This window comes from Breoghania sp. (assembly GCF_030066895.1).
GTDB lineage: Bacteria > Pseudomonadota > Alphaproteobacteria > Rhizobiales > Stappiaceae > Breoghania.
In genome coordinates this window covers 111,418-166,959 of record NZ_JASJAV010000011.1, presented here as the reverse complement: position 1 = coordinate 166,959, position 55,542 = coordinate 111,418, and the positions used below count along the sequence as shown (strand labels likewise).

Below are 55,542 nucleotides of genomic sequence, written 5' to 3'. Positions count from 1 at the left end.
CCGGGGGAGCCGGTCGCTGATTTTCGCAATTTTCCGCCATTCTTTGGGTTGGCCTCGCGCTTGCTAGACAGGGGCGGGTTTTTCTGTCCGCCGATGGGGGCGGGCAATGCCAGAGTGTGCGAGGTCACCGTGCTGACATTCGAGTCTATGATTGCGATGGATCCGGCCTCGGGCGGTTTTACCGCAGGCTTTGAAGGCGGTGCGCCTGGTGCAAACCAGACGGGAGCGCCGTCCGGGCAATTCGCGACCCAGCTTTCGGTTGTCATGAACGGGAATGGAACGCAGGCGGGTGGCGGCGGCGCGGTGGTCGGCGTCAGCGCTGTGAATTCCGCGAGCGGGACGATGTCCGCGACCATCGGAAATACCGGTGATGCAACCGGCTCTATTCAGTCCGATATCGGTGTCGTCATTCAGGCAGGTGCTGGGATGGGCTCCATGCAAGGGGCCCGGACAATGTTTTGTCGACGCCGTTACCGGTGAGGGAACGACGGTCGACGGCGAAGTCGCGCTGGAAGGCTCCGGTGAGCAGAGCGACGATACGTCGACGGATGCTGCCGCAGCCGGGTTGATTCCCGGTGTCGGTATCGTTCCGCCAATGGTCGCGCCTCCCGTGAAAGGCGAGGCTGAGGGCGTTGTGCAGATCGGCGCTGCTGCCGGGACGGACGGCGCGCCGATCGGCGGCGCAATGGGTGATGCTTCGGCGGGAGCCGGGGCTGCGTCGGATGTTGAGGGCGACCTGGATATTCCGATCGTCCTTCCTCAAGGTGCCCAGTCCTCCAAGGCCGGAACGGCCGGGACCTCGACCGGAGCCGGCGATGGAACGGGCGTCGGGGCATCGGGGCATCGGGGCAGCCGGTGATCGACCCGCAAGTCGCCAATGCGGCGAAAGCGGCGATTGTGGCCGGCGAAACCGTGAGCGGTCAGGCGCAGACGGCTCCCTCCGCAACTGACGGATCGGACGAAGGTGAGGTCGCCGCGAAGTCGACCGCCCCCAGCACGTCAACGCTGGATGCAAAGAAGCCCGCATCGATGACGATGCCGCGGGCTGATCCTGCCACCTCTTCGGCACAGGCCAAGAGTGCGGGTGACGACAGGGCGTCGACGAAGGCCGCGGACAGTTCTGCGCAATCGACTGCCAAGACGGCAACGGCTGCCAATACGGCGGCGGTCAATGCATCTGCGACCAATACCGAAACGGTTGGCGATGAAGCTGCTGCGGCTGCCGCCGCCAAGCCGAAACCGGCTGCTGCGAGCGCGGAGTCTCAAAGCGTTGATCCCGACGGTGGCGATGTTTCTGCCGATGACAAGGTAGATGTTTCTGCCGATGACAAGGTAAAGGTGCAGCCCGTGGCCGCTTAGGCGTTCCGATCGACTGATACGGCCGCAGCGCAATCGGCGGCGGCCAAAGCCGCTTCGGGTGTGGCTCAGGATGGAGAGGACGGGGATCCGAGGCTCGTCAACTTCTCGTCTGCAAGCGACACGTCCGCTGAGGGCGACGGCGTGGATGTTGACGGGGATGCGGGCCAAACAGCCAAATTCACGGCAGCGGAGCGAACCGGCCGGAAGGCAAGTTCGGCGACGCAGCAAGCTGGTACTGCGACGGCCGCTGCCGCTGCTGTCGCCACGCAGAAATCCCTCGATGGGGGGACTGATACTTCGGGATATCTCGTCCTTGTTCGGCTCTTCTATAGATGGGGCGATTGCGTCGTCGGTGCGGGCTGCGGGAGATCTGGCCACGCAGGCAGCGCAGACCGGGCAGGGAACGACGGCTGCCCTGCCGACAGCGATGGTCGCCTCCGAGATCGCGCGAAATGTTCAGCGCGGGGTTACGAGCTTCGAGGTTCGTCTCGATCCACCGGAGCTGGCGCGCGTCGACGTCCACCTGAAGATCAATGACGACGGCAAGGTCCAGGCGCATCTGGTCGTGGAACGGCGCGATACGCTCGACATGGTCATGCGCGATCAGTGCGGCATGGAACGGGCTCTGGAAAATGCCGGTCTGAAGACCAATGGCGATGACGAACTTCAATTCTCTCTGAATGGTCAGGGACAACGGTTTGCGGGCAATGACGGCGGCCAGAATGGCAACGCGTCGACGTCCGGAACGCAAACCGACGCTGGGGTGAGTAGGGAAATGACTGAACAGTCGCAGGTATCCGAACAGCTGGCTACCTATAGCTGGCAGGGTGCCAGCGGCGTGGATATCAGAATCTAGTCTTTGCCGGTTCTCGTACCGGGTGTGTGAGTACAGGGGACAGAGTTATGGTTGACAGTGTTTCTGGCACGTCGTCCTCAAGCGAGGCCGCTGTGGCTTCGACAAGCTCCACTGCCTTGTCGGCCAACTACGAGATGCTTTTGTCGCTGCTGACGACGCAGCTCAAGGTTCAGGATCCGCTCGATCCGCTGAAGGCAGAGGAGTTCACAAATCAGCTCGTCCAATATTCTTCCGTCAAGCAGCAGATCCAGATGAACAGTTCGATGGCAACGCTGATCGAAAAGGTCAGCGCGTCCAATGCGACCAATCTCGTCAGCTATCTCGGTCAAACGGTGACGGCCGACGGCAACGAGAGTGTATTGAACGACGGTTATGCGACCTGGAAATTCAATACCTCGGCCGCTGCGGACGGGGCCGAGATCACAATCCAGAATTCAAGCGGCGCGATCGTCTACATGGACGACGATGTGGATCTGCTCAAGGGCAGCGGGGCTTATGTCTGGGATGGGCGGACCGATTCTGGTTCCACGGCCTCTGACGGCGCCTACACGATCTCGTTTTTCTCTCAGGACAACCAGGGCAAGAACGTGAGCGTGACCACCGAAGTCGTCGGCGTCGTCGATGGGGTCGATTTCAGCAGCAGCGATCCGGTGCTCAAGATGGGAGACGTCTCGATTCCTCTCTCTTCCGTCACCTCGGTCACCTCGGTCTCTTTGAACCTTTGAACCGCATCGTGCAGAGATGAAGGCTCTTCAGGCCATATGCCAAAGATATCCGGCGCACGGCGACGTTGATCGCACTCGTGCCGGATCCTTGCCGGAGAGTCTTTCGACGTCGGCGAGTCTTCTGACGTCGAGAAGTAGTCCCACCCACGCCGTCAGCCTCGGGCGCGGCTGCGGGGAATCGGACATCTGGAACGGCGGGCCGACGTCCCATACCGGCCTATCTCCTGCCGGGGCTCCCAGAATCGCTGACCCATTGCTTTCCGGCGGCATTTCCCGTTGCGCGATTCCTTTTCGAAATCGCAACTTGAGGTGCGTGCGAGGCGCCCGCTCGAGGCTTTGCATCCTGTGATGCCTCGTGAGAATCCCGGAATGCAATTTTTCTCACGTCTTCGAAATACGGCAAAAATCCGCCCTTTTTCGCAGGGTTTCGCTTCTCGCGCCAGGGCTAGCATATTCGGAGAAAGCGATAGTGCTAACTCTTACCGAATTGTTGCTAATGGCTTAGGTAAATTTTAAAGCCGCGCCGGTATCGTCTTTTGGTGTCTGGGGCGATTTTCGTTGAATTTGCGATGTTGAAGGAATCGAAAGCCGCCTGGCAATATTCGTTGAAGCATAGTCCAGAAAATCGGTCGGTGACGACCGGGGGTGAAGCTTCACAGGTCACGTTTAGTGTGAGAGTACGATGACCGAACAAGTGCGTTCTCGGGTCAAATACGTCATCGGGCCCGACGGCAGTCCGTTGACGGTTGCCGATCTGCCGCCGACCAATACAAAGCGCTGGGTCATCCGCCGCAAGGCGGAAGTCGTGGCTGCGGTACGCGGTGGCCTATTGTCGCTGGATGAGGCCTGTCAGCGCTATACCCTGACTGTCGAGGAATTTCTCTCTTGGCAGAGTTCCATCGACAAGCACGGGCTCGCGGGCCTGCGTGCGACACGGGTACAGCAATATCGTCCCTAACAGGGCGCGCGTTTACTGCGAAGGCAGCCAAATCGCTTCTCCTCAAGAGCAGATTCCGATCGGATTGAATCGATCCGATTGACAGGAAGTTGCTCAAGATATTGAATCTGGAGTAATTTCGTATCGTTCGGGCGGTTTCGCCCGGACGGAAAATGCTTAAGGGACATAACGGTCGCCTGGCGATCGTCCAACGCAATTGATGCGAGCCAGTCACCATGCCGGTCCGTTTTTGTTTTCGGAATCAAAAAAATGCCAATGGCATTGATTGCAAATAAATCCATCCGTGCGAATGCGTCCGGTATGGCACGGAGTTCGTTAACGGGATCGGCGTTTTTTGCCGTGTCGCAACGGCAGCGATAGGCCGGGACCCCGCAGCTTTCCACGACCATTAATTACTCAGAAACATTTTGTTAAAGATTTGTTTAACATGACGGGGGAAATTTTTGCCTAGCGGGTCGTCTGGAAGGAATCCGCACATCCTCAATCCTCATACTTCCAGACGGCTCGCTTAATTATGTGAAGACAGTCCAGTGGGTTGCAGCTCGTGAATGGCATGCTCGAATTCTTGCGTACCTTGGGCGCCGGCCGGTTGGCCGCGATGGGTGCCGTTGCGGCGATCCTGATCGGGATGTTCGCGGTCATAATGATGCGCGTGACGACGCTGGCCATGGCGCCGCTCTACACGGATCTGAGCTTCGACGATTCGTCTGCCATCATTCGCCAGCTCGAGAGCATGGGTATCGAGTACGAGACCCGCAACGAGGGGGCTGTGATCCTCATCCCCCAGGAGCGGGTTTTGCGCATGCGCATGTCGCTGGCGGAACAGGGCCTGCCCACCGGTGGCTCCATCGGATACGAGATCTTTGATCGCACCGATACGCTGGGGAGCACGAGCTTCGTCCAGAACATCAACCAGCTTCGCGCGCTTGAAAGCGAGTTGGCGCGCACGATCCAGTCGATTACCCGCATCGTCAGTGCTAGGGTGCATCTGGTTCTGCCCAAGCGCGAGCTCTTTCAGCGGGATCGCGAGGACCCTTCCGCTTCCATCGCGCTGAAGGTGCGCGGGGCGCTGGACAACGGTCAAATCCGCGCGATCCAGCATCTGGTCGCCTTCGCGGTGGAGGGGCTGTCGCCGGAGCGCGTCTCGATCGTCGATGAGCGTGGAACGCTTCTGGCCAGCGGTGTGGAGCCGGACCTGGAGGGGATGGTGTCCTCTTCACTTCAGCAGCGCGCCAACGAGTCGGAAGCCTGGCTTCGCAAGCAGGTGGAGGAGATCGTTTCCTCCATCGTCGATCCCGGACGGGCGCGTATACGGGTGGCCGTCGATATCGACTTCAACCGTACGACGGAGACGTCGGAGACCTATGATCCGGAAGGGCAGGTCGTTCGCTCCACCCAGACGCGGGAGGAGAATTCCACCAGCACCTCGCAGGAAGGTGGGGTGACGGCCGGAAATCAGTTGCCCAATGCGGACGCCAATCAGAACGGCGGCGGCGATCGCGAGGCGTCCAATTCGACCGATGAAACCGTCAACTACGAGATTTAGCACTCCACGCGAACCACGGTGGAAGAGGCCGGGGCGGTCAGGTCAAGCGCCTGTCGGTCGCAGTTCTCGTCGACGGCGTCTATCAGACGAACGACAGCGGCGAACTGATCTATTCCGAGCGTCCGCAGGAAGAATTGGACCGGATCGCTGCGCTTGTACGCTCCGCCGTCGGGTTCGACGAGCAGCGCGGCGACAACGTCGAGGTTGTCAATCTGCGCTTTGCCCAGGGTCCGGTGGCGGATCTTCCCGAGAGTGAAGTCGGTCTGTTCGACTTCACCAAGGACGACATCCTCTACATGGTGGAGCTGGGGGTGATCGTAGTTATCTCGATCCTTCTGCTGTTCTTCGTGGTCCGTCCGCTGGTGCGCAAGGTCGTTGCCGAAGAGGAGAAGGAGCCGGATGCGCTTGAGGACGGCGAGCAGCAGATGATGACCGGCGCGGAAGGAACCCTCGTCCCGGTGGCGCGAAAGGCGACGAGGAGCACGGGTTACAGTGGCTGCTTGATGCCCAGAAGGCAGGCCAGGATCACGTCAAGTCGGTGGAGAAGATCGGCGAGATCGTAGACGAATATCCCAATGAAGCCGTTTTGATTGTTCGCGGCTAGCTGAACGAGGCCGCATAAATAGTGGCAGGGACAGAACTCAAGGTCGTCGACGACCAGAATGAGCGGTCACTGGGTGGTGCCGAGTGCGCGGCGGTATTGCTGCTTGCGCTTGGCGAAGAGCACGGACGCCATATCTGGGAGCGTCTTGACGAGATAGAGGTGCGCCAGATCCCCGCCGCCATGTCGAAGCTCGGGCCGATCACGCCGCTAATGCTGGAGCAGCTCCTCGGCGAATTCGTTCACAAGCTCACGTCGATGGGTGCTTTGATCGGTAATGTCGATGCGACCGAGCGACTGCTTTCGACCTTCCTGCCCGATGACCGGGTCTCCCTCATCATGGAGGAAATCCGCGGGCCGGCCCGGTCGCAATATGTGGGAGAAGCTCTCCAACGTGCAGGAGAACGTTCTCGCGAACTATCTGAAGAACGAATATCCGCAGACCGTGGCCGTGGTGATGTCGAAGATCCGCTCCGACCACGCCGCGCGCGTTCTCTCCATCCTGCCGGATGAATTCGCGCTGGAGGTGGTCAACCGGATGCTGCGCATGGAGGCGGTGCAGAAGGATGTTCTGGAGAAGGTGGAGCAGACGCTGCGGGTGGAGTTTATGTCGAACCTCTCGCACACCAGTCGGCGCGATTCTCACGAACTGATGGCTGACATCTTCAACAATTTCGACCGGCAGACCGAGGCGCGTTCCCTCGGGGCGCTGGAAGAGGAAAACCGCGAATCCGCCGAACGCATCAAGACCTTGATGTTAATCTTCGACGATCTGGGCAAACTGGATGTGGCGAGTGCCTAGACGCTGTTGCGCAACGTGGAGAAGGACAAGCTGGCCATTGCTCTAAAGGGCACCAACGAGATGGTGCGCGAGTTCTTCTTCGGCGACATGACGGCGTGCGCTGCCAAGATGCTGCGCGACGACATGGAAGCGCTCGGTCCCGTCAGGTTGCGCGACGTCGACGAGGTTCAGTCGGAGATGGTCAACGTGGCCAAGGATCTGGCTGCGCGCGGCGAAATCATGATCACCAAGAACAAGGGCGACGACGAACTCGTCTACTAGTTGAGCAGTAATGGGTAATCCGGCTCGTTTCCTTTTTGATCGCGGTTTCGCGGCCCCCGCGGAGCCCGAGCCCGTGGAAGAGGAGGTGTATGTGGAGCTGACCGTCCCCCAGTTTGAGGTCGACCAGCTCGTCAAGGCGGCGGAGAAGAAGGGCTATGAGCGCGGCAAGTCGGAGGCGGAATCGAAGATCGCCGAAGACGGCGCGCATGTTCTGGCGAAGGAGACGGAGAAGCTTGTGGCAAACGCCGCGGAGCTGCTTCTCAAGATCGATGGGGAACTGGACAGGATCGAGAAGGATTCCGTCGGTCTCTCGTTTCTGATCGCCCGGCGCTTTGCGGCGCATCTGGTGGCTCGCGAGCCGCTGGGAGAGGTGGTCGCGCTGATCTCTGAATGCCTCGGCCCGCTGCGCCGTGCGCCCATGTGGTCATCCGAGTGTGCGAACGCGACAGCGAAAAGTTGCGCGAGCGAATCGACAAGATCGCCTATGAGCGCGGTTTCGAGGGACGGATCGTTATCCTCAGAGAGCCGGATATCGAGCGCGGCGATTGTCGTCTGGAATGGGCTGACGGCGGGCTGGTACGAGATCGCAAAGAGCTTGAAAAACATATCGAGACTGCCATTCGAGGCTATTTCGCTGCACGCCAACCGGCGTCCGAAAGCAACGGAGCGTGACGCATGAGCAATAATGATGAACCCGAAGTGGATGCCGGGGCCGAGCTCGGCGGCATGCAGTTCGAGGAATTGGAACCCGGCCAGGGGCCCGGCGCGAGGAGAGCGACGATTCTCCGCACGTGCGCTCCGCTGCCGATCTGGAAGCCGTCTTCGACGTTCCCGTACGCGTGGCGGCCGTTCTCGGCCACTCGCGCATGCCGGTCTCCGACTTGTTGGACCTGTCGGCGGGAATTGTGCTCGAACTCGACCGGAAGGTCGGTGAAGCTATCGATATCTATGTCAACGCCCGGCTGGTCGCCCGTGGGGAAGTCGTCCTCGTGGAAGACAAGCTCGGCGTGACGATGACGGAAATCATTAAGATCGACCGATAACGGTCTTCAGGGTGAGAGAAATGACATGCGCCTTCTGATCATTGGCACGCTCGGCGGACAGCTTACCGTGGCTTCCAAGACTGCCATGGAGAGGGCGCCAGCGTCACTTTCGCAGAAAACGGTCGATAATGGCCTCAAGACCCTGCGCTCCGGAAAGGGCGCCGATCTGATCATGATCGATGTTGGGCTCGACATCGCCGCCATGATCGAGCGGTTGCAGCACGAACGGATCCACGTGCCGGTCGTTGCCTGCGGGACGCAGTCGGATGCGCGCTCGGCCGTCCAGGCGATCCGAGCCGGGGTCAAGGAATATATCCCCCTGCCGCCGTACCCCGATCTGATCGCGGCAGTATTGAGCGCGGTGGCTGAGGATCAGTCCGATCTCATCTATCGCGACGAGGCCATGGCGGCCGTCGTGCAGCTTGCCGAGCAGATCGCGCCGTCCGAGACCTCCGTGCTGATCACGGGTGAATTCGGCACGGGCAAGGAGGTGCTGGCGCCCCACGTGCACCGCAAGTCGCAGCGGGCGAACAAGACCTTCGTTTCCATCAACTGTGCCGCAATTCCCGACGATCTCCTGGAATCGGAGCTGTTCGGGCATGAGAAGGGTGCGTTCACGGGAGCGGTCGCACGGCGCGTCGGCAAGTTCGAGGAAGCCGACGGCGGCACCCTGCTGCTCGACGAGATTTCCGAGATGGATATCCGCCTGCAGGTCAAGTTGCTGCGCGCCATTCAGGAGCGGGTCATCGACCGGGTCGGCGGTACCCCGTCCGGTGCCCGTCGATATCCGCATCATCGCCACCTCTAACCAGGATCTGGCGGAAGAGGTGCGCTCCGGTCGGTTCCGCGAGGATCTGCTCTACCGGCTGAACGTCGTCAATCTGAAGATCTCTGCCTTGCACTCGCGTCCGGCGGACGTTCTGGAACTGGCGCAGCACTTCGTGCGCAAGTATGCGGAAATCAACGGCGTGCCGGAACGACCGATCAGCGCCGATGCGCGCCGTGCGCTGACGTCCAATCCGTGGCCCGGCAACGTGCGTGAGCTGGAGAACACCATGCATCGCGCGGTGCTTCTGGCCCGGGACGAGGAGATCTCCGCATCGGCCATCCTGATGCCCGACGACAGCCCCATTCGCGGTGGTGCTGGTGGCGCGGCGAAGTAGGCGGCGATGACGGCGGAAGCGGTCAGCCGCACCATGGTCGGGCGGACGGTCGCCGACGTCGAAAAGCAGCTCATTCTGGAGACGCTTGAACATTGCCTCGGCAACCGCACCCATGCGGCGAAGATCCTCGGCATCTCCATCCGCACGCTGCGCAACAAGCTCAACATCTATGCTGGGAAAGGTACCGAAATACCGGCCCCGGGCGAGCCGAGAAACGCCGCATACTGACCTTCTCCGCCTGACCGTCTGATCGCGCTGCAATCGCATCCAATCGAGGCCCGTTGATGAGCGACGTACCCAGTGTTGCAGCACCTCCGGCGGAAACGGGAGGCAAACTCTCCACCGGCGGCGGAGGCGGTGGCGGCGGTTTCAACATTTCGCACGTCCTCGGGCTTCTGAAGCGCGGCGATCTCGGCCTTGCTTTCGTGGTGATCACCATCCTAGTGGTGCTCATCCTGCCGATGCCGTCCTTCCTGCTGGACCTGTTTCTGGCGCTGTCGATCACGCTTTTGGTTCTGATCCTGATGACGGCGCTGTTCATTCAGACGCCGCTTGAATTCTCGTCCTTCCCGACCGTGCTGTTTATCGCGACCATGTTGCGACTGGCGCTCAACCTCGCCTCCACGCGCCTGATCCTTGCCAACGGGCCTGATCCTTGCCAACGGGCATGAAGGAGCGGGTGCGGCCGGGCACGTCATCGAAACCTTCGGCAGCTTCGTCATGGGCGGCAATTTCGTCATCGGAATGATCATGTTCGGCATTCTGGTGATCGTGAATTTCGTCGTGATCACGAAGGGCTCCGGCCGTATCGCGGGTGGCCGCACGCTTCAATCTGGATGCCCTGGCCGGCAAGCAGATGGCGATCGACGCCGATCTGTCGGCCGATCTGATCGATGAGGCGGAAGCCCGGTGCAGGCGGACGGAACTGGAGGATGAATCGGCCTTCTTCGGCGCCATGGACGGTGCCTCGAAGTTCGTGTGCGGTGACGCGATCGCCGGGTTGCTCATCACCTTCATCAAAATTATCGGCGGCAGCATCATCGGTGTCGTGCAGAACGACCTGTCCTTCGCCGATGTCGGGCATTCCTACACGCTTCTGACCGTCGGCGACGGTCTCGTCTCGCAGATCCCGGCGCTGATCGTTTCCACCGCCGCGGGTCTTCTCGTCTCCAAGGCGGGCGTCAAGGGAGCTGCCGATCAGGCGCTGATGAGGCAGCTCTCCGGCTATCCCAAGGCTCTTGGCATGTCGTCGGGCGTGATGGTGGTGATGTCCTCCTGCCGGGTATGCCGATGATCCCGTTCCTGGTTCTGGGCGGGCTTGCGGGGTGGCTGGCGCTGCAGGGCGGCAAGGTGCAGCAGCGCAAGGAGATCGAGAAGGTCGCGGCAGAGGCGGAAACGGCCAAGCCGGCTCCGGAGCCGCCGATCACCGATGCGTTGAAGATGGACGATCTGCGTATCGAACTGGGATATGCGCTGTTGCCGTTGATCAACGCCGAAAGCACCACGGGCGATCAGTTGACCGAACAGATCAAGGCGCTGCGTCGTCAGCTTGCCTTCGATCTCGGCGTGCTGATGCCGCCGGTGCGCATTCTCGACAACGTCCAGCTCGGCGCCAACGAGTATGTCATCAAGGTGAAGGAGGTGGAGGTCGGCAAGGGCGAGATCCAAGCCAACCAGTCCATGGTTATGGATCCGCAGGGCAAGCAGGTGAAGCTGCCCGGCACCCACCGACCTTCGGCCTGCCTGCGACGTGGGTGGATTCCTCCTTGGGCGAAGATGCGACGCTGAAAGGGTATATGGTGGTGGATCCGGCGACCGTCATGTCGACCCACCTCACCGAGATCCTGCGCGCCAACATCTCCGAGCTTCTCTCCTATGCCGACGTGCAGAAGCTGCTGCAGGAACTGCCGGACGGCCAGTCCAAACTGGTGGAGGACATCGTTCCAGGCCAGATCACGATCTCCGGCATCCAGCGGGTGATGCAGACGCTGCTCGCCGAACGCGTGTCGGTTCGCGATCTTTCCACCATTCTGGAAGGCATTGCGGAGGCCGTCGGGCCCATGGCGCGGAAAAGCAGCACCGAGATGCCGCCCGCCAGGTCGCCCATGAAGGCGCCAAGATGGCCGATCGAGAGTTTCCGGAATCCGGGACGCAGCACCACCAGAACTCCGACGTCAGGGTGGAGAAGATGACGACGCTCCCGGCCGCGCCCAGCGTCGCGGTAATGGCGTGGACGAGCCACAAGGTTCTGTTGGTCGTGCGGAAAACGTCGCTTCAACGGTCTTCTCGCGTCTTGACGAAGGGAAGGGCCATCAGGCTGAAGACCGCGCCGAAACAGGTGACCATGAACGGATCGAGTTGGTTATCCAGCAGCTTTACGCAGGAATCCGAAAACGTGAAGGTCGCGAATGAGAGAAAGGAGAGGGCGACACCCTTTCTGACGCTGGACTGGGAGAGCATGGCAAACTCGCGATGCGGGGAATGTGTGGCCCGGTGTGTCGCCCGGACCGCTTCGGCTGCCCCGCTAATGGGGCCCGGAATACCGCGTCCTCAAACGAAGGCACGATCCTCCAGAAATTTTAAGAGAGCGACAAAACCGGGTCGCCAGCCGAAGCCGCAATCAGGCGAACGCGTCTGTCATCGTTGTTTCACGGGGTGGTATATTTCCGCTTGCGAACCGACGCAAGTGCATAAAAAGCATAGCTGATCCGTGGAATGAGAATGCGTGCGGGAAGCGGCACAAATGCGCCAATCCGATCAGGAAAAACCGGTGTCAGACGGACAGATCTAGGCTGGAATAGAGCTCGTCCAGCTCGGCCTGGCGTTCATTTCCGCCTGAAGTCGCGATTGGACGAGTTGGGTCGTCAGCTCAACCTGTCCGGCGGCGGCGCTCACGCCCGTGCTGAACAGGCTGGTTGTGGCTTCCTGCTGCGCATAGAATTGTTCGTTCGCCGCCTGGCGTCGGGCCTTCCATTCGGCGTTATTGTCCGTGAACGAGAATTTCTTCACGTTCGTCAGGGCATAACGCTTCTGATAGATGCTCTCAACCACCACAGGTCTCCCAAAGCGGGAGTTGCAACCGGCACGTTCCGGAAGCTACACGGCATAAGTTGTGCCCGGTGCGGCTTAATCAAAGGTAAACGACGTAGCGAAACTGCGTGGTTTCGCACGCTATTTCACGCAGCACCCGCCGTTTGACGGGGCTCTGCAACCACGCGTTCGGGGAACATCGCCTCGATTGCCTGCTTTTCGGCCGCCACCACGCCGTGCTCTGTGATCAGGGCGGTGACCAGCCGGGTGGGGGTGACGTCGAAGGCGTGATTGGCGACGGGAGAACCGTCCGCGATGATGGACACCGTCTCGAGATGATGGACACAGTCTCGATATGCCCCTCGCGCGTCAGTCCGCGCGACATAGAACGGTATGCCATTGTCATGCGCGGCCAGTGCCTTGAGATAGGTGCCGATCTTGTTGCACACGTCGCCGTAGGCGGTGGTGCGATCCGTTCCCACGATCACCATGTCCACCTTGCCGTGCTGCATGAGATGGCCGCCGGAATTGTCGGGAATGACCGTGTGGGGCACGCCGTGGCGGCCGAGTTCTCAGGCGGTCAGCGCTGCCCCTTGGTTGCGCGGACGGATCTCATCCACACAAACATGAACCGGAATGCCCGCATCATGCGCCATGTAGATCGGCGCGGCGGCGGTGCCCCAGTCGACGGTCTCAAGCCAGCCCGCATTGCAATGGGTGAGGATGTTGACCGGCTCGCCCGGCGCCTTTCCCCGGGCGATGTCGCGCACGAGTTCCAGGCCGTTGCGACCGATTGCGGCGCAGATCTCCACGTCCTCGTCGCAGATTTCGGCGGCCCGGGCATAGGCGCGTTCTTCTCGCCTGGCCTGCGGCAGGTTGATCAGCAGCTTGCGCATTTCATCGAGCGCCCAACGCAGGTTGACCGCCGTGGGGCGCGTTGCCAGCAAGGTCCGACAAGCCTGTTCGAAGCCGTCGTCGCTTGCGTCCTGCGCCATCTGGAGGGCGACGCCATAAGCGGCGGTTGCACCGATCAGGGGTGTGCCGCGCACCTGCATCGTGCGGATCGCGATCGCCGCGGCCTTCATCGTCTTCAGCGTGACGACCGAGAAGACATGGGGGAACCGGGTCTGGTCGATGATGTCGACCGAGCGCCCGTCCTCGTTGAGCCAGATTGTGCGGTAGGGCTTTCCATCGACCAGCATCCAGAGTCTCCCGTCTCGCGCGTGAACGTCGTCTGTCGTTCGTGCGGAGGGAAGGCTACCCCTTCACATTGATGACGGCGGCTCCTGTGGCGTCCTTCAAGGCTTGCGGTGTGGTCGCGAAGATGCAGCGCGGCGTTCCCGCAGCCGCCCATATCTCGTTCTTGGCGAGAAGATCCTCATCCATGTAGATCGACAGCGGCTGCGCGTGGCCAAGGGGAGGGATGTCGCCGATGGCGAAGCCGGTGATCTCGCGCACATATAAGCTGCGTCCGGGCGTTCCAGGGCTTCACCGATATCGCCTTCTCGTTGACCCGATTGTCTCCGCTGACCAGCAGCAGATACGGCTTTTGCGAATCACGGCCGCGAAAAACCAGCGATTTGACGATCTGCCCAACCGTGCTGTTGACCGATTCTGCTGCATCCTGGGCCGTGCGGGCAGTTCCCGGGACTTCCACGATGCGAATCGTGAGACCCGCGGTTTCCGCCGCGTTTTGAACGATTTCGGCGCTCGGAGGCAATGCTGTCATGTTTTAGTCCTGCGAATATTTAATATGGTTGGGAGATTAACCGGGGAAGACTTCCGTTCGATTTGCCGGGACGCTGAATCGAGGTTCCCGCCGTGTTACTTAATGACGTATTAACATATCAGCGCGTGCGTGTGAAAGGTTACGGCTGGGGGAGTCTCTCGCACGCGCCGATGACCGGAACCCGGAGATGTGACGGCGATGAGCAATCAGGCGGATAACGTTGTGCCGCATGCCAAGGTGCGCAGTCTGCGCGAGGCAATGCGCAAGGTCCGCTTGGCCGAAGCCGAGCGGACCGATGTGATCATCGATTTGCAGGAAACGGGAAAAGCCCGCCTCGACATCCTGTGCAAGGAACTGGACGGCGTCGCCAAGGAAATCCCGGAGGACGAAGAGCAATTCATGCTGCAGGTCGTGCCGGGCAACCCGCCGCGGCTGTGGGTCGATGTGACGAGCCACGTGGTCATGGCGCGCGACCGGCGGACCTATCGGTTTGCCAAGGACACCCGTCTCGGCCGCACGGTCCTGCTGGAAGCCGATTCTGCCAACGACATGGCCGACTGCATCACGGAATATGTTGCGGAGCGTATGATCGACCGCGAGCGGGCGCTGGAATCGGACTGGCTGTTGAAGCGGCTGCGCGCCGATGCCGACAAGGCGCTGGTGGAAGCGGAAGAGCGCCGCAAGACGGCTCAGCCGCGAAAAGGGGCCGGACTTGCCACTGTGGTGGGCGTTTTCGTCGTTGGACTTGCCGTCGGCGTTGCCGGGCTTGTCGGCTACGCCTGGTTCTTCAATCCGCTGGGCTGATCTGCGCAACGCCTATCATTCGGCTGCAGCCAGCATCTCGGCCGACAGGTCTCTTTCTCGGATTTCGACGATACCCTCGCCCGGCTTCTGGAAACCGCGCTCGCGCCAATAGCAGCGCCAGTCGTTTCCCGCTCGCTCGATTTTGAAGAGATTGTAGCGTGCGCCCGGCTTCTTGCCACCCGGTGCATTGGATGCAGCCGGAACTCCCACCACCGGAACCGGTCCGACAGGTCCCTTCAGCCAGTGCAGACTGTCGATATGGGTATGGCCGTGCAGAACCAGTTCCGCCCCACCCTGAAGGATGGCGGCGCGCACGCGCGATCCGGCGATAAGGCGCTTGTACCAGTCGGTTGAACCGCGCACCGGCGGGTGGTGGATCATGACGACCCGGAAAACCCCGTCGCGGCCGAGAGCTTTCAGCTTCTGACACAACAGCTTGGCCTGCTCGGTGCTGACATGTCCGGTCGCAAAGAAGGGGGCTGAAGCGCGCGCGCTGGAGACGCCGACCAGGGCGACGTCGTCGCGTCGACGGACATAGGGGTAGGCGCCGGGAATGTGATCATCGTCGCCGCGCATGTAGGGCGCCCAGGCCTCGCTCGCCCTTCGAAGGGCGCCGGGCACATAGGCATCGTGATTGCCCGGAGCGACGGAGACATCGTGCGCGGGCCCGAGCTTGTCGAGCCATCGCCGGGCCGGGCCGAGTTCGGCATCGATGGCGATGTTCACCAGATCGCCGGTCAGGGCGATGTGATCGGGCTCCTGAGCCTTGAGATCGGCGACAAGGCCGTCCAGATACTCGCTCGTGAACTTCGATGCGCGGTTGCGCTGCCAGTTCAGGTATCCGATGGCTCGCTTGGATGCGAGCTCGAGCAATGTCGGGTTCGGCAGGGGGCCGAGATGAGGGTCGGAGAGGTGAGCAAGTCTGAACATCATGCCACCATCATCTCCGCCTCGTTTCGCAGGTCAAAAAGAAATGCGCCGTGCCGGGTGGCACGCGCAAAGCCATATCGGGAAAGCCCGCGGGGAGCCGGGCTTTCCGTCAATGCTTGTCTTTACCCGACCGCTCAGTTGGCGGGGAAGGTCGTCAGTGCGACCGAATGACGGGTATGGTCGCTTGCCAATGCGGGCTTCCAGCGGAAGCGGCGGCGGGGAGAACGGGCGAACAGTACGTTGAACATGACACGGGACTCAGAGCTTCGTATGTGGGGTCTCATCAGGTGGCGTCTTTCTCGCGGGCGCGCGTTTTCCTGACGTTGCGGAGGTCACGTGGCACCACTTCAGTCAATTTTGAAGTGCATAAATCGCGTGTCCGGCATGCATTTTACGCATGAATAAATATCGAATTCTTCGTGAGTGTCACGATTATCAAGGATGACGAAGGGTAATGCCTAAGTTGAGGGCGGTGGTCACGAAATGATCAACTTGATCGTCCGGCGGCTCAAGCCGTTGATCCGGTGCTCTATTGCGCTCGGCACGCTGGTTTCACGACCGATGACCGTCGGCGTCCGGGGCGCGATTTTCGATGAAACGGGGCGGGTGTTTCTGGTGCGGCACACCTATCTTCCCGGCTGGTATCTGCCGGGCGGCGGCGTGGATCCGGGTGAAAGCGTTCACACGGCGGTCGTGCGCGAATTGCGTGAGGAAGGCAATATCGAAGTCGAAGGGCGACCGGATCTGTTCGGCGTCTATCTCAATGCGAGGCATTCGAAGCGCAATCACGTGGCGCTTTTCGTGATCCGCAACTGGCAGCAACCGGTTCCGCCGCATCTGCCGAACATGGAGATCGCGGAAGTCGGGTTCTATTCGCTGGATGATCTGCCGGGGGAGACGACGCCGGCTACTCGCCGGCGCCTGGAGGAAATCGGCATCGGCTTGCAGCGGGACGAGATCTGGTAGGTCTGCGGCGCGGCGCCTTCAAGCGGCCAGCCGGGCCCGGTCATGCGGGCGCATGAAATCCAGTTCGGGGCCCTTGGGGATCACCCCCGTCGGGTTGATGGTCTTGTGGCTCCCGTAATAGTGGGTCTTGATGTGATCCATGTTCACGGTCTCCGCCACGCCCGGCACCTGATAGAGCTCGCGCAGGTAGTTGGACAGGTGCGGATAATCTGCGATGCGGCGTAGGTTGCACTTGAAGTGACCGACATAGACCGCATCGAACCGCACCAGCGTTATGAAGAGACGCCAATCGGCTTCTGTCAGCGAGTTCCCGACAAGATAGCGTTGGTGCGAGAGCTTCTCTTCCAGAGCATCAAGCGTTGAAAACAGGGTGTCGAAGGCCTGTTCGTAGATCTGTTGGGTCGTGGCGAAACCGGCCTTGTAGACGCCGTTATTGACCTTGTCGTAGATCTCGGCGTTGATCGCATCGATCTCCTGGCGAAGAGCTTCGGGATAGAAATCGCCCTTGGCCGCGCCCACGCCGTCAAAAGCGCTGTTGAACATGCGGATGATCTCCGTGCTCTCGTTGGAGACGATGGTCTTGCGCTTCTTGTCCCACAGAACGGGCACGGTCACGCGACCGGTATAGGTGGGGTCCGCGGCGAGATAGACCTCGTAGAGCCGCTTCGCGCCATTGATCGGATCCGGCTCGGCAAAGGTCCAGCCTTCTTCCAGCATCAAGGGGTCGACCACGGAGACGGAGATCATGTCCTCCAGCTTTTTCAGCTTGCGGAAGATCAGCGTGCGATGGGCCCACGGACAGGCATTAGGCGACATAGAGGTGATAGCGCCCCGGTTCCGCTTCAAAGTCGCCTTCGCCGGTTGGGCCGGGGGCGCCATCGGGGGTTATCCAGTTGCGAAACTGCGATGACTCGCGCTCGAACTTGCCGCCGGTCTTGTCCGTGTCATACCAGCGGTCCTGCCATTTGCCGTCGACCAGAAGTCCCATGATCTGATCCTTTCATATGTTTCTTGCTGCTCGCGACGGCGGCTTAATCTCTTTTCCTTGAATTGCGCTCCGGGCCCTTTTGTTCCGGTCCGGGGAATTTCAGCGTTGGGAGAAACCTATCAGCCCGGTCGGTTGCGTTCCGACCTATAGACGCAGCGTTCACCGCTTGAGGCGGACTAAGCATAAATTCCTTTGATAGAAATCGACATGAACTTACTGGACGTGGGGCTGGCCCCGTGATATCGGCTCTGCCACGCAATTTTGTGAAAGACTTTTTGAGACAGGCACTCATGGCGATCCAGCTGCTTTCCTTTTGCTCCCGGTACGTGTCCTTGCACGTATGACAGGCCGGACCGCTTGACCTATCCCTTGCTGCAAGCAGGATCAGACTATGCCGCCCCTTTCCTACGATATCCGGCTCGAGGAGCCGAACGAAGACGCTGCCATCGAGGACCTCCATGCCGGAGCCTTCGGGCCCGGACGGTTCGTCCGCACCGCCTTTCGCATTCGCGAGGGCGTGCCGCACGATCCGCGTTTGAGCTTCATCGCGCAGATGGACGGCGAACTTCTGGGTTCTGTCCGGTTGACGCCGATCCTCATTGGTCAGACACTGGCGCAACTGTTCGGGCCGCTCGCGGTCATTCCGTCCTACGAGGGACTGGGTATCGGCCGGGCCCTCATGCGCAAGTCGCTTCAGGAAGGGGCCCGTCTGGGTGAGGGGCTCGTGCTGCTTGTCGGCGATCTGCCCTATTACGGCCCGTTCGGTTTTCAACGGGTGCCTCAGGGGCGCATCCTGCTGCTCGGACCTGTCGATCCCGCACGGCTCCTTATCGCGGAACTGGCGCCACACGCGCTTGATGGCGCGCAAGGGATGGTGCGCGGGGGACGCGAGAGCCCGGGCGCTCGCTGAAACGCCGGTCGATCCCAACCGCTGACAACGATCCTTGCCGGGAATGCCTGATGGCTCTTCCCGGATTGTTGCCTGTTGCGGTCAGTGCCCTTCGCGGTACCAGGTCGCCGACAGCAGGTCGAGCAGGATGGCAAGGCCGAGGAAGCCGATAAAGAGCGGCAGCCGGTCGATACCCTTCAGGATACTGGCATCGGTCGTCTTCAGACCGATCCAGCCTGAACCGGCATAGGATGATGCTCGGTTGAGCGTGACGATGCGCGGTATCGTCGGTTCGCCGCCATTTCGCGCGAGACGGCGTACATCGCCGCCGGTTTCATGAGCGATCGCGGAAAGAGCCGCGGTCGTGGAAAGAACGTCGGCGAATTCACGCGGATTGGCCGGACCGATATTGGCAAGCGCGGTGCGCTCGCCGTCGCTCACCGAATAGAGGCCGATATCGTCGGTCGATATCGTCGCTCGCCACAGGCCCGGTTCCGCCTGCTTGAGAGTAAGCGTCTGCGTCTCGCCGGTCGGCCCGGTGACTTCGACCGGATCGACGCTTTCGCCAAGCGTCTGGCGTTCCACCGTCAGTTCGTGACCGCGGGTGGAGGCCCTCAACGCTTCTTCTTCCAGGTCGGGTTCTTTCATCAGCCAATGGGCAAGGCGGCGCAGGAGTTCCACATGCGGTCCGCCGCCCTCGTAGCCGCGCGCCCACAGCCAGACCTGATCGGACAGGAGCAGCGCGACCCGGCCCTTATTCTTTCGGTCGAGGATCAGGAGCGGCTTGTCTTCCGGGCCGGTCATGACGACTTCGCCCTGATGGTCGACAGTGTCGATGAGACGGAACCAGTGGCTCCAGTCCAGCGTCTTGCCGCCGCTGCCCGGAAGACCTCGGGTGACGGGATGACGTTCCCCGAGCGCGGAGATCCGCGGCAGGAAGGGCCCCTCCAGGATACGTCCGGAGGGTTCTGCGGGCATGACGGTGGCAAGCGGCGTGCGGTAGAGGCTGCCTGCCTCCGCATAGTCCGGTCCCGTCGCCACCAGCAGCGCGCCGCCGTCCCGCACGTAGCGTGCGATGTTGTCGAAGTAGAGGATCGGCAGCACGCGACGACGCTTGTAGCGGTCGAAGATGATCAGGTCGAATTCATCGATCTTGACGGAAAACAGCTCGCGGGTCGGGAACGCGATCAGCGAAAGCTGGCTGATCGGTGTGCCGTCCTGCTTTTCGGGCGGACGCAGGATGGTGAAATGCACGAGATCCACCGCTGCATCCGATTTCAGCAGATTGCGCCAAGTCCGCTCGCCCGCGTGGGGCTCGCCGGAGACCAGCAGCACGCGCAGGTTCTCGCGTACCCCATCGATCGTGATGACGGCGCGGTTGTTCAAGGTGGTTAGTTCGCCGTCGAGCGCCTGAACCTCGAATTCGAAGATGTTCTGGCCACCGTGGGCAATCTCCACCGGGACGTCGACGGTTTCCTCAGGGGGGATCGTCAGGCTGTCGATTTCCTCGCCGTCGCGGCGCACGACCAGTCGGGCGGGTGTTTGGTCGATGTTCTTGCCCGCCTGTGACATGCGCAGTCGAACCTGCTGCTCCTTGCCGACAAGGCCGAACCGGGGCGCGCGGATAACCACAATGCGGCGATCGCGTTCGTTCTCGTGTCCGGTGATCAGAGCGTGAAGCGGTGCATCGAAGCCGAGTGCTGCGGTATTATCCGGGATATCGTGGACCTGGCCGTCGGTGACCATGATTGCCCCGGCGATGCGGTCAGGGGGAACATCGGACAGTTCCTGCGACAGCACTCCGAACAGGGCGGTTCCGTCATTTTGCAGATCGCTGCGGGCCCGCCCTGCATCGATCGTGCGTACTTCCAGATTGGGCAGGGCTTCGAGACGCGCGCGCAAGGCATCGACGACCTGATCGGTCATCTCGCGTCGGCCGTCGAGATCCTGGCTCTGGCTGCGGTCGGCAACGAGCGCGACGACGCTTGAAAGCGGCTCGCGTTCCTCCCGTTCCACGGCCGGATTGAGCAGCGCAAGTATCAATGCGGCGAAGGCACAGGACCGGATGATCGTGCCGCGCTGGCGGCGCCACAGGGCAAGCGCCATGAGGATGACCGCGATGCTACTAAGGATCACGATCAGCCACACGGGCACGAGTGGGGCGAAGTCTAGGCTCCAGGTCATGTTTATCGCGGCTCCCTCCTATTGCCCCAGGCGTTCGAGAAGCGCGGGCACATGCACCTGATCGGCCTTGTAGTTTCCGGTCAGCGTGTACATGACGATGTTGACCCCGGAGCGATAGGCGAGTTCGCGTTGCATCGGATCGGCGGGCACCGTGGGGTAGATCGGATTGCCCGCCTCGTCGATCGCCCATGCGGAGGCAAAATCGTTGGCGGTGATCAGGATAGGGGAGACGCCGTCACCGGCGCGCACGGGGCGGTCGTCAGTGCTGTTGTTCTCCGGCGTTGCTTCCACCCATAGCGCGCTGCCGCTCCAGCGGCCCGGAAATTCGTCCAGCATGTAGAAAGCCTTGGTCAGGACATGGTCCTGCGGAACGGGCTCGAGCGCCGGGATGTTGAGACCGGAGAGGATCTCGCGCAGTTTTCGGGTCGCCGGAGAGACGCCGAAGCCGCCGGTTGCTTCCGTCCTGCCGATTTCGTCGCGGGTGTCGAACAGGATCGTTCCGCCGCCGCGCATATAGGCGTCGATGCGGGCGATGGTCTGATCGTCGGGTTTGGTTGAGGCCTCATCGACGGGCCAATAAAGCAACGGAAAGAAGGACAGTTCGTCCCTGTCGATATGCACGCCGATGGGCGGGCCCGGCTCCAGGGCGGTGCGTGATTGCAGATATCGCGAAAGGCCCAGAAGTCCTTCGCGGCTGGTTTCGTCGATCTGCTGATCTCCGGTGACCACATAGGCAAGCCGCGTGGTGAGAACGGCATCAAGCGCCCACGCATAGTCGGAAGCGTTGCGCTCGGATGTGGCAGACCCGGTCCCTTGCGCGCGGCTCTCGCCGGGCATTGCGATGAGAAGACCGGCAGAGAGAAGGACGAGGGTAACGCCAGCGGGGCGTTGCAGCAGACGCCAGCCGCCGCCGAGCACCAGGACGGCAAGTGCATCCGCGATCAGCAACAGAAGGGCGACAACGAACAGTCCCGCCCGCAGATCGACCGGACCGGCCGTGCGATAACTTTCGACCGATGCATTCGTGCCCAGCTCATCGGTATCGAAGCACGTGAGTTCTGCATCCGGCTTCAGCAGGTTGAGCGCGCGGAAGGTCTTGTCGGCCCCGTAAAGTCCCGGCGGGTGCGTGTGGCTTGGTTCGATGCCGTCGAGTTCGGCGAGCGCAACCAGTTTCGCCACCGCGCCCGGCATCACGAAACGACCGAACCCGTCCAGAAGCTTCATCGGCGCCAGTGTTGCCGTCTTCGTTCCCTCCTCATCGCCAGCGGTGGATGCGCGGGCAACGGAGAAGGACAGGATACGTCGCAGTATTTCGACGAAGGTTCCGGAAATCGGAAGGTTGGACCAGCTGGTGTCAGCCGTGACGTGGAAGAGCACGACCCAGCCGCGATCGATCGGCATGGCGGTCACGAGCGGCGTTTCGTCGGCGAGGCTTGCCCAGGTCTTGTCGGGCAAGGTGGCATCGGGTTCCGCCAGAACCTGTCGGCGCACGGATACGTCGTCGGGCACCGGAATACCCGCGAAGGGACTGATCTGGGAAAAATTCGCCAGCGGCTGGGGCTGTTCCCAGGACAGGCTGCCGTCGAGCGCCCGGCCGCCGGTTCTGAGATCGACGGGGATGAGGTCGTCGGTCTTCGCAGCCATGTGGGGGCCAGCAAAGCGCACCAGCACGCCACCTGCGGCGACCCAGCGGCGCAAGTCATTGAGGGTTTCGGCCGGGACGTTGCCGATATCGGCCATCAGCAGCACGGAGACGTTCTGTTCGATCAGCTCCGGCAGGGCGTGTGCCAGGTCGAGCGATCGCGGCTCGCGCAGATCCGCATAGGGCGTTAGGGCGCGGCGCAGATAATAGAGCGGGGACAGAAGCGGCTGGGCGTGTTGACCCGATACACCGGAAAGCAGGCCCACGGTGCGCCTGCGCCAACGTTCATCGACAAGCTGGACCGCGCCTGCGGTGTGTTCATCCGCAATCTGCAGCCGCGCGATCTCGTTGCGCAGTTCGACCGGCAATTCGAAGCGGACTTTCGCCTCGCTGTTGCCCGCATTGAAATGCGCAGATGCTTCGGCAACTACGAGCCCCTTCAGGTCGAGCGCCTGGACGGACAGGTCCTGTCCGGTGCCGGTTTCATCGCGAACGGCGGTCGCGGTCAGCGCGTCGGCACTGTTGCGCACGGCTTTCAGCCCGGCGGGCAGGCTATCGGGGACGTAGACACTTGTCTGGGCGCCCTTGGTGACGTCTCCGAGCGTCTCGGCGAAATGGTTGATCGCATCGCCGTCCAGTCCGTCCTGAAGCCAGGCGACGGAGCCGGGAGCGGTGGTTTCGCCGGCGGTTCTCATGGCAGGCAGAAGGCTGTCGGGATCTGAGGGCCAGGAGCGGGGCTCCAGCGCGCGGAGTCGGTCTCGTGCCTCTCCTGCGCTGACGGGAGAGATCGCCTGTCCGGGGCCGTCGGCGCTTGCCGCGATCAGAACGGGACGACCGTCGCGCTCGGCGCCGTCGATCAGCCGTTCTGCCGTGATCTGACGGGCGGCCCAATCGGGTGCTGCCGTCCAGCCATTGTCGATGATGAGCCAGAGCGGGCCGGATCCGCCGCCGGTATCCGTCAGCGGCCGCCAGATCGGACCTGCCAGGGCGAGGATGAGGGCTGCTGTCATGAGCAGCCGCAACAAGGTCAGCCACCAGGGGCTGCGCGCGGGCGTTTCCTCATGCTTTTCGACGTCGAGCAACAGGCGCGTCGGTGGAAATGCGATTTCCTTGGGGCGCGGCGGCGTGAACCGCAGCAGCCACCAGATGATCGGCAGGCTGAGAAGGGCGGCCAGAACGAAAGGGCTGGTGAAGGCGAGCGGCAAGCCGAACATCATGCTCCCCTCATGCCCTTAACCGGCTCCGCCGCAGCTTCGACATTATCTGCCAGCCGGGCGTGCAGGGCCAGAAGAGGTTCGTTCGCAGGGCGGTCGGTATGGTGGACGAGGAAGGTCCAGCCTGCCTTGCGGGTCAGTTCGTGCAATTCGGCGCGGTGACGGCGGAGACGTTCCTGATAGGCTTCGCGCCAGGATTCCGCCCGCCCCGCCGTCAGACGTATGCCGGTTTCGGGATCGCGGAATTCGGTTCTTCCGGCGAAAGGAAAGGTCTCTTCGACCGAGTCCATCACCTGCACCAAATGGCCGCGCGCACCGGATGCGACGACGCGTTTGATCCAGGTCGCGATCTCTTCGGTGGGGTCGAGAAGATCGCCGATGAGGACGACTTCGGAAAAGCGGCCAATGGCGTCCGTATCCGGCAGGGAGACGGGCTGGGACGCATGGCTCAGAGTCGTTGCGATCGTTTCTGCGGCATTGCGATGGGAGGTCGGCCGGGTCAGCCCGGTCAGTCCGATGCGCTCACCGCCGCCGGCCAACAGATCGGCCAGGGCCAGCAGGATGACCAGCGCGCGGTCGCGTTTGGAAGCGGAAGCCAGCCGGGAGCGGAATGCCATGGAGCGGGAAAGATCGGACCACAGCCACATGGTGTGTGCGGCTTCCCATTCGCGCTCGCGCACGAAAAGATGATCGTCGCGGGCAGAGCGGCGCCAGTCGATGCGCTTGACCGGCTCGCCCATGGTGAAGGGACGGAACTGCCAGAAGGTTTCCCCCGGGCCTGCGCGGCGGCGGCCGTGCCAGCCTGCGGAGACGGTGTTGGCAATGTGCTTCGCCTCAACGAGCAGATCGGGTAGCGTCTCGGCCAGAGTGCGCGCCTGACCGATGACGTCAGGCCAGGTCTCTGGCGACTGGGTGGTGTGCTCGAGTGTCGGCTGCTGCATCTTGCGTCCGTGTCAGGCCCGGCGCCTTGTGCCGGGGCGCGCGAAAAAGCGCTGAAATCAGACCAATCTCGCCTTGAGGTCGGCAATGACGCCGCGCACGCTGTGCTCGTCGGCGCGTGCCGCGAAGGTCAGTGCCATGCGGTGCTGCAGAACAGGTTCGGCCAGTGCCAGAACGTCGTCCATCGAGGGCGAAAGCCTGCCCTGCAGAAGGGCGCGGGCTCTGACCGTCAGCATCAGCGCCTGGGATGCGCGCGGGCCTGGGCCCCATGCGATGTATTGCGCGATCGGATCTTCCGTCTCGCCGGGGCGGGCGGAGCGGACCAGCTTCAGGATCGCGTCGACGACGGAATCTCCGACTGGAATGCGACGGACGAGGTTTTGGAAGGAAATCAGTTCGGTTGAATTGAGCACCGCCGTCGCCTGCGAATCTCTGGCGCCCGTGGTTTCCAGCAGGATCTTCCGCTCCGCCTCGATATCCGGGTAGGAGACGTCGATCTGCATCAGGAAGCGGTCGAGCTGGGCTTCGGGCAGGGGGTAGGTGCCTTCCTGCTCAAGCGGGTTCTGCGTCGCGAGCACATGGAAGGGCCTCGGCACATCATGCGTCGAGCCGGCCACGGTGACGTGGTATTCTTGCATCGCCTGTAGGAGAGCGGACTGAGTGCGGGGGCTGGCGCGGTTGATTTCGTCGGCCATCAGGAGCTGCGCGAAGATCGGACCGGGAATGAAGCGGAACGAGCGTGTTCCGTCCTCGGCTTGTTCCAGGACTTCCGCGCCCAGAATGTCGGAGGGCATCAGGTCGGGGGTGAACTGGATGCGGTTGGCCTCAAGTCCGATGACCGTGCCCAGTGTCTCCACGAGCTTGGTCTTGGCCAGACCCGGCACGCCCACCAGCAGGCCGTGTCCTCCGGCGAGAAGCGTTATCAGCGAATTGTCGACGACCGATTGCTGGCCGAAGATCACCCGTCCGATTTCCTCGCGCGCGGCGGCAAGTCGTTTCACTGCGGCTTCGGTCTCGGCGACGATGGCGTCGGGTTCGTCTGCTCGATAGGCGTTCATTCGTCTCCCCGTCCCAGTTGCCGCAGGGCTAGCCCGCGCAGGAATGTCAGGCGATCATGCGATCCCTGTTTTCCGCATTCTCCGTACCCGGAGATTGTGGCTGCCGGATAACAGGTGCGGTGTGCCGGGAAGGTTCCGGCTCGCTCCAGACACGCCCCAAGCATGCATGGTCAACATGCATGCTACGCTGAAGCACCGCGTCAAACGCAGGCAGCATATCGTATGTGTCCCGTCGCGGCGGACGAATCCGGATTCCGCGACTGGATTTGAGTGAACAATACTGACAGAAAAGAGGCGAAGACATCCGCTAGATTGCGTATGAATTGCGGAAAAATACCAAAACAGGAACGGGGAAACTGACGTACCGATGCCTCATCACATTGACGTGACCCCGAACGCTCTGCAGGAGCTTATTCGTCGCGCCGCGCCGAGCGGTCGGGGGTTGCCTCTGGTGGAGCGCTGGGAGCCGGACTATTGCGGCGCAATCGACATGCGGATCGCCGCCGACGGGTCGTGGCACTACATGGGAACGCCGATCAATCGGGAGGCGCTGGTGCGTCTCTTCTCCACGGTGCTGCGCCATGATGCCGATGGGGAGTTCTATCTCGTCACGCCGGTTGAAAAGATCCGCATTACGGTCGAGGACGCGCCGTTTCTTGCGGTGGAAATGCATGCGCAGGGCGAGGGGCGCGACCAGGTGCTGACGTTCCGCACGAATGTGGGCGATGTGGTCGAATGCGACAGCGACCATCCGATCCGTTTCGCGGAGGAAGCGGACACGGGCGGATTGAAACCCTATATTCTCGTCAGAGGACGGTTGGAGGCCAAGCTCACGCGGCCTCTTCTCTATGAACTGGCCGAGTTGGTCGTGGAGGAGCGTGAGGGTGAGCGCACCCGCTTTGGTGTCTGGAGCGGCGGACATTTTTTCGAGATGCATGTCAATGGATAGTACGAATGAACGGGAAGGATCGGATGCGGACGTGGTGATCGAGGCGCTCGACGCGTCTCCGCATGATTTCGGTCTGTCCCGAGCCAGCGATTTTTCCGCTGCCGGGTTTCGCGAACGCGTTCGCGATCATCTGCAAGGCCAGTCGGGCGTGGCGGGCGACCATGTTCTCAATACCACCCTTTTCCCCGAGGCCTCGCAACGCGTGTTGCGCGATGCGGCGGTTCTGATTACCGCGGCGGATCGCGGGTCACAGGCGAGCGTGCTGCTCACTCAGCGCACCGACCATCTGTCCAGTCACGCCGGTCAGATCGCTTTTCCCGGTGGAAAGATCGATGCGGGCGACCATGACGCGACCGACGCCGCCTTGCGCGAAGCGAGTGAGGAAATCGGGCTGGCTTCGGATTTCGTGGAACCGATCGGGCGGCTCGTTCCCTATCTCACCCGTTCCGGGTTCCGGATCGTGCCGGTTCTCGGCGTGGTGCGCGGGATTCACGCTGCGCCCGGAACCGGAGGGAGGTCGCGGATATCTTCGAGGTTCCTTTGTCGTTTCTGATGTTGCCGGCCAATCACCAGAAGCTCTCTCGCGAATGGAAGGGCGCGCGACGTCACTTCTATGCGATGCCCTATGAGAGCCGATATATTATGGGGTGTGACGGCAGGTATCTTGCGTTGCCTCTACGATACGGTATACGGCTGGACCATGTTGCGGATCATTGTCGTCCACCTCCTGCTTTTTCTGCTGCCGTTTATCGGCTACGGCATGTGGCTGATGATCGTGCGCCGGTCGGCTTCGGCGGAAAATTGGCGTGATGCGCCGACATTGTGGCTGTCGCTCGTCGGCGGCGTCATTGTGATCGTCAATCTGATCACGCTGGCCTCCTTCGAAAATGAAAACGCCGATGCGACCTACACGTCGATGGAGTACAAGGACGGCGAACTCGTTCCCGGTCGGCTGGAATAGTCCATTGTCCGCAATGATCACCGATGCGCTGTGGTTGACGAGCGCAAATCTCGCCCGTGTCTTCGATGCCATCGCGATCGAGGGCGATGACGCGCGCGTGGTCGGCGGAGCCGTGCGCAATACGCTGATGGGCGAACCTGTCTGCGATATCGACGTCGCCACTACCGCCGTTCCCGATACTGTCATGACGCGGGCCCGCAAGGCCGGTCTCAAGCCCATCCCTACCGGTATCGATCATGGAACGATCACCGTCGTCAGTGAGGGAACTGCCTACGAGGTGACAACCTTGCGCGAGGACGTGGAGACATTCGGCCGCCACGCCGTCGTGCGCTTTTCGCGGGACTGGCAGGCGGATGCCGCCCGGCGCGACTTCACCATGAACGCGCTCTATGTCGATGCGGACGGGGCGATCCACGACCCTACCGGCGAGGGGGTGTCCGACTGCCTTGCCCGACGGGTGCGGTTCATCGGCGATCCGCATGCGCGCATCCGTGAGGACTACCTGCGGATCTTGCGTTTCTTCCGCTTTCATGCGTGCTACGGATCGGGGGCCATCGATGCTGCGGGTCTGTCGGCCGTCATTTCCGCTCGCGAGGGGCTTCGCCAGCTTTCGGCCGAGCGCGTCGGCCATGAAATCCGGAGGATCTTGCCTGCGCCGCACGCGGTGGAAACGGTGGAGGCGATGGCGGAGACGGGGATCATCGAAATCGTCTTTGCAGGCGTGGCGCTGCTTGAGGATTTCGCACATCTCCATCACCTGACGGATTTCGCGGCCGAAGCGGGCGACGCGATCCTGCGACTTTGCGCCCTGTCCTGCTTCGTGCAGGAGGATGTGGAACGGCTCGCCGATCGGCTGCGGCTGTCGACGCGCGAAGAAAAGCGCATGGCGCACGCCTTTGGCGCGAGCCGCGGTTTTTCTTCCGATCTTCGGGAAAGGGATGTGCGCGAGTGCCTTTACCGCGTCGGCCACGAGACGGCGATCGATGCGGCCTTGCTGGCCTGGTGCCGCGATGAAGCCGGGCCGGAGGATCAGGGCTGGCGCCGTCTGATCGTCGCCTTGCGCACGTTCGAAATTCCCGTCTTTCCCGTTGCCGGGCGAGATCTTTTGGTGCTGGGGCGCAAGCCGGGACCGGGTATCGGTAAGGCGTTGCGGGCGCTGGAGGCGCGCTGGATCGCCTCGGATTTCGCGCTCACGCGCGATGACTTGCTGGCCGGGCTCGAGGCGTCCGAATAGCAGCCGGGGTCTTGTCCGGCTCCCGGCTATTGTCGCGTTAAAGCCGCGCCGTCAGGGCCACTTCACCACCGGCGGCATGGAGGAGAGGATGGAGGTCACGTTGCCGCCCGTCTTCAGCCCGAAGATTGTGCCGCGATCGTAGAGCAGGTTGTACTCCACATAGCGGCCGCGGCGCACGAGCTGTTCCTCGCGCTGCTCCTCCGTCCACGGCTTCAGGTAGTTGTTGCGCACGATTTCCGCATAGACGCCCAGAAAGGCTAGCCCGACATCGCGGGTGAAGGCGAGGTCGGCGGCCCAGTCGCCGGAATTCAGGTAGTCGTAGAAAATTCCGCCGACGCCGCGCGGCTCGTTTCGATGCTTGAGGAAGAAGTACTCGTCGCACCATTCCTTGTAGCGCGGGTAGTCGGCGCCCGGATGGTCCTCGCAGGCCGCTTCCATCGCCGCATGGAAGATCTTGGTGTCCGGATCTTCCTGATTGCGGCGTGCATCCAGCATCGGGGTCAGGTCGGCCCCGCCGCCGAACCATTGCCGGGTGGTGACCACCATGCGCGTGTTCATGTGAACCGCGGGGACGTTGGGATTGTGCGGATGGGCGATGAGCGAGATGCCGGAGGCCCAGAAGCGCGGAGCCTCGGAGGCGCCGGGGATCTGGCCGCGGAATTCCGGCGAGAACTCGCCATGCACGGTCGAGATGTGAATGCCGGCCTTTTCGAAGATCCGGCCTTGCGACATCATCGACATTTCGCCGCCGCCGCCCTTCGCACCGCTGTGATCGGTGCGTTCCCAAGGCTCGCGCTTGAAACGTGCTGCCGGCTTTTCCGCACGAGGGCCGCCTTTCGGGCCGACCTCGTCTTCGAGCTCCTCGAAGAGCATGCAGATCTTGTCGCGCAAAGTGCGTAACCAGTCTGCTGCTTCCGCCTTCTTTTCCTCGATTCCCTCCGGAATCGGCCCGCCCCGGTCGCTCATGCGTCCTCCTGTTTCTCCCCGTCAATGCTTTAGGGGAACAGTGCGGTCTGTCGCAAGGCTTCTCCGGTGATTATCGCGCCTGCGATGGCAATATTGAGCGAGCGCGTACCCGGCCGCATCGGAATTTTCAATCGGGCATCGGCCTCTTCATGGACCTCAGGATGCGCGCCCACGCTTTTTCGCCCAAGCAGGAGGATATCGTCGGCCTTGAATGCGAAGTCGGTGTAGACGGTGTTGGCGGCGGCGGTGAGGAGCACGAGTCGTCGGGTGTTTTCGTGCCGCCAGGCCTTGAACGCGTTCCAGTCAAGGTGACGCTGTATTGTTGCCTGATCGATATAGTCGAGCCCGGCCCTGCGGAAATTGCGGTCGGAAAGGGCAAACCCCGACGGTTCGATCAGGTGCACCGTCAGTCCCAGACAGGCCCCTATGCGCAGGATGGTGCCCGTGTTCTGTGGAATGTCCGGTTGGTAGAGTGCAATGTCGGGTATGGTGTGTATCGTCTTTCATGGCGGTCCGCGAAACGGTCCACGGGCTCGGGATCTCGCTCTTGCGCGGTTCCCCGTGGTTCGGGAGCGCGGCGGAAAAAGCGACGATTGATCTGGTGGATGACGGGCCTATCTTAATGGCCTGACGCGCGCGGGCTTTCGGCGAGCGATTGGCCGGAGAGTTTGAGATAGCGATGTTCGCCTGGTTCGAAAACCTTCTGAAGCCTTTCGAGGAGCATTCCGTCGAGCGCCCGGCCCGATATGGTGCGCGGGTTCTATGTCTATTTCCTCAAGCCGATGTGGCGGCTTCTGGCCGTCACGCTCATCATCTCGTTGTTGGCGGCGCTGGCGGAAATGGTGCTGTTCGTCTTTGTCGGCGACCTCGTCGATCTGATGAACGAAAGCGGCCCGTCCACTTTTCGAAACCCATGCGATCACGCTGCTCGTCATGGCACTCGTCGTGCTAGTGCTGCGCCCGGTGCTCGCGCTCTCGGTGCCCGCGCGCTGACGAACCTCGCTCTTGATTCCCGGCCTGACCGCGCTGGTGCGTTGGCGCACCTATCGCTATGTCCAGCGTCAGAGCTTGTCGTTCTTTCAGGACGATTTCGCCGGGTGTGTTGCGCAGAAGGTGATGCAGACGGGAATGGCGGTGCGCGAAAGCGTGGTCAATGTGGTGGACGGCATCTGGTTCCTGTTCATCTATCTGACCGGCACGCTGGCGCTCGTCGTCGGGCTCGACTGGCGCATGGCGCTGCCGCTCGTTCTGTGGACCATCGGGTACGGGGCGACGATCTATTTCATGGTGCCGCCGGTTCGCGTGCGCTCTGCGGCAGTGGCGGAGGCGGACTCCGCCCTGTCGGGACGCTTGGTGGGCAGCTTCACCAACATTCAGGCGGTCAAGCTGTTCTCCGAATTCAGAGCGGGCGGACGGCTTCGTGCTGAAGAGCTTCGAGCGCCAGCTTGTGGTGATGCAACGGCTGCTTCGTTCCATCGTGACGATGACGGTCGTGCTGACGGTCCTCAATAGTCTATTGATCTTCTGTGTCGCTGTCTTGTCGCTGTGGCTCTGGAGCATGGGCACGATCAGCGTCGGCGCGGTGGCCCTGGCCAACGGACTGTTCATCCGTCTCAATCAGCTGTCGGGCTGGATCCTGCGCACGGTGGCCGCACTGTTTGAAAATGTCGGCACGGTGCAGAACGGGATCGAGACGCTGTCGCGCCCCACAAGTGTCGTCGATGCGCCGGGTGCAGGAGAGCTGAGCGTGCCGAAGGGCGAAATCCGGTTCGAGCGGATCGGCTTTCACTATGGCAAGGAAGGCGGCGTCATCGACGATCTGACGTTGGCGGTGGCGGCCGGAGAAAAGGCCGGTGTCGTCGGGCGCTCGGGGGAGGGCAAGTCGACGTTGGCGAACCTGCTGTTGCGTTTCTACGATCTGGAATCGGGCCGTATTCTCATCGACGGGCAGCACATCTCGCAGGTGACACAGGAATCGCTGCGGCGCCATATCGGCATGGTCACGCAGGACACCTCGCTTCTGCATCGCTCCGTGCATGACAATATCGTCTACGGACAGCCCAATGCGGAGGACGAGGACGTTCTTGATGCGGTTCAGCGCGCCCAGGCCGACACGTTCATTCCGGAACTGCGCGACAGAGCAGGGCGGACGGGCTACGACGCGCTTGTCGGGGAGCGCGGAGTGAAACTCTCCGGCGGTCAGCGTCAGCGCATCGCGATCGCGCGCGTGCTTTTGAAGAATGCCCCGACCCTGGTGCTCGACGAGGCGACGTCCGTACTTGATTCGGAAATTGAAGCGGCCATTCAGGAGCAGCTTAACGTGCTCATGGAGGGGAAAACCGTGCTCGCCATCGCGCATCGGCTCTCCACCATTGCGGTGATAGACAGGCTTATCGTCATGGATGCGGGGCGTATCATAGAACAGGGCACGCACGAGCAGTTGTTGAAGGCCGACGGTCTCTACGCAAGCTTGTGGAACAGACAATCCGGCGGTTTCCTGGCACAGACGGCAGCTGCGTAAATTCTGCAACACATTGTTCGGAATGCGTTTCCTCCTCGACGGGCATCTGTATTTTGAATTGTTATAATTTGTATTTTGAATTGTTATAATTCTCGCAAGCGACTTTGGGCGCGTGGCGGTGGCACCTTATGCCGCAGCGGCAATATGTGGGCCTTAAACTTAAGGCCCATCTGGACAATTGTCGGGATAGGTGCAAAAAGATCAATCGCTTGGGAATGTGCGGTCGAACCGCAGATTGCGCCAATAGATTTCTCCTGCATCATGTGCATTCCGTAAACGGAGTTGCCGAGCTTTGGGTAAATTGATGGTGCGGCGACACGATTGGAGAGGATCAGGCCTTGGCTACGATGGAAATGGGAGAGGCGACCCGTCGCGATTTCCTCTATATCGCGACCGGTGCCGTAGGTGCTGTCGGTGTGGGGGCGTTGGCTTGGCCGTTCGTTAGTCAGATGAATCCAGATGCATCCGCCCTGGCGTTGGCCTCGATCGAAGTCGACGTTTCGAACGTCGCCGAGGGCCAGCAGATCAAGGTGATGTGGCGCGGCAAGCCCCTCTTCATCCGCAGCCGCACGGACAAGGAAATCGAAGAAGCAAAGGCCATCGATCTGGCGGATCTGCGGGATCCGGTTGCCCGCAACATGAACCTTGCCGAGGATGCGCCGGCCACCGACGAGAACCGGGCAGCGGGTGGCGTTGAGGGTACGGCGGCCGAATACGGCGAGAAGCTCCTCATCATGATCGGCGTGTGCACGCATCTGGGCTGCATCCCGATCGGCGAAGCCGGTGACTTCGACGGCTGGTTCTGCCCCTGCCACGGCTCTCACTACGATACGGCCGGCCGTATCCGTAAAGGCCCGGCGCCCGAGAACCTCCACATCCCGCCCTATCAGTTCATCTCAGATACGGTCGTCAAGATCGGCTGACGCGCACGCGCTAGGAGGAAGCACTATGGCCGGACATTCGACCTATGTGCCGCAGAGCAAGGCTACCCGGTGGCTGGAAACCCGCCTCCCGATCATCAGTCTGGTGCGCGGCAGTTTCGTTGATTTTCCCACCCCGAAGAACCTGAACTACTGGTGGACGTTCGGCGGTATCGCCGCCATCGTCCTGGTCGCTCAGATCGTTACCGGCGTGGTGCTGGTGATGCACTACACGGGCCATGTCGACATGGCGTTCAATTCCGTCGAGCACATCATGCGCGACGTGAATTACGGCTGGCTGATGCGCTATCTGCACGCCAACGGCGCCTCGATGTTCTTCATCGCTGTCTATATCCATATTTTCCGCGGTCTCTATTACGGTTCCTACAAGGCGCCGCGCGAGATCTCCTGGATCCTGGGTGTCGTCATCTTCTTGCTGATGATGGCCACGGCCTTCATGGGCTACGTGCTGCCCTGGGGCCAGATGTCCTTCTGGGGCGCCACCGTGATCACCAACCTGTTCACGGCGATCCCGCTGGTGGGTGAATCCATCACGCACTGGCTGTGGGGCGGGTTCGCGGTCGGCAATCCGACGCTCAACCGCTTCTTCTCGCTGCACTACCTCTTGCCGTTCATGATCCTCGGCGTGGTGATGCTGCACATCTGGGCCTTCCACACCACGGGTAACAACAACCCGACCGGCGTCGATCCGAAGTCCGACAAGGACACGGTTCCCTTCCATCCCTACTACACGATGAAGGACCTGTTCGCGATCGTGGTGTTCCTGCTGCTGTTTGCCTGGTTCGTCTTCTACGTGCCGAACTACATGGGGCATCCTGACAACTACACCGAAGCCGATCCACTGGTGACGCCCGCGCATATCGTGCCGGAATGGTACTTCCTGCCCTTCTACGCCATCCTGCGCGCCATCCCCGACAAGCTTGGCGGCGTCGTTGCGATGTTCGGGGCGATCGCCGTGCTGTTCATTCTGCCGTGGCTTGATACCTCGCGGGTGCGTTCGGCGACCTACCGGCCGGTCTACAAGCAGTTCTTCTGGATTTTCGCAATTGTGTGCGTCTTCCTGGGCTGGCTTGGCTCCAAGCCTGCGGAAGGCTGGTATGTGTATGCTGCGCGTATCTGCACGGCCTACTACTTCATCCATTTCCTGATCATTCTGGCGCTGCTGGGTTTCTTCGAGAAGCCGAAGGCGCTGCCTGCCTCCATCAACGAGGCGGTTCTGGCGAAAAACGGCAATGGCCAGCCTTCCGGTGCGGCTGCCGCACCCGAGACCAAGGCTTGAGGACGGACGAGAGGAGCGCAAGACCCATGAAGACCCTCATCTCAACCTCCGTCCGAGCCGCCGTGGCCGCCGCTTTCGTGGCGGTTGCCGCTCCGGCGTCCGCGTCGGGCGAAGGTTCCCATATCGAACGGCAGAGCTGGACGTTCTCCGGCCCGTTCGGTCAGTACGACAAGCAGCAGCTGCAGCGCGGCTTCCAAGTCTACAAGGAAGTCTGCTCCAGCTGTCACAGCCTGCACCTCATCGCCTTCCGCAACCTAGCCGAACCTGGTGCGCTCGGCTACTCGGAGGATCAGGTCAAGGCGCTGGCGGCGCAGTACACGGTTCAGGATGGGCCGAATGACGACGGCGACATGTTTGAGCGGAGCGCCAAGCCGTCCGATCACTTCCCGGCACCGTTCCCCAACAAGCAGGCGGCGATGGTGGCCAATGGCGGTTCCTATCCGCCGGATCTGTCGCTGATCGCCAAGGCGCGGGCTGTGGAGCGCGGCTTCCCGTGGTTCGTCATTGACGCCTTCACCCAGTATCAGGAGCAGGGGCCGGATTATATCCACGCCCTCTTGAACGGGTACGAGGATATACCCGAGGACGTCGAGATCCCGGACGGCAAGTACTACAACACCAGCTTCCTGGGCGGTGACGCCATCGGCATGCCGCCGCCGCTGTTCGAGGATTTGGTGGAATATGCCGACGGATCTCCGCAAACCGTCGAGCAATATTCGCAGGATGTCTCCGCCTTCCTGATGTGGGCGGCGGAACCCAAGCTCGAAGAGCGCAAGAAGATCGGATTCCGGGTGATGATCTTCCTCCTCGTCTTCGCGAACCTGCTCTACTTCACCAAAAAGAAGATCTGGCGCAACATCGGGCACTGAGCGCAACGATGAACGAGATGCATACACGCCGCGCGAGCAATCGCGCGGCGTTTTCGTGTCCGGGGGTGTATTGGCCGCGTTGACGAACGGTATGTGCGGACATGCTGACGGGAGCGGCGTTGGATGTTAGTCCCGGGCGCAAACCGCGTGGGCAAGAAGGGGTTCGGGATGACGAAATCGGTGCTGGGGGTGGTCGGCGGTTCGAGCATTTATGAATTGCCCGGTCTGACGAATGCGGAATGGGTCCACGTGGAAAGTCCGTGGGGAGAGCCGTCGGATGATTTGTATATCGGCGAGATCGACGGCATGAAGGTCGTCTTTTTGCCCCGCCACGGTCGCGGGCATCGCCTGAGCCCGAGCGACATCAACTACCGCGCCAATATCGATGTTCTGAAGCGGGCGGGCGTGACGGATCTGGTCTCGGCCTCCGCCTGCGGCTCGTTAAAGGAGAAACTGGCGCCGGGCACCTTCGTGCTGGTGGAGCAGTTCATTGATCGCACCGTTGCACGTGAGCGGAACTTCTTCGGAGCGGGCTGCGTGGCGCATGTCTCGATGACCTATCCGGTGAGCCCGAAGCTCGTCGATTCAATCGAGGCGGCTGCGTGGGCGGAGGACATCGCCCATCGGCGCGGCGGGACCTATCTGGTGATGGAAGGGCCGCAATTCTCGTCGCTGGCCGAAAGCCATCTCTAACGCTCCTGGGGCTGCGACGTGATCGGCATGACCAATATACCGGAGGCCAAGCTCGCCCGCGAGGCGGAGATCTGCTACGCGACCGTGGCGATGATCATCGACTACGACAGCTGGCATCCCGAGCATGGCGAGGTGGACATCACCATGATCATCCGTATGCTGAAGGATAACGCGGAGAACGCCCAGCGGTCGATCGCGCGTGTCGCACGCGATTTCCCGCGCGAACATCCAGTTTGTCCCGTCGGGTCCGACAGCTCGCTCGACTACGCGCTGATGACGGCACCGGACAAGCGGGACCCGGGCCTTCTGGCAAAGCTCGATGCGGTCGCTGGCCGGGTTTTGAACCGCAAGGACGGCTGACGCGTCGCGTGTGTCGCCCGCGAAGACCGGCTTGAGCCATTTCAGGTTTTCGAAGCCGGGGGAGGGGCCCAGGTGGTCGCTTCTGCCGACCATCTCTTCTTCGAGCTTCTTCTGGCGGTAGGCGAACATCACCTTCATCTACACCGCGGCGGTGTGCCAGCCGGAGGCGCATAACGCGCCGAAATGGCTTTCAGCGGCGGCCTTCTCGTCCATGTGGAAGGGTTGCGGGTCGTACTTTGCGGCGAAGCGTTTGATTTCCTCGGCGGTGAATGTGTAGCTGCCCAGCTGTTCCGTGACGCCGATCTCGATATCTTCAAAGAATCTCACGCGGCACTCTCCCTGCAGGCGAAAAAGATCGGGTTTTCCTGGATCATCACCGTCTGGCCCTTCTGATTGGCCAGCGTGATGCGGAAGGTGACGATTCCCCTGGTCGGGCTTGGAGGAGGAGCGGCGGGTCGTCAGGATCTCGGCCACTCCGGAAATCGTGTAGCCGGCCAGCACCGAGCGCCGCCATTGCAGGCTCGTGATGTGTCGGGCGAGCCCATCGACGACGTCTTCTTGAGGAAGGTGTCATAGAGCATGCGCATAGTCAGCGCCGCCGTCTGCCAGCCGGACGCAGCCAGTCCGCCAAGCAGGGATTTGCGTCCCGCTTCCTCATCCAGATGGAAGGGTTAGGGGTCGAATTCTGAGGCTAATTCGACGATTTCCCCGGCTTCGACCGTATGGGGGCCGAGCGGGATGATTTCTCCGGAAGAAAAATCTTCAAAGTATCGCTCAGTGTTCATGGGATTGTTTCTCGTCGGAATCAAGCAGGCCTGTCGAGAGAACAATTCGCATGGACGTATGTGTAAGTGCCGAGAGGGAAAACACTTAAAAGTCCAACCTAAGCAATTGACGTTACGGAATTTGGCTTTCCGTCGAATTGGCCATATGATGCGCGCGCACAACACCAACGTCAGAATAATGTGCATCCGTATGCGACGGATGTGTGGCGGTTTTTTGTGCAACTTAATCTGAGGAGATACCACACGATGACCAGTCCAAAATCGCTGGAGACGGCGGAGCAGATTTCGGATATTGCCTTCGCCTTCATGGGATCGAAAGCGTTGTTTACCGCGCTGCATGTAGGACTGTGCACCGCTTTGGCAGACGAAGGGGCCACGCTGGATGCCGTGGCCGGAAAAACGGACCTCGATCCGGACCGCGCGACGACGCTTCTGACCGCGCTGACGACCCTTGGGCTCGTTGAGCGCGAGGGTGACGTCTATCGCAATTCGCCTGCTGCCGAGGCTTTCCTGGTCAATGGGCGCAAGTACGATTTTGGCGACTATTTGCGCCTGCAGATCGACAAGCAGATGTATCCGTTCCTGGCGCAGCTTGAGGGCGCACTGACGGGTGAACTGAATCCGGAGCAGGTGTCCTCCTATGCGGACTGGTTCTCCGATCCCAAGGAGGCGCGGCTCTATTCGGAATCCCAGCATGCCGGATCGCTCGGCCCTGGTCGGTCGCTGGCGCGCACGGTCGATCTGTCGGCCGCCCGCAAGATGCTCGATGTCGGTGGCGGCACCGGCACCTTCTCGATCTCCCTGTGCAAGGCCTATCCGGAACTGACCTCGACTGTGCTCGACTTCCCGAATGTGGTGAAGGTCGGCGAGGTCTTCGTGAAGCAGGCCGGGCTTTCGGACCGTGTCAAGTTCCAGGGCGGCAATGCGCTGGAGAGTGAGTGGCCGACGCCGGTCGACGTCGTGCTGATGTCCTATCTCTTCTCCGGCGTTCCCGGCGAATCCATCCCCGGCCTGGTGCGCGGCGCCATGGATGCGCTGATGCCCGGCAGACATTTCATTGTCCATGACTTCATGGTCGAGGATGAACGTATGGGGCCGAAGCTGGCAGCGCTGTGGCAGCTCCAGCACGTGGCGTTCAATCCGAAGGCGAAGTCCATCACTGGTGGCTATGTGCGCGCGTTGATGGAAGCCGCAGGCTTTGTCGATGTGGAGGTCAGCGAAATGATCCCCGGCATGACCATGATGGTGCGGGGCGTGAAGCCGAAGGCCTGATCTCACGGGTCGACCTTCAAGGTCTTTGATCAGAACTGAGATGCTTCCCGGCGGCAGCAAACCGCCGGGAAGGGAACCGTGTGGACCGTCAGGGCGCGAGCAGAACGCCCCACATGAAGTCGAACTTAATCGAGCCGTCCAGCACGCCGGGGATTTCATTGCCCGTGGGATTGTAGGGCAGCATGGCGGTCGCCGCCGCGCTCGGTGTCCCTTGTGCGTTGAACGACGCGTAGTTGTGGCAGGAGATGCAGGACGAAGCTGCGATCGTGCCACCGTCCGTAATGCCTTCGATCACTGAGTTGCCCAGCACGTAGGGCGTACCGTCGACGTCGGTGAAGGTGACTTGCGTCGATTTCATGCAGTAGTTCTGCCGGACCGTGTCGATGTCGGCCTTCTTCATTAGCGTAGTTAGTTCTCGGTCTTGGCGCAGGCGCCGTACTGGGTGTTGTAGACCTCCGTATTGGGCTCCACGGCACCGAAACTGTCGAAGCAGCCGATATAGTCGCACCGGCCCGGATTGTTCTGGTGCTCCAGGGTGCCCCAGACCCAGTTCTTGTTTTGCCGCGAGCTGATATGCATAGAGACGAGGGGCGTATTCGCCCTTGTCGGAGACGGTCGTGTAATAGAGCGTCCTGATGTTCTCGAGGCTCTCTAGCTCCGGGATCCATTGCGGCAGCGTCGGCAGGGGGATCCAGTCGCCCTTCACCGAGATCGCCTTTTCGGCATGACGACTTCAAATTGTTTGGCGTAGGCCGCCCGCCAGGTCCTTCTGCGTGTTGAAGCCGTTCTCGACGATGTAGTCGAATTGCGGCTTGTTGCGCCGGGTTTCCTCCGCGACGCAGGGCTTCGGCGTTCCTGTCGATGGTAAGCCTCCGACCCCGGCATTACCCGGTGTCTTGCAGGGAACGTCGATTGCTTTCGCCAGGCTGGCGCCTGCCGCTGCTCCGTGCAGGGACGGGGTCGTCGCCAGTTCCAGAATGCTTGTCTGGAACTTCTTGCCTTCACTCGGATCCGGCCATTTCGGCGCGGTGTTGAAGGTGTCGGCGTCGGATGCCCAGGTCTCGAAAATGACCGGCTTTTCCTTGCCCGATGTCGCGGGGGCGACAAACTGCGTGAACAGCGTCCAGATGAATTCATCCGAATTCTGATCCGATCCGTCGACCGGACCTGCTTGCGACGGAGTGCCTACGACGACGGGGGATTGGGCCGCCGCAATGCTTGCGGGCAAACTCGCAAAGGCGATTGCTAAAGAAATTACAATGGTAATTTTTTCATGAAAAATTTCCCTCCGATTCTCAATGAATAGGAGCGTATATCCACGCGTCATCGTTCGAAAGATAACAACAGAATTTTTAGTAATTAAAAAATATATTCAAATCCCGCAAGGGAAATATATTTGATTATTTATTCAATCTAAATAGAAGCAGGAGTTGCATTTTCCGAGGAGGGGCGAAGGCTTTTGTTTGGTGGGAAAGGGAGGGAGGTACCCCTGGGCAGCGCCCCCTCCTGTGTCCGGTTACGTGTTGAACTTGAACAGCATGACGTCGCCGTCCGCCACCACGTAGTCCTTGCCTTCGTCGCGGGTCTTGCCCGCATCCTTGGCGCCCGTTTCGCCCTTGCAGGCGATGTAGTCGTCATAGGCGATGGTCTGGGCGCGGATGAAGCCGCGCTCGAAATCCGTATGGATGACACCGGCTGCCTGCGGGGCCTTGGTGCCCTTGGTGACCGTCCAGGCTCGCGTTTCCTTCGGCCCGGCGGTGAAATAGGTGATCAGGTCCAGAAGGTCGTAGCCGGCGCGGATGAGCCGATCGAGGCCTGGCTCCTCCAGCCCCATGGATTCTATGTATTCGCGCGCTTCGTCATCATCGAGCTGAGCAATCTCCGCCTCGATGGTTGCCGAGATGATGACCGCGCCCGCGCCTTCAGCCTCTGCCTTGGCCTTGACGGCGTCGGAGAAGGTGTTGCCGGTCGCAGCCGAGGCCTCGTCCACGTTGCACACGTAGAGGACCGGCTTGGAGGTGAGCAGGTTGAGTGCCTCGAAGGCCGGGCGATCTTCCTTGGAAACGTCGAGCATGCGGGCGGGCTTGCCCTCGCGCAGCAGCTCCAGAACGGCATCCATCAGGGCAACGGCGGCCTTGGCGTTCTTCTCGCCGCTGTTCGCCTTCTTGCGAAGCGGCACGACACGGCGTTCCAGACTTTCCAGATCGGAGAGCATCAGCTCGGTTTCGACCGTATCGGCGTCGGCCACCGGATCGATGCGGCCTTCCACGTGGGTGATGTCGTCGTCAGCAAAGCAGCGCAGCATGTGGGCGATGGTGTCCACCTCGCGGATATTGGCGAGGAACTGGTTGCCGAGGCCTTCTCCCTTGGAGGCGCCGCGCACCAGCCCGGCAATATCGACGAAGGACAGCCGCGTGGGGATGATGTTGGCGGACCCGGCGATTTCCGCAATCTTGGTCATGCGCGGATCGGGCACGGCCACGTCGCCGGTGTTCGGCTCGATCGTGCAGAAGGGATAGTTCGCCGCCTGGGCGGCCGCCGTCTTGGTCAGCGCGTTGAACAGAGTGGACTTGCCCACATTCGGCAGCCCGACGATACCGCACTTGAAGCCCATCGTTTCTTTTTCCTAATTTTTGTCGCCGGAGCCGAGCAGTCCTTTCAGCATGGCCGCAAGCGGACCTTCCTTGAAGATGTCGGGTTTGGGCGCGGGGGGCGCCTGGCGGATATGGCTCTTGCCGGGAGCGGGGCGTTTGTTCTGGCGTCCTTGAGAATGTCCCTCGGATCCGCTGTCGCCCGTGCCGGAAACGGCCGCGTGCAGGCGGTTCACGAACTCGCCGTCATTGCCCTTGACCAGCAGGTCGGCATTCTCGCCCACCGTATCCAGCAACGGATCCAGCCAGTCATGGTCGGCCTTGGCGAAATCGCCCAGCACATAGCCCGTGACGCGTTCCTTGGAGCCGGGATGGCCGATGCCGAGGCGCACGCGGCGATAGTCCTTGCCGACATGCGCACCGATCGACTTGATGCCGTTATGGCCGCCCGAGCCGCCGCCGACCTTGATCCGGACCTTGCCCGGCACGAGGTCGAGTTCGTCGTAGAGAACGGTGATGTCGGCAGGGGAGAGCTTGAAGAAGCGCATGGCGGCACCCACCGCCTGACCGCTTTCGTTCATGTAGGTCATCGGCTTGACGAGCATAACCTTCTCGCCGGCCAGCGTGCCTTCGGCGGTTTCCGCCTGGAAGCGCTTGCGCCACGGGGAGAAGGAGGGATTGCGGCGATGGACCGCGTCGATCGCCATGAAGCCGATATTGTGGCGGTTGTGCTCGTATTTCGTTCCGGGATTGCCGAGCCCGACAATAACAAGCATGGCCGTGTTCCTGGATCGATGAATGTCGGGTGTAGCCGGGCCGGAAAGGCCGCATCGTGCGTCGTCTTAAACGGGAACGAGGGGCGGAAGTCCGCCCCTCGCGGGAATGATCTTTCCTTTAGGGGAAAGCGGATCGGCGGGGCTTATTCGGCCTCGGCGCTCGGTGCTGCGCTTTCCTCGGCCTCGCCTTCGCCTTCAGCCTCGTCCTTGAGGCCAGCCGGTGCGGCGATGGTCGCGATCGTGAAGTCACGATCGGTGATCGCAGGCGTCACGTTCTCAGGCAGAGTGACGGACGAGATGTGCGCGGAATCGTTGATGTCGAGACCGGAGAGGTCGACCTTGATCGATTCCGGAATCTCGGATGCCGGGCACTCCAGTTCGACCGTGTGGCGAACAACGTTGAGGACGCCGCCGCGCTTGATGCCGGACGACTGCTCTTCGTTGATGAAGTGCACCGGAACGTCGACCGTCAGGCGGGTGTTGGCACCAACGCGCAGAAAGTCGACATGAACCAGGAAGTCGCGGACCGGATCGAGCTGATAGTCGCGCGCCAGAACGCGTTCCTTCTTGCCGTCCACGGTGATTGTTGCGATCTGGGTCATGAAACCGCCGGCATGAAGCTTCAGTGTGGTTTCCTTGATGCCGATCGCGATCGGAAGGGGATCTTCATTTCCGCCGTAAATCACGGCCGGAATCTTGCCGTCGCGGCGAAGTGCCCGTGCGGACCCCTTTTCCACATGCCCGCGCAACGTGGCCTCAAGCTCATATGTGTGAGCCATGGCTCGTCTCCTTAAGTGGTTTTTTCAAGAAAAAGAGGCCGAGCGGTCGGCTTCCTGCCGCGTTTCCTCCAGGGGGTAGGCGCATTGCCGCTGCTATACAGGAGCAGGCGGAAAAGGGCAAGCCGCGGGCCCTCAAGGCCCCGCGGCTTGCCCGTCGGGCTCCGGCTCAGTTGAAGAGGCTGGAAACCGATTTCTCGAGGGCGGTGCGGTTGACCGCCTCGCCAATCAGCGGGGCAATGGAGATGACCCGGATATTGGGGGCTGATTCCACGGCTGCCGTCGGCTCGATGGAATTGGTGATGACCAGTTCCTTCAACCGGGAGGCCGCAACGCGGGCCACCGCGCCGCCCGACAGAACGCCGTGGGTGATGTAGGCGGTCACCGAGGTCGCGCCCTTGGCGAGCAGAGCGTCGGCGGCGTTGCACAGGGTGCCGCCGGAATCGACGATGTCATCGACCAGAATGCAGTCGCGACCGGCGACGTCACCGATGGTGTTCATGACTTCAGATTCACCGGGCCGCTCGCGCCGCTTGTCGACGATGGCGAGCGGGGCATCGATGCGCTTTGCCAGCGCACGGGCGCGCACCACGCCGCCGACATCGGGCGAGACCACCATCAGGTTGCCCTGCACGTAGCGTTCCTTGATGTCGCGGGTCATCACCGGCGCGGCAAAGAGGTTGTCGGTGGGGATGTCGAAGAAGCCCTGGATCTGACCGGCGTGGAGGTCGAACGTGAGGACACGGTCGGCACCGGCATGGGTGATCAGGTTGGAGACGAGCTTTGCCGAGATCGGGGTACGGGGACCGGGCTTTCGGTCCTGACGTGCATAGCCGAAATACGGAACCACTGCGGTGATCCGGCGCGCCGAAGAGCGGCGCAGCGCGTCGATCAGGATCAGGAGTTCCATCAGGTGATCGTTGGCAGGATAGCTCGTCGACTGGATGACGAACACATCCTCGCCGCGCATGTTCTCCTGAATTTCGATGAAGATTTCCTGGTCGGCGAAGCGGCGCACCTGGCATTGCGCCGGCGGCACGCCAAGATAGCCGGAAATCTCGTCCGCCAATGCCCGGTTGGAGTTGCCCGCGACGAGTTTCATGCTCGCGTTCCTTCTTGTTGCGTAGATACGAGGTCCAAGGCGCCTGTCACGACAGGCGAATAATTCACGAATGGCCCCGGCGGCTCGTCTTCGGGCGGATCGGGGTCGGCAAGCCTGGCATCCGCACGGTATCGGCCGGGCGGCGGGGTTTTTGCAACGGGTGCGGCCCGCGACAACTGTCGCATGGCCCCGTTTGCAGCGGTTTTTTGCGAATCGCCTTGCTCATGGCAAGTCCGGCGTTCCGCAAGACGTTCAAACTTTACGCTTCCTCATCAATTGGATGCGTTCGACAACCAGGATTCCAAAGCCAGAACGGTCCGCTTGGCCAGCAGGTCCAGGGTGTCGCTGTCGATGCCGCTCCAGGGATCTCCGCTGGTCTCGCTCGATGTCTCCTGGCCGGAGAATCGGTACAGACGCTGGCCGTTGGAGCCGTAGACGTCGAAGACATAGATGATAGTGGATGAAGTATCGTTGCCGACCGCGGAAAGGTGGCCCTTGACGCGGTAGGTCGCGGGCGCCCCGATCCGGCGTACGATCGTCAGGCCTTCTTTCTTGGCCTCTGCACCGATTCTGCGCGACAGCGAATCGGCCGTATTGCCGGGAACGCCGACGAAGGGCTCAAACGCGAAGGTCGCCTGCGAGGCGGGAACCGACGGTGCGATGGATTCGGCGGGCGGAGCGGATTGCTGGCGTTGCGGCGTGCCGCTGCCGCCGACAAGATCCGGGGGAATGTTGCCTGCGCATCCTGCGAGCGCCAGTAGACCGGTAAACAGGACCACCGTGCGCAGAGATGGAAAGAAGCGTCGCTCGTTCATACCAGCTCGTAGCCTGTCATCTGTCGACTTTGCTTGCCGTCTTGTCCACGGGTCGCGACCGGCGCTCGATGCGCGTCGCTTGCCGCCTGATGGCTGCATCCGACGGTCTCTCCCGCGTGGAAAGATCTATCCGGCGACGGTGCCCGTCGGCAGATCGGAGTGCCTTTGCGCGTCTGCTCTAACCGGATTTTGTCGAGGAATCCAGCCACCCCGTGATTATCGTACCGTCAGCTCGCGCGCGAGTTGCGACAGGGGTTGCGGTTCAGCTTCGCTCGTCAGATAGGTGCATCCCAGCGTCATGGCGGTGTTGGTCTCCGAATCCATCAGGATCATGTGCGCAAATAGCACCATGTTGGGCACGATTTCCACCTTGTTGCCGGCCAGTCCATCCACGACGGCGCGAAGCGAGCGCCCAGCGAATAGACGCAGGTATTTAGCCGGTGGGGCATCAGATCCCGACTGTCCATTTCGCGGGCGTGAGCTTCGAAGACATCGCCGAACGTATTCCCCGGACGCATGACCTCTTCCACCCCTGCAAGAGCCGCGGTGGTCGCTTCATGCAGTTCGATATGGCGCGCGGTCGCCTCGCCGGTCAGCACGGTGCGCATCAGGGCGACGTTATAGTGGCGATAGACGCCCGCGAATTTGAGGGTCAACTGGTCCTTGGCGGCGAGCTTGCGGCGGCCGCTCTTAATAGCGGCACAGGAGTGCATCCATGCCTGAGCCGATGATGAATTCGTTGCCGGGATAGTCGCTGCCACCCGCTAGAACCGCGCCCTGCATGGCCGCCAGAATGTGGCCTTCGTCGGCGCCGGCGCGAATCTCCGCCTCTCCGGCGCGGTAGGCCTTGTCGGCAAGTTCGGCCGCCTTGCGCACATAGGCAATCTTGGCCGGGCTTTTCACCACCCGCAACCGGGGAATGAGATTGGAGGCATCGCGCAGTTCGGCAAATGAGCGCAGCGATTCATCGAGCAGCCGGGAATTGCGTCCGGAAAGCCCGTGCGTGTCGTATTCGACGCTCAGCCGCGAGCCGAGAAGATCGAGATCGAACAGCAAGTCCTTCAACTGGCCAATGGGCGAGCCCTCGCCGCGATCGACCCAAATGCTTATGTCCTCAATGATGGAGGTGTGGTTGGCCTACCTGAGATCGGGCGCGCGGGTGAACAGGACAAACTGGCCGTCCTTCATCAGAATCAGGCGCTGGAAAAAGCAGAAGCCGAACGTGTCATAGCCGGTCAGCCAGAAATGGCTCTCCGGCGCGAACAGGAGCATGGCGTCCAGCTTGTGTTCCTGCATCTCGCCCAGCACCTTGTGTAGGCGTCTGCGAACTCGCTACGCTCGAAATGCAGCGCCATCGTCTAATCCTCCCGGATGCAGATCGCCGAAACTTGGCGACCATAGTCTCCTTCTCCGCGATGGGTCGTGCGGCGATAGGAAAAGAACGTTTCTTCTTCGCTGTACGTGCAACGCTGAAGCGATGTGGCGTGGGCGATACCCGTCTGCTCCAGCCGGTCGACAATATAGGCGAGCAGGTCGAACATGGCATGGTCGGCCTTGCTGTTCGGCCGGAAGTAGATGCCGTTGCCTTCGTCCGCTTCGGTGAACCGCTCGACGAATTCCGATCCCACCTCATAGGCTGCGGCCGAAATCGTCGGGCCGAGCACGGCGATGATGCGGCTACGTTTGGCGTCGAGCGCCACCATGGCCTCGATGGTCGATTCCAGAATGCCCGTCAGCGCTCCGCGCCAACCGGCATGGGCGGCGCCCACGACGCGGGCCTCGGGGTTGGCAAACAGGACTGGCCCGCAGTCGGTGGTCGAAATGCCCAGCAGAATGTCGGGCTGATCCGTGACCATCGCATCGGCACGCGGGCCTTCGCCCTGCTTCCAGGGGGTGCGTACGGTCACCGCGTCGGCGGAATGATGCTGATGGGGGTTGACGAGCCGATCTGCCTCCAGCCCGAACGTGCGGGCGACATGGGCGCGGTTTTCTTCTACGCGAGACCGGGTGTCGTCGGAGCCGAGGCCGATATTGAGGCTTTGATAAATGCCCTCCGATACCCCGCCGTTGCGGGTGAAAAAGCCGTGGTCGATGCCAGGTAGGTCGGCAAGTTCGGGTGCGGAAATCATCGATGGCCTCTCGAAAATCGGAAAACCGCGGCTCGTGGTCCTGCGGTGTGAGTCGGGCGTTGTCAAACGTTGTGGTTGTGTCGGCGGGAAGAGATCCCGGGCAGGAACGGGGCGGGAGGTTGTCAGGAGAGCAGAGGGGTTAGGCAGGAAAAGGGCGCGGGGTCGGGCAGCGGGAAGAAAACGCCAGGACCTTGAAAAGGGTTCCCATCTGATCGGGAGCGGTGAGGCGTTCGACATCGTCGCGAATGCCTTCCTGCATCGCAATGTCCTTGCCTGCCCCCAGATGTCCGGCGCGTTCCAGCAGGCCGAGGGCGACGAGGAAATCGCCTTGTGTCATCGGGCCGTGAGTTGCCGCTCCGCTTTCGCGTGCAGCGCGGGCGAGTGCTTCGAAATTCACATGGGCGGTGATGTCGGCAAGGCCGGGATGAGCGAGCGGATCGGCGAAGGCATGCTTTTCCAGTGCCTGCAGTGTGTCGCCAATGGCGGTACGCTCATAGCCGTAATCGATCACCAGCGCCGCACCGCTGTTGCGTGCAAGACGGGCTGCGATATCGCCCGCAATCGCGTTGGCGAGCGGCTGTGTCTCAAGGATCGCGCCGTCGCCGATGCCGTGGGCGCTCGGGTTTGCGATTTCGTCCGGCAATCCCCTGATGTCCAGCCGACCTGGCCCGGCCGCAAAGGCGAGTTCATCGCTTGCCGGATCGAGTCCAGCGACCCGTTGCTGCCAGCTGCCCTGCGTCAGGACGTATTGATGGATCGGCAGCGCGTCGAACAATTCGTTGGCAACGAGGATCGTTGTCCCGTCGTCGGGAACGTCCGCCAGCGAGTCGTGCCAGGCGATGGGCAAGGGGGTTGCGGCGAGTGTCTGCTTTTGCAAGTCGCGCAGGCGCGGGCTCGTTTCGACGAGGTGGACACGGGCGGCGGCGGCGAAGGCCGGATCAAGGCAGGCAACGCGCAGGATATCGGCCATCAGCGTGCCGCGACCGGGGCCGAGTTCGATCAGATGAACGGTTTCGGGGTGGCCGAGCCCGGTCCATGTCTCAAGGCACCAGGCGCCGATCAGTTCGCCGAACATCTGGCTTATCTCAGGCGCGGTGGTGAAGTCGCCTTTGCTGCCGAAGGGCTCGCGCCGCATGTAGTAGCCGTGCTCGGGATCGGCCAGGCATATGGCCATGTAGTCGGCAATGCTGATCGGTCCCGTATTCTCGATGAGGGCACGGATGCGGGGCTTGAGCGGTGTTTCGGTCACGCCTTCTTCCCCAGTTTCGCGGCCGGCTTGCCGTCTTCTGCGGTCGGGCCGCGTTTCAACGCCCAGATCATCAGGGCGACACCGGCGACGATCATCGGCAGGGAAAGCTGCATGCCCATGGTGGTGCCGAAGGAGAGATAGCCGATCTGCGCATCGGGCATGCGGAAATGCTCGCCGATCAGGCGTGCGATGCCGTATCCGGTCGCAAAGGCTCCGGCGATGAAGCCGGGGCGTTGCAGCATCTTGAAGCGATGGCTCAGCAACCGTATGGCGAGGAACAGGACGGTGCCTTCAAGCGTCGCCTCGTAGAGCTGGCTTGGATGGCGGGGCAGGGGACCTGCGCCGGGAAATACCATGGCCCACGGTACGTCGCTTATCCGTCCCCAAAGCTCGCCATTGATGAAGTTGGCTATGCGGCCGAAGAACAGGCCGATAGGGGCGGCGGTTCCTGTAAGATCGAACAGGATGAGCATCGAAATCTTGCGGCGGCGCGAGAACAGCACGATGGCGAGAACGGTGCCGAGAAAGCCGCCGTGGAAGGACATGCCGCCCTCCCAGACTTCCAGGATCTGCAGCGGGTGCTGCGAATAATAGGGGAAATTGTAGGTGAGCGCGTAGCCGATGCGCCCGCCCAGCACGATGCCGAAGGTTGCCCAGAGAACGAAATCATCAATATCCAGCGCCGCGGGACGGGGTGTCGTCCGCCACAGTCCGTCATTGCGCACGAGGCGCGTTATGTAGCGCCACGCGAGCAGGATGCCGGCGATATAGGCCAGCGCGTACCAGCGGATCGCGAAGGGGCCCAACTGGATGAGCACTGGGTCGATTGCGGAGTAGGGGAAGAGGGGCATCGGCCGTCATCTGCCTTTGGCGTCCGGAGGAAAGGTCCGGATGGGGGCACCCGTCCGGTTCGCGCCGGACGTTGGTCATTCGCAGCTGTCTCGTCAAGAGAGCTCGCGTTTTCCGTTGAACCGCCCGCTCGTGTCCTTGAGGCGTCCGCCCCTTGCCCCCTGCCGATATGCACCGGATAGAGACGGCCTGTTGCAGTGCGGTGAAAACGGACTTACCTATACCAACAGGAACAGGTCCGGCGTGCCCGATCCGGAAACCCTCCTTGAGGAGGTGCGGAACAGCGGCCTGGACAGCATTGCCGATGGCCAAGGAGCCCGCCATGGACCAATTTACCAATCGTTTTTTCGACGACTTCGCCAAGATGATGATGGATGCCGCCGGTGTCGCACAAGGCGTGCGCCGCGAGGTGGAGACCGCATTCCGAGCACAGGCGGAACGCTTTCTCGCCGATATGGATGTCGTGTCGCGCGAGGAATTCGACGCGGTGAAGGAAATGGCCGTGCGCGCCCGCGAGGACGCCGATGCGCTCGCCGCACGTGTGGACGCGCTGGAAAAGGCGCTTGCCGAGGTCGGAGCCGGTGAGAAGAAAGCGCCTGCCAAGAGCGCTTCGAAATCGGCCTCGAAGGGCGCTGAAACGAGCCGATCCACCGCCAAGGACACGGACGCTTCCTGAGCGTCACTTCGCTTGCGGGAGCGCTTCTCCACAAGTTATCCCGAAAGCTTCGTAAATGAACGATTTCGCACTGCGCCATTATCGATCTATACTGACCCCAGAGGTAGATTCGCAGATATAGTCATAGCAATGTCATAGTTGCCCGACGAAAAGCGATGCGGGATCACCCGGAAGTATTTCGACCTCAGGGTCGTATTATTCCAAACTCAGCCTGACTGGGCGCTCAAAAACGCTTATGCGGCATGAGCTGACCCTTTCAGACGCCAGGCGCGAGGACCGCTCATGAGCCTGATCGAAATCGAAGCCGACCGGCAATCCAATCCCGTCGACACAATCGAACAGATTGCAGCCATCAACGACTGGGCGTTCGAGCGTTCCGGCGAGGACGAGATCACGATCTCGGTGGCAGCCCATTGGTGCGACTATCACGTCTCCTTCTCCTGGATGGAGGACGTGGAAGCGTTGCATCTGGCCTGCGCTTTCGACCTCAAGGTGGTGGAAGCGCGGCGCACGGAAATCGTGCGTCTGCTGGCACTGGTCAATGAGCAGCTCTGGATGGGGCATTTCGATTTATGGAATCGCGAGGGCGTCGTGATCTTCCGCCAGTCCCTGTTGCTGGCTGGAGGCGCGGAGGCAACTTCGGAGCAGATCGAAGGGCTTATGTCCAACGCGCTTGAATCCTGCGAACGCTACTATCAGGCGTTTCAATTTGTTGTCTGGGCCGGAAAGAGCGCTGGCGAAGCGCTGGAAACGGTCATGTTCGAGACTGTTGGCGAAGCATGAATCTTACGAAATCCAGTCCGTTGCTTCTTGTCGGTGCCGGCAAGATGGGCGGTGCGATGTTGTCCGGGTGGATCGAACAGGGTGTCGATCCCGCCGCAATCGTCGTGTGCGATCCCAAGCCTTCCGAGGAAATGGCGGCACTCCTTTCCGCCAAGGAGATCCGTCACGTGACGACCCCGCTTGCCGATCTGACGCCGGCTGCCGTTCTCGTTGCGGTCAAGCCGCAGATGATGGCGGATGCGCTGGAGCCGCTGAAACCGATCGTGAGCAGCGATACGCTGATCATCTCAATCGCTGCGGGCAAGACGATCAAGACATTCGAGGATGCCTTCGGCGCCGTGCCGGTGGTGCGCGCCATGCCCAATACCCCGGCTCAGGTCGGGCGCGGCATGACGGCGCTTTTCGCGAATGGCGCCGTTTCGCAGGATCGCAAGGATCTGGTGGCGAAGCTGTTGTCCGGCATCGGGGCTGTCGCCTGGCTCGATGATGAGGGCGAGATGGATGCGGTTACCGCCGTTTCCGGGTCTGGGCCAGCCTATGTCTTCCTTCTGGCGGAATGTCTGGCGGAGGCCGGTCGCAAGGTGGGGCTGCCTGCCGATCTTTCCGCGATGCTTGCCCGGCAGACGGTCGCAGGCGCCGGTGAGTTGCTCTATCGCTCCGAGCTGGAAGCCGCGACCTTGCGCAAGAACGTGACCTCGCCCGGCGGGACGACCGCGGTGGCGCTTTCCGTTCTGATGGACGATAACGGGTTCCAGCCGCTGCTCGATGCGGCGGTGAAGGCGGCGGCCGATCGTTCCCGCGAACTCGGCTGATCGCGCGCTTCATCTTTGCGGGTTTTTCAATCGCCGGAATGCGGGCTTATCTCTGAAGGTGAAACGGAGGAGCTCGCGCCATGACGACGGAAAAGACCCGCAAGTCCATTCTCGTGCCTTCATGGGGCTGGTCGCCGAAAAGCCTTGGGCCGACGTCACCATGACGGCGGTGGCGGAGCGCGCGGGCATCAAGCTCTCTACGCTGCGCAAGGCCTATGACGGACGCATGGCGATCCTGGCGGATTTCAACCGCGGGATCGATGCGGGCGTTTTCGACGGAACCGATCCAGAGCTTGCGGACGAATCGGCACTTGATCGTCTCTTTGACGTGTTGACGCGCCGTCTCGATGCACTGGAACCGCAAAGACCCGCTTTGCAGGCGCTTGTGCGTGCGGCACGACGCGATCCGGTGCTGGTCGCCGAACTCAATTCTCTTGCACTGACATCTTTGCGCTGGATGCTGATAGCTGCCGGCATCAAGGCTGAGGGCGTGCGCGGCCTTGCGCTCACGCAGGCGCTGGTCGTCGCCTATTTCAAGGTGCTGCGCGTCTGGTTCAAGGACGAGGATCCGGGCAAGGTACGCACCATGGCCGCGCTTGACCGCGGACTGAAACGCGGCGCGGATGCGATGAAACGGATTTCGCGCGCCGAAGGCTGGTTGGCTCCGTTCAAGCGCGCCTTCAAGGAGCGGGCCCGCAAGCCGCGGGCGCGCGCGGATGAAGAACCGGACGCCGCTGTGGGCGCATGAGCCCGCGATCTCGCGTTTCCATCGGCACTCGACTAGTCCGCGGACGGGCTGACGAGTGCCGCTTTGTCTTCAATGGGGGGAAGATCCATGCACAAGGACATGACGGGCGAACTTTCGCCTGAGACCGATTTCGACACGTTTCTGAAGGTCGATATCCGCGTTTGGCACGGTGGCTTGGCGGAGGGGTTTCCCAAGGCGCGCAAGCCCGCCTACATCCTTCATATCGATTTCGGCGAGGCGATCGGCATCAAGAAGTGCTCGGCGCAGATCACCAAGCACTACACGCCGGAGACGCTGGTCGGACGGCAGGTGATGGCGGTGGTGAATTTCCCGCCGCGCCAGATCGGGCCGCTCATGTCGGAGGTACTGACCGTCGGCTTCCCCGATGAGGAAGGCGCGGTGGTGTTGGGGGGACCCGACAAGCCCGTGGCAAATGGCGTGCGTTTGTTCTAAGATTGTGTTGATCGATGGGCGGGGGGATGGTGTTTGTCGCTCATCCTTCGAAACTCCCGCGCGTGCGGGCGTCTCGAAGGATGAGCGACGTATTCCGATCCCCTCTACCCCTGTCCCCTAGTCCGGTATTCGGACCTCGGCCCGCAGGCCGCCGAGGGGGTTGTCTTCCAATGTCAGGTCGCCGCCGTGGCCACGGGCAATGTCACGGGCGATGGTGAGGCCGAGGCCCGTGCCGCTTTCGTCCAAATTGCGGGCCGCATCGAGCCGCTGGAACGGACGGAATGCGGTTTCTCGGTCTTCTTCGGGAATGCCGGGGCCGTCATCCTCCACCACGATCGACAGCCAGCCGAACTGATGCCTGCCGGTGATGTCGACGCGGTTCCCGTGGCGCGCGGCATTGGCGACGAGATTGGTGAGGCACCGGCGGAATGCGCTCGCCTTAACCCGCGCAATGGGCTTGCCGTAAAAGCGTGAGGTCGCGGTGGCCCCGCCGATCTCCGCGTCGCCCTCAAGCTCCTCGACCATCAGCGATATGTCCACATCGGAGGGAAGCTCGTCGCCGTCGCCGCGTGCAAAGGCCAGATAGGCCTCCAGCATCGAGTTCATTTCCTTGATGTCGCGCCTGAGGTCTTCTGTCTCCTCGCTTTCCTCGATTAGCGCCAGTTGCAGGTGGAAACGGGTGAGGATCGTGCGCAGGTCGTGATTGACGCCGGCCAGCATGATCGTGCGTTGTTCGATCTGGCGTTCGATGCGTCGGCTCATGCGCTGGAAGGCGGTAGAGGCGCGCCGCACCTCTTCCGCTCCGCGCGGGTGGAACTGTTCGACCGGGTGCCCCTTGCCGAAGCTCTCCATGGCGTTGGCGAGTTGCTGGATCGGCCGGATCTGGTTGCGCAGGAACAGGAGCGCCACACCCAAAAGGACCACGGAGGTGGAAACCATCCAAACCAGGAAGATATGGGAATTGGAGGCGTAGATCTGGCTGCGCCGCGTGATCACCCGCAGCACGTTGTGCTCGAGCTGGATGCGGATTTCGACGAATTTCGAGCGGCCCACCGTATCGACCCAGAAGGGGCGGCCGATCTGGGTGCGGATTTCCTCCGACAGCGCGCGGTCGAGCAGGGAGAAGAACGGCTTGGGTCGCGGCGAGGGCAGGGGGGCGGGCGGCAGCACCGATATCGACAGGCGCATGTCCTGGTTGGCGATCTGGGTGATGGTCTCGAAATTGGCGTCCTGCGGATAGGCTTCGATGACCGAGATCGTCGCCGCGATTTCTCCGACGACAGCCTGCGACAGGCGCTGTGTCACCGTCTCCCAGTGCTTCTCCATGAACAAGTAAGCAATGAAGGACTGTAGCAGCAGCATGGGAAGGACGATGATGAGGATCGTGCGCGGAAAGAGGCCCTTGGGCATATGCCGCCGCAGCCACTGGGCGAAGATGCAATAGAGGCGGAGCGGAGATTTCAGGAAGCTCAACCTATGGGCTGCACCGGCAAGCGGGCTCAATCGTTTCATGAGGCTTGAACGAAACTCCGCTAGGGTCATCGACGGGTCAATCGACAAGCAAACGGTAGCCGATACCGCGCACCGTCTGGAGATAGAGCGGATTGGAGGGATCGGTTTCGATCTTCCGGCGCAGGCGGTTGATCTGGACGTCCGCCGTTCGTTCCCCCTTGCCGATTTCTCCGCCGACGATCAGATGGCGCGGCACGGTCTCGCCGTGGCTTTCGGCGAAGATCGTCATGATCTGCTTTTCGCGATCGGTCAGGCGAACCAGTTCGTCGCCGCGCTTCAGCTCCATGCGGTCGGTCTGGAACGTGTAGGGGCCGAACCGGATCTCCCGAGTTTGTTCGGACTTGTCGGTGCGCCCACGTTTCAGAATGTTGCCGATCCGGAGCAGAAGCTCGCGCGGTTCGAAGGGCTTGGGTAGATAGTCGTCGGCGCCAAGCTCCAGGCCGTGGATGCGGTCATCAGATTCAGCGCGCGCCGTCAGCATCAGGATGGGCACCTGGGAGTGCTGGCGGATATCTTGAGCGAGATCGAAGCCGCTTTCGCCGGGCATCATGATGTCGAGAATGAGAAGGTCGAAATCGAGACCGCGCAACCGGTCGCGCGCTTCGGCGGCCGATGCGGCGAGGTTGACGCGGTAGCCGTGTTCGCCCAGAAAGCGCGATAGAAGTGTGCGGATGCGGTTGTCGTCATCGACGATCAGCAGGTGGGCCGCATCGTCGGCCGGAACAGGGCGGTTTTGCGCTTGCATCGTCTCTTCGGTTTCCTCGCTCAGCCGGTCCGCATTCTAGTGTTTGCCGGCAAGGCGGGCGACATGGGGGTGTTCGGTGTCGTTGATGATGCGGTACAGGAACTGACGGGCGATATCCTGCCCGCCTTCCGGCAATCCGCTTAATGCCTTTTACAGTCTGTGCGATTGCGGCACGGGCAGCTGGTGGCTCAAGGCTTTCCCCCCTTCGCGGTCGGATAGAGTCGCCGCTGTCGCCGGTCGTGCAAATCTGTTCGCTGTTTGATGAAGCCCTCGTCGACGAGCTGCTTCAGCACCCGGCCGAGGCTCTGCTTCGTGATCTTCAAAATGTCCAGCAGTTCCATTACCCGAATTCTCAGTTTGCGCGAGACAAAATGAACCACGCAGTGGTGCGCCCGGCCGAAGCCGTATTCCGACAAGATCGCGTCCGGATCGGATATGAAGTCGCTATAGGCGAAAAAAAGCAGCTCGATCAGCTCGTAGTGCAGATCCTTGGACCCTTGCGAGCCGTCACCATTGCCTGTTGACGCGCCGCCATCCGCCCAAGATTTAGTCGCATTGAAATTTACGTCATCCATATTGACTTATTTCGGACCTATTGTTACACAAAATACGATCTCGACGAAACGTTTGAACATTTTCCGCCCGCCTTGGTTCGATCCGTTGCTTTTTGCCGGATCAGCGTGGGGAGAAGATATCGATACTTTCGCTGCGACGTAAAGCTGCCACCTAAGGGGATGCCTTTAGCGCCGATGTCGGGGCGGATATCGCAACGCAGTCAAGCTCCCTTGAGGGAGCGCAACAACTTAATAATGCTGGAGATGAGGAAATGGCCGGGCCTGCATTCGACCAAATGGACGGTGAGATCTGGTTTGACGGGGAATTCATCCCGTTCAAGGACGCAAAGATTCATGTGCTGACGCACGGGCTTCACTACGCGAGCACGGTGTTCGAAGGCGAGCGTGCCTATTCGGGGCACGTGTTCAAGCTTGATGAACACACGGACCGCCTG

Annotated in this window: 54 protein-coding genes and 9 pseudogenes (1 of these 63 only partly in view); 34 read left to right on the top strand and 29 right to left on the bottom strand. The window is 61.6% G+C overall.

Going from position 1 to position 55,542, the window contains the following annotated elements; translation table 11 throughout:
* The first annotated feature begins 129 nt into the window (after window positions 1-129).
* The 13 genes and pseudogenes from QNJ43_RS13140 to QNJ43_RS13085 form a co-directional block, all read left to right on the top strand.
* Entirely contained in the window at window positions 130-480 is a 351-nt protein-coding gene (locus tag QNJ43_RS13140) for a hypothetical protein (RefSeq protein ID WP_300470639.1), read from the top strand.
* Window positions 419-859: a hypothetical protein gene (locus tag QNJ43_RS13135; protein ID WP_300470637.1), complete on the top strand. Its 441-nt coding sequence runs from the start codon at window positions 419-421 to the stop codon at window positions 857-859. Before QNJ43_RS13140 ends, QNJ43_RS13135 begins: the two co-directional genes overlap by 62 nt.
* Window positions 856-1,359, top strand: coding sequence for a hypothetical protein (locus QNJ43_RS13130; RefSeq protein WP_300470635.1), 504 nt, complete (start codon window positions 856-858; stop codon window positions 1,357-1,359). Before QNJ43_RS13135 ends, QNJ43_RS13130 begins: the two co-directional genes overlap by 4 nt.
* A gap of 313 nt (window positions 1,360-1,672) precedes the next feature.
* Window positions 1,673-2,215, top strand: a complete 543-nt coding sequence (locus QNJ43_RS13125; protein ID WP_300470633.1) for a flagellar hook-length control protein FliK — start codon at window positions 1,673-1,675, stop codon at window positions 2,213-2,215.
* A 47-nt stretch (window positions 2,216-2,262) separates the two neighbouring features.
* Window positions 2,263-2,940, top strand: coding sequence for a flagellar hook capping FlgD N-terminal domain-containing protein (locus tag QNJ43_RS13120; RefSeq protein WP_300470630.1), 678 nt, complete (start codon window positions 2,263-2,265; stop codon window positions 2,938-2,940).
* Window positions 2,941-3,622: 682 nt separating this feature from the next.
* On the top strand, window positions 3,623-3,898 hold the full coding sequence (locus QNJ43_RS13115; RefSeq protein ID WP_107991867.1) for a DUF1153 domain-containing protein: 276 nt from the start codon (window positions 3,623-3,625) through the stop codon (window positions 3,896-3,898).
* 565 nt (window positions 3,899-4,463) lie between these two features.
* Window positions 4,464-5,444, top strand: a complete 981-nt coding sequence (fliF, locus tag QNJ43_RS27180) for a flagellar basal-body MS-ring/collar protein FliF (protein WP_346432971.1) — start codon at window positions 4,464-4,466, stop codon at window positions 5,442-5,444.
* A gap of 50 nt (window positions 5,445-5,494) precedes the next feature.
* Window positions 5,495-6,007 carry a flagellar M-ring protein FliF C-terminal domain-containing protein gene (locus QNJ43_RS27175; protein ID WP_346432975.1) on the top strand — a complete coding sequence of 171 codons (513 nt, stop codon included), beginning with the start codon at window positions 5,495-5,497 and terminating at the stop codon, window positions 6,005-6,007.
* Window positions 6,008-6,066: 59 nt separating this feature from the next.
* Window positions 6,067-7,108, top strand: a pseudogene (locus QNJ43_RS13105) (flagellar motor switch protein FliG).
* 73 nt (window positions 7,109-7,181) lie between these two features.
* A complete protein-coding gene (locus tag QNJ43_RS13100) occupies window positions 7,182-7,787 on the top strand; it encodes a hypothetical protein (RefSeq protein WP_300470625.1) in 606 nt (201 codons plus the stop codon).
* Between the two features lie 115 nt (window positions 7,788-7,902).
* Window positions 7,903-8,151, top strand: a pseudogene (fliN, locus tag QNJ43_RS13095) (flagellar motor switch protein FliN); the annotation flags it as partial.
* Window positions 8,152-8,176: 25 nt separating this feature from the next.
* A pseudogene (locus QNJ43_RS13090) lies at window positions 8,177-9,542 on the top strand (sigma-54 dependent transcriptional regulator).
* A 56-nt stretch (window positions 9,543-9,598) separates the two neighbouring features.
* Window positions 9,599-11,368: pseudogene (locus QNJ43_RS13085) on the top strand (flagellar biosynthesis protein FlhA); the annotation flags it as partial.
* A 220-nt stretch (window positions 11,369-11,588) separates the two neighbouring features.
* On the opposite strand, the gene QNJ43_RS13080 reads toward QNJ43_RS13085, so the two are convergent.
* From QNJ43_RS13080 to QNJ43_RS13060, 5 genes and pseudogenes are all read right to left on the bottom strand, one after another.
* On the bottom strand, window positions 11,589-11,774 hold the full coding sequence (locus tag QNJ43_RS13080) for a hypothetical protein (RefSeq protein WP_300470623.1): 186 nt from the start codon (window positions 11,772-11,774) through the stop codon (window positions 11,589-11,591).
* A 327-nt stretch (window positions 11,775-12,101) separates the two neighbouring features.
* On the bottom strand, window positions 12,102-12,365 hold the full coding sequence (locus QNJ43_RS13075; protein ID WP_300470620.1) for a hypothetical protein: 264 nt from the start codon (window positions 12,363-12,365) through the stop codon (window positions 12,102-12,104).
* 125 nt (window positions 12,366-12,490) lie between these two features.
* Window positions 12,491-13,546 (bottom strand): annotated as a pseudogene (gene mtnA, locus QNJ43_RS13070) (S-methyl-5-thioribose-1-phosphate isomerase).
* Between the two features lie 55 nt (window positions 13,547-13,601).
* A complete protein-coding gene (locus QNJ43_RS13065) occupies window positions 13,602-13,802 on the bottom strand; it encodes a YbaK/EbsC family protein (protein WP_300470618.1) in 201 nt (66 codons plus the stop codon).
* Window positions 13,723-14,073 carry a YbaK/EbsC family protein gene (locus QNJ43_RS13060; RefSeq protein WP_300470616.1) on the bottom strand — a complete coding sequence of 117 codons (351 nt, stop codon included), beginning with the start codon at window positions 14,071-14,073 and terminating at the stop codon, window positions 13,723-13,725. The genes QNJ43_RS13065 and QNJ43_RS13060 overlap by 80 nt, the downstream gene beginning before the upstream one ends.
* 198 nt (window positions 14,074-14,271) lie before the next feature.
* On the opposite strand from QNJ43_RS13060, the gene QNJ43_RS13055 reads away from it, so the two are divergent.
* Window positions 14,272-14,877, top strand: coding sequence for a hypothetical protein (locus QNJ43_RS13055; protein ID WP_300470613.1), 606 nt, complete (start codon window positions 14,272-14,274; stop codon window positions 14,875-14,877).
* 15 nt (window positions 14,878-14,892) lie between these two features.
* Here QNJ43_RS13055 and QNJ43_RS13050 read toward each other — a convergent pair whose 3' ends face one another.
* Window positions 14,893-15,810 carry a metallophosphoesterase gene (locus tag QNJ43_RS13050; RefSeq protein ID WP_346432970.1) on the bottom strand — a complete coding sequence of 306 codons (918 nt, stop codon included), beginning with the start codon at window positions 15,808-15,810 and terminating at the stop codon, window positions 14,893-14,895.
* A 480-nt stretch (window positions 15,811-16,290) separates the two neighbouring features.
* Here QNJ43_RS13050 and QNJ43_RS13045 point away from each other — a divergent pair, with 480 nt between their 5' ends.
* Window positions 16,291-16,773, top strand: coding sequence for an NUDIX domain-containing protein (locus tag QNJ43_RS13045; protein WP_300470611.1), 483 nt, complete (start codon window positions 16,291-16,293; stop codon window positions 16,771-16,773).
* Window positions 16,774-16,791: 18 nt separating this feature from the next.
* On the opposite strand, the pseudogene QNJ43_RS13040 reads toward QNJ43_RS13045, so the two are convergent.
* Window positions 16,792-17,761, bottom strand: a pseudogene (locus QNJ43_RS13040) (glutathione S-transferase family protein).
* Between the two features lie 391 nt (window positions 17,762-18,152).
* Here QNJ43_RS13040 and QNJ43_RS13035 point away from each other — a divergent pair.
* Window positions 18,153-18,671, top strand: a complete 519-nt coding sequence (locus QNJ43_RS13035) for an N-acetyltransferase (protein ID WP_300470608.1) — start codon at window positions 18,153-18,155, stop codon at window positions 18,669-18,671.
* Between the two features lie 81 nt (window positions 18,672-18,752).
* Here the strand turns inward: QNJ43_RS13035 and QNJ43_RS13030 are convergent, their stop codons facing one another.
* The 4 genes from QNJ43_RS13030 to QNJ43_RS13015 are packed head-to-tail and all read right to left on the bottom strand — an operon-like array spanning window position 18,753 to window position 25,687.
* Window positions 18,753-20,834: a hypothetical protein gene (locus QNJ43_RS13030; protein WP_300470605.1), complete on the bottom strand. Its 2,082-nt coding sequence runs from the start codon at window positions 20,832-20,834 to the stop codon at window positions 18,753-18,755.
* Window positions 20,835-20,852: 18 nt separating this feature from the next.
* A complete protein-coding gene (locus QNJ43_RS13025) occupies window positions 20,853-23,693 on the bottom strand; it encodes a DUF4159 domain-containing protein (protein ID WP_300470602.1) in 2,841 nt (946 codons plus the stop codon).
* On the bottom strand, window positions 23,690-24,631 hold the full coding sequence (locus QNJ43_RS13020; protein WP_300470599.1) for a DUF58 domain-containing protein: 942 nt from the start codon (window positions 24,629-24,631) through the stop codon (window positions 23,690-23,692). The genes QNJ43_RS13025 and QNJ43_RS13020 overlap by 4 nt, the downstream gene beginning before the upstream one ends.
* A 57-nt stretch (window positions 24,632-24,688) precedes the next feature.
* Window positions 24,689-25,687, bottom strand: a complete 999-nt coding sequence (locus QNJ43_RS13015) for a MoxR family ATPase (RefSeq protein ID WP_300470597.1) — start codon at window positions 25,685-25,687, stop codon at window positions 24,689-24,691.
* A 367-nt stretch (window positions 25,688-26,054) separates the two neighbouring features.
* Between QNJ43_RS13015 and QNJ43_RS13010 the strand changes: the two genes are divergently transcribed.
* The 4 genes and pseudogenes from QNJ43_RS13010 (at window position 26,055) to QNJ43_RS12995 (ending at window position 28,831) form a co-directional block, all read left to right on the top strand.
* Window positions 26,055-26,636, top strand: a complete 582-nt coding sequence (locus QNJ43_RS13010; RefSeq protein ID WP_300470595.1) for a DUF1285 domain-containing protein — start codon at window positions 26,055-26,057, stop codon at window positions 26,634-26,636.
* 73 nt (window positions 26,637-26,709) lie between these two features.
* Window positions 26,710-27,327 (top strand): annotated as a pseudogene (locus QNJ43_RS13005) (CoA pyrophosphatase); the annotation flags it as partial.
* Window positions 27,328-27,336: 9 nt separating this feature from the next.
* The gene (locus QNJ43_RS13000) at window positions 27,337-27,597 is read left to right on the top strand and encodes a DUF6111 family protein (RefSeq protein ID WP_300470675.1); all 261 of its coding nucleotides are present in this window, start codon (window positions 27,337-27,339) and stop codon (window positions 27,595-27,597) included.
* Window positions 27,598-27,610: 13 nt separating this feature from the next.
* Complete coding sequence (locus QNJ43_RS12995; RefSeq protein ID WP_300470673.1) at window positions 27,611-28,831, top strand: CCA tRNA nucleotidyltransferase; 1,221 nt, start codon at window positions 27,611-27,613, stop codon at window positions 28,829-28,831.
* Window positions 28,832-28,882: 51 nt separating this feature from the next.
* On the opposite strand, the gene hemF is transcribed toward QNJ43_RS12995, so the two are convergent.
* A complete protein-coding gene (gene hemF, locus QNJ43_RS12990; RefSeq protein WP_300470593.1) occupies window positions 28,883-29,797 on the bottom strand; it encodes an oxygen-dependent coproporphyrinogen oxidase in 915 nt (304 codons plus the stop codon).
* A gap of 29 nt (window positions 29,798-29,826) precedes the next feature.
* Window positions 29,827-30,285, bottom strand: a complete 459-nt coding sequence (locus QNJ43_RS12985; RefSeq protein ID WP_300470671.1) for a tRNA (cytidine(34)-2'-O)-methyltransferase — start codon at window positions 30,283-30,285, stop codon at window positions 29,827-29,829.
* 517 nt (window positions 30,286-30,802) lie between these two features.
* Here QNJ43_RS12985 and QNJ43_RS27170 point away from each other — a divergent pair.
* From QNJ43_RS27170 to QNJ43_RS12960, 6 genes and pseudogenes are all read left to right on the top strand, one after another.
* Window positions 30,803-31,309, top strand: a complete 507-nt coding sequence (locus QNJ43_RS27170) for an ABC transporter transmembrane domain-containing protein (protein WP_346432969.1) — start codon at window positions 30,803-30,805, stop codon at window positions 31,307-31,309.
* The gene (locus QNJ43_RS27165) at window positions 31,218-32,318 is read left to right on the top strand and encodes an ABC transporter ATP-binding protein (protein WP_346432968.1); all 1,101 of its coding nucleotides are present in this window, start codon (window positions 31,218-31,220) and stop codon (window positions 32,316-32,318) included. Before QNJ43_RS27170 ends, QNJ43_RS27165 begins: the two co-directional genes overlap by 92 nt.
* Window positions 32,319-32,665: 347 nt before the next feature.
* The gene (petA, locus tag QNJ43_RS12975; protein WP_300470668.1) at window positions 32,666-33,241 is read left to right on the top strand and encodes a ubiquinol-cytochrome c reductase iron-sulfur subunit; all 576 of its coding nucleotides are present in this window, start codon (window positions 32,666-32,668) and stop codon (window positions 33,239-33,241) included.
* A 25-nt stretch (window positions 33,242-33,266) separates the two neighbouring features.
* On the top strand, window positions 33,267-34,538 hold the full coding sequence (locus QNJ43_RS12970) for a cytochrome b/b6 (RefSeq protein WP_300470591.1): 1,272 nt from the start codon (window positions 33,267-33,269) through the stop codon (window positions 34,536-34,538).
* Between the two features lie 26 nt (window positions 34,539-34,564).
* Window positions 34,565-35,407 (top strand): cytochrome c1, encoded by an 843-nt coding sequence (locus QNJ43_RS12965; RefSeq protein WP_300470588.1) that lies wholly within the window; start codon window positions 34,565-34,567, stop codon window positions 35,405-35,407.
* 168 nt (window positions 35,408-35,575) lie between these two features.
* Window positions 35,576-36,460, top strand: a pseudogene (locus tag QNJ43_RS12960) (S-methyl-5'-thioadenosine phosphorylase).
* Window positions 36,461-36,598: 138 nt separating this feature from the next.
* Here QNJ43_RS12960 and QNJ43_RS27160 read toward each other — a convergent pair.
* Window positions 36,599-36,961: a MaoC/PaaZ C-terminal domain-containing protein gene (locus QNJ43_RS27160; RefSeq protein WP_346432967.1), complete on the bottom strand. Its 363-nt coding sequence runs from the start codon at window positions 36,959-36,961 to the stop codon at window positions 36,599-36,601.
* A 530-nt stretch (window positions 36,962-37,491) separates the two neighbouring features.
* Here QNJ43_RS27160 and QNJ43_RS12945 point away from each other — a divergent pair.
* A complete protein-coding gene (locus QNJ43_RS12945; protein WP_300470586.1) occupies window positions 37,492-38,517 on the top strand; it encodes a methyltransferase in 1,026 nt (341 codons plus the stop codon).
* Window positions 38,518-38,605: 88 nt separating this feature from the next.
* Here QNJ43_RS12945 and QNJ43_RS12940 read toward each other — a convergent pair whose 3' ends face one another.
* The 12 genes and pseudogenes from QNJ43_RS12940 to lgt form a co-directional block, all read right to left on the bottom strand.
* Window positions 38,606-38,917 (bottom strand): hypothetical protein, encoded by a 312-nt coding sequence (locus QNJ43_RS12940; RefSeq protein WP_300470584.1) that lies wholly within the window; start codon window positions 38,915-38,917, stop codon window positions 38,606-38,608.
* A gap of 8 nt (window positions 38,918-38,925) precedes the next feature.
* A complete protein-coding gene (locus tag QNJ43_RS12935; protein WP_300470582.1) occupies window positions 38,926-39,096 on the bottom strand; it encodes a hypothetical protein in 171 nt (56 codons plus the stop codon).
* Window positions 39,097-39,250: 154 nt separating this feature from the next.
* Window positions 39,251-39,745 carry a hypothetical protein gene (locus tag QNJ43_RS12930; RefSeq protein WP_300470580.1) on the bottom strand — a complete coding sequence of 165 codons (495 nt, stop codon included), beginning with the start codon at window positions 39,743-39,745 and terminating at the stop codon, window positions 39,251-39,253.
* Window positions 39,746-40,033: 288 nt separating this feature from the next.
* A complete protein-coding gene (ychF, locus tag QNJ43_RS12925; protein ID WP_300470577.1) occupies window positions 40,034-41,131 on the bottom strand; it encodes a redox-regulated ATPase YchF in 1,098 nt (365 codons plus the stop codon).
* A 12-nt stretch (window positions 41,132-41,143) separates the two neighbouring features.
* Entirely contained in the window at window positions 41,144-41,884 is a 741-nt protein-coding gene (gene pth / locus QNJ43_RS12920) for an aminoacyl-tRNA hydrolase (protein ID WP_300470575.1), read from the bottom strand.
* 143 nt (window positions 41,885-42,027) lie between these two features.
* On the bottom strand, window positions 42,028-42,663 hold the full coding sequence (locus tag QNJ43_RS12915) for a 50S ribosomal protein L25/general stress protein Ctc (RefSeq protein ID WP_300470573.1): 636 nt from the start codon (window positions 42,661-42,663) through the stop codon (window positions 42,028-42,030).
* A 166-nt stretch (window positions 42,664-42,829) separates the two neighbouring features.
* A complete protein-coding gene (locus QNJ43_RS12910) occupies window positions 42,830-43,762 on the bottom strand; it encodes a ribose-phosphate pyrophosphokinase (RefSeq protein ID WP_300470570.1) in 933 nt (310 codons plus the stop codon).
* Window positions 43,763-44,034: 272 nt separating this feature from the next.
* A complete protein-coding gene (locus tag QNJ43_RS12905) occupies window positions 44,035-44,577 on the bottom strand; it encodes a hypothetical protein (RefSeq protein WP_300470568.1) in 543 nt (180 codons plus the stop codon).
* A 216-nt stretch (window positions 44,578-44,793) separates the two neighbouring features.
* Window positions 44,794-45,932 (bottom strand): annotated as a pseudogene (locus tag QNJ43_RS12900) (Xaa-Pro peptidase family protein).
* Window positions 45,933-45,935: 3 nt separating this feature from the next.
* Window positions 45,936-46,706, bottom strand: coding sequence for a peptidoglycan editing factor PgeF (gene pgeF / locus QNJ43_RS12895; protein WP_300470566.1), 771 nt, complete (start codon window positions 46,704-46,706; stop codon window positions 45,936-45,938).
* A 139-nt stretch (window positions 46,707-46,845) separates the two neighbouring features.
* Complete coding sequence (locus tag QNJ43_RS12890; protein ID WP_300470564.1) at window positions 46,846-47,955, bottom strand: class I SAM-dependent methyltransferase; 1,110 nt, start codon at window positions 47,953-47,955, stop codon at window positions 46,846-46,848.
* Complete coding sequence (gene lgt, locus QNJ43_RS12885; RefSeq protein WP_300470562.1) at window positions 47,952-48,806, bottom strand: prolipoprotein diacylglyceryl transferase; 855 nt, start codon at window positions 48,804-48,806, stop codon at window positions 47,952-47,954. Before lgt ends, QNJ43_RS12890 begins: the two co-directional genes overlap by 4 nt.
* 320 nt (window positions 48,807-49,126) lie before the next feature.
* Between lgt and QNJ43_RS12880 the strand changes: the two genes are divergently transcribed.
* The 5 genes from QNJ43_RS12880 (at window position 49,127) to QNJ43_RS12860 (ending at window position 52,276) form a co-directional block, all read left to right on the top strand.
* Window positions 49,127-49,480 carry an accessory factor UbiK family protein gene (locus QNJ43_RS12880; RefSeq protein ID WP_300470666.1) on the top strand — a complete coding sequence of 118 codons (354 nt, stop codon included), beginning with the start codon at window positions 49,127-49,129 and terminating at the stop codon, window positions 49,478-49,480.
* Between the two features lie 282 nt (window positions 49,481-49,762).
* Window positions 49,763-50,263, top strand: a complete 501-nt coding sequence (locus tag QNJ43_RS12875) for a YbjN domain-containing protein (RefSeq protein ID WP_300470560.1) — start codon at window positions 49,763-49,765, stop codon at window positions 50,261-50,263.
* Window positions 50,260-51,075, top strand: coding sequence for a pyrroline-5-carboxylate reductase (gene proC / locus QNJ43_RS12870; protein WP_300470558.1), 816 nt, complete (start codon window positions 50,260-50,262; stop codon window positions 51,073-51,075). Before QNJ43_RS12875 ends, proC begins: the two co-directional genes overlap by 4 nt.
* Before the next feature lie 58 nt (window positions 51,076-51,133).
* Complete coding sequence (locus QNJ43_RS12865; protein ID WP_300470556.1) at window positions 51,134-51,823, top strand: TetR/AcrR family transcriptional regulator; 690 nt, start codon at window positions 51,134-51,136, stop codon at window positions 51,821-51,823.
* An 87-nt stretch (window positions 51,824-51,910) separates the two neighbouring features.
* On the top strand, window positions 51,911-52,276 hold the full coding sequence (locus QNJ43_RS12860) for a tRNA-binding protein (RefSeq protein ID WP_300470553.1): 366 nt from the start codon (window positions 51,911-51,913) through the stop codon (window positions 52,274-52,276).
* A 117-nt stretch (window positions 52,277-52,393) separates the two neighbouring features.
* On the opposite strand, the gene QNJ43_RS12855 is transcribed toward QNJ43_RS12860, so the two are convergent.
* A complete protein-coding gene (locus QNJ43_RS12855; protein WP_300470550.1) occupies window positions 52,394-53,788 on the bottom strand; it encodes an ATP-binding protein in 1,395 nt (464 codons plus the stop codon).
* 37 nt (window positions 53,789-53,825) lie between these two features.
* A complete protein-coding gene (locus tag QNJ43_RS12850) occupies window positions 53,826-54,533 on the bottom strand; it encodes a response regulator transcription factor (protein WP_300470548.1) in 708 nt (235 codons plus the stop codon).
* On the opposite strand from QNJ43_RS12850, the gene QNJ43_RS12845 reads away from it, so the two are divergent.
* Window positions 54,528-54,677 carry a hypothetical protein gene (locus tag QNJ43_RS12845; RefSeq protein WP_300470546.1) on the top strand — a complete coding sequence of 50 codons (150 nt, stop codon included), beginning with the start codon at window positions 54,528-54,530 and terminating at the stop codon, window positions 54,675-54,677. The genes QNJ43_RS12850 and QNJ43_RS12845 overlap by 6 nt on opposite strands.
* Before the next feature lie 44 nt (window positions 54,678-54,721).
* Here QNJ43_RS12845 and QNJ43_RS12840 read toward each other — a convergent pair whose 3' ends face one another.
* Entirely contained in the window at window positions 54,722-55,108 is a 387-nt protein-coding gene (locus QNJ43_RS12840; RefSeq protein WP_300470544.1) for a MarR family winged helix-turn-helix transcriptional regulator, read from the bottom strand.
* Between the two features lie 251 nt (window positions 55,109-55,359).
* Here QNJ43_RS12840 and QNJ43_RS12835 point away from each other — a divergent pair, with 251 nt between their 5' ends.
* Window positions 55,360-55,542 carry the start of a branched-chain amino acid aminotransferase gene (locus QNJ43_RS12835; RefSeq protein WP_300470542.1) on the top strand. The gene runs 717 nt beyond the window's last position, so only the first 183 of its 900 coding nucleotides appear in the window; it begins with the start codon at window positions 55,360-55,362; the stop codon falls past the right edge of the window.

Bases quoted from the DNA above. Each gene is read 5' to 3' on its own strand.
- QNJ43_RS13120 (WP_300470630.1), top strand. From the start codon at position 2,263: ATGGTTGACAGTGTTTCTGGCACGTCGTCCTCAAGCGAGGCCGCTGTG.
- QNJ43_RS13055 (WP_300470613.1), top strand. From the start codon at position 14,272: ATGAGCAATCAGGCGGATAACGTTGTGCCGCATGCCAAGGTGCGCAGT.
- QNJ43_RS12910 (WP_300470570.1), bottom strand. From the start codon at position 43,762: ATGAAACTCGTCGCGGGCAACTCCAACCGGGCATTGGCGGACGAGATT.
- QNJ43_RS12880 (WP_300470666.1), top strand. From the start codon at position 49,127: ATGGACCAATTTACCAATCGTTTTTTCGACGACTTCGCCAAGATGATG.
- QNJ43_RS13060 (WP_300470616.1), bottom strand. From the start codon at position 14,073: ATGACAGCATTGCCTCCGAGCGCCGAAATCGTTCAAAACGCGGCGGAA.
- QNJ43_RS12860 (WP_300470553.1), top strand. From the start codon at position 51,911: ATGCACAAGGACATGACGGGCGAACTTTCGCCTGAGACCGATTTCGAC.
- petA (WP_300470668.1), top strand. From the start codon at position 32,666: ATGGAAATGGGAGAGGCGACCCGTCGCGATTTCCTCTATATCGCGACC.
- QNJ43_RS12970 (WP_300470591.1), top strand. From the start codon at position 33,267: ATGGCCGGACATTCGACCTATGTGCCGCAGAGCAAGGCTACCCGGTGG.
- QNJ43_RS13115 (WP_107991867.1), top strand. From the start codon at position 3,623: ATGACCGAACAAGTGCGTTCTCGGGTCAAATACGTCATCGGGCCCGAC.
- hemF (WP_300470593.1), bottom strand. From the start codon at position 29,797: ATGAGCGACCGGGGCGGGCCGATTCCGGAGGGAATCGAGGAAAAGAAG.
- QNJ43_RS12855 (WP_300470550.1), bottom strand. From the start codon at position 53,788: ATGAAACGATTGAGCCCGCTTGCCGGTGCAGCCCATAGGTTGAGCTTC.
- QNJ43_RS13025 (WP_300470602.1), bottom strand. From the start codon at position 23,693: ATGATGTTCGGCTTGCCGCTCGCCTTCACCAGCCCTTTCGTTCTGGCC.
- QNJ43_RS12905 (WP_300470568.1), bottom strand. From the start codon at position 44,577: ATGAACGAGCGACGCTTCTTTCCATCTCTGCGCACGGTGGTCCTGTTT.
- QNJ43_RS13050 (WP_346432970.1), bottom strand. From the start codon at position 15,810: ATGATGTTCAGACTTGCTCACCTCTCCGACCCTCATCTCGGCCCCCTG.
- QNJ43_RS12840 (WP_300470544.1), bottom strand. From the start codon at position 55,108: ATGGATGACGTAAATTTCAATGCGACTAAATCTTGGGCGGATGGCGGC.
- QNJ43_RS12965 (WP_300470588.1), top strand. From the start codon at position 34,565: ATGAAGACCCTCATCTCAACCTCCGTCCGAGCCGCCGTGGCCGCCGCT.
- QNJ43_RS12915 (WP_300470573.1), bottom strand. From the start codon at position 42,663: ATGGCTCACACATATGAGCTTGAGGCCACGTTGCGCGGGCATGTGGAA.
- QNJ43_RS12935 (WP_300470582.1), bottom strand. From the start codon at position 39,096: ATGCATATCAGCTCGCGGCAAAACAAGAACTGGGTCTGGGGCACCCTG.
- lgt (WP_300470562.1), bottom strand. From the start codon at position 48,806: ATGCCCCTCTTCCCCTACTCCGCAATCGACCCAGTGCTCATCCAGTTG.
- pgeF (WP_300470566.1), bottom strand. From the start codon at position 46,706: ATGATTTCCGCACCCGAACTTGCCGACCTACCTGGCATCGACCACGGC.
- pth (WP_300470575.1), bottom strand. From the start codon at position 41,884: ATGCTTGTTATTGTCGGGCTCGGCAATCCCGGAACGAAATACGAGCAC.
- QNJ43_RS13015 (WP_300470597.1), bottom strand. From the start codon at position 25,687: ATGAACGCCTATCGAGCAGACGAACCCGACGCCATCGTCGCCGAGACC.
- ychF (WP_300470577.1), bottom strand. From the start codon at position 41,131: ATGGGCTTCAAGTGCGGTATCGTCGGGCTGCCGAATGTGGGCAAGTCC.
- QNJ43_RS12850 (WP_300470548.1), bottom strand. From the start codon at position 54,533: ATGCAAGCGCAAAACCGCCCTGTTCCGGCCGACGATGCGGCCCACCTG.
- QNJ43_RS13010 (WP_300470595.1), top strand. From the start codon at position 26,055: ATGCCTCATCACATTGACGTGACCCCGAACGCTCTGCAGGAGCTTATT.
- QNJ43_RS13020 (WP_300470599.1), bottom strand. From the start codon at position 24,631: ATGCAGCAGCCGACACTCGAGCACACCACCCAGTCGCCAGAGACCTGG.
- QNJ43_RS13035 (WP_300470608.1), top strand. From the start codon at position 18,153: ATGCCGCCCCTTTCCTACGATATCCGGCTCGAGGAGCCGAACGAAGAC.
- QNJ43_RS13080 (WP_300470623.1), bottom strand. From the start codon at position 11,774: ATGCTCTCCCAGTCCAGCGTCAGAAAGGGTGTCGCCCTCTCCTTTCTC.
- QNJ43_RS13000 (WP_300470675.1), top strand. From the start codon at position 27,337: ATGTTGCGGATCATTGTCGTCCACCTCCTGCTTTTTCTGCTGCCGTTT.
- QNJ43_RS13045 (WP_300470611.1), top strand. From the start codon at position 16,291: ATGATCAACTTGATCGTCCGGCGGCTCAAGCCGTTGATCCGGTGCTCT.
- QNJ43_RS12945 (WP_300470586.1), top strand. From the start codon at position 37,492: ATGACCAGTCCAAAATCGCTGGAGACGGCGGAGCAGATTTCGGATATT.
- QNJ43_RS13030 (WP_300470605.1), bottom strand. From the start codon at position 20,834: ATGACCTGGAGCCTAGACTTCGCCCCACTCGTGCCCGTGTGGCTGATC.
- proC (WP_300470558.1), top strand. From the start codon at position 50,260: ATGAATCTTACGAAATCCAGTCCGTTGCTTCTTGTCGGTGCCGGCAAG.
- QNJ43_RS12940 (WP_300470584.1), bottom strand. From the start codon at position 38,917: ATGAAGAAGGCCGACATCGACACGGTCCGGCAGAACTACTGCATGAAA.
- QNJ43_RS12875 (WP_300470560.1), top strand. From the start codon at position 49,763: ATGAGCCTGATCGAAATCGAAGCCGACCGGCAATCCAATCCCGTCGAC.
- QNJ43_RS12995 (WP_300470673.1), top strand. From the start codon at position 27,611: ATGATCACCGATGCGCTGTGGTTGACGAGCGCAAATCTCGCCCGTGTC.